Genomic DNA, 57,201 nt, shown 5'->3' on the forward strand with positions numbered 1-57,201 from the left:
AGGTCTTAGTGATCCGGTGGTTCTGTATGGAAGGGCCATCGCTCAACGGATAAAAGGTACTCCGGGGATAACAGGCTGATACCGCCCAAGAGTTCATATCGACGGCGGTGTTTGGCACCTCGATGTCGGCTCATCACATCCTGGGGCTGAAGCCGGTCCCAAGGGTATGGCTGTTCGCCATTTAAAGTGGTACGCGAGCTGGGTTTAGAACGTCGTGAGACAGTTCGGTCCCTATCTGCCGTGGACGTTTGAGATTTGAGAGGGGCTGCTCCTAGTACGAGAGGACCGGAGTGGACGAACCTCTGGTGTTCCGGTTGTCACGCCAGTGGCATTGCCGGGTAGCTATGTTCGGAAGAGATAACCGCTGAAAGCATCTAAGCGGGAAACTTGCCTCAAGATGAGATCTCACTGGAGCCTTGAGCTCCCTGAAGGGCCGTCGAAGACTACGACGTTGATAGGTTGGGTGTGTAAGTGCTGTGAGGCATTGAGCTAACCAATACTAATTGCCCGTGAGGCTTGACCATATAACACCCAAGCAATTTGCGTCGAAAGGCCAGATTGCGGTGTTGTGAAGACGAAACGAACCGAAAGTTTGCGACTCACAACTATCACATACCCGATTTGCTGGAGCGTCGAAAGACGGTCTGGTACACAGAATTTCTTGACGACCATAGAGCATTGGAACCACCTGATCCCATCCCGAACTCAGCAGTGAAACGATGCATCGCCGATGGTAGTGTGGGGTTTCCCCATGTGAGAGTAGGTCATCGTCAAGATTAAATTCCGAAACCCCTATCTGCACATGCAGGTAGGGGTTTTGTCTTTGTGGCCTGGAAAACATCGCCAGCGAGGCCTGTCTCTGCAGCTCATGCTAAGGTTCGAGCCTCTTCACATCGCACCAAGGGATACCCATGCCGCACACCTCCAATCTACAGCCCGGCTTTATGGTGGTTCATGGCAACCGTCTGGATGAACTGCGAAGCCTGGTCGTGGGCTGGATGCGCCGCAATCCGCTGTTGCCGCTGGAGAATGAGATCGCATTGGTGCAAAGCAACGGCATTGCACAGTGGTTGAAGTTGGCTCTGGCTGAAGATCCTGAAGAAGATGATCAGGGCGGTTGCGGTATTGCTGCTGCCATTGACGTGCAACTGCCTGGCAGTTTCATGTGGCAGCTGTACCGCAAAGTGTTGGGGCGTGAGGAGATTCCGGAAACCTCGTTACTCGACAAGGCGCCGCTGACCTGGCGTTTGATGCGTCTACTACCTGAGGTCATTGATCGGCCGCATTTTGAGCCGTTGCAGCGTTTTTTGACCGACGATGCCGATTTGCGCAAGCGCTATCAACTCGCAGAGCGCTTGGCTGATCTGTTCGACCAGTATCAGGTGTACCGCGCCGACTGGTTGCAGGACTGGGCAGAAGGGCACCACCTGCTACGCACCGCACGTGGTGAGTCGAAGCCCTTGCCTGCGGCTAATTGCTGGCAGGCCGAATTGTGGCGAGCGCTGTTGCTGGACGTCGGTACTGAAGGCATGGCGCAGAGTCGTGCGGGTGTTCATCAGCGCTTTATTCAGCGTATCAACGAATTGCAGGAAGCCCCTGCCGGCTTGCCGTCACGGGTTATCGTCTTCGGTATTTCTTCGTTGCCGGCCCAGGCGCTTGAGGCGCTCGCGGGGCTATCTCGTTTCAGTCAGGTGCTGCTGTGTGTACTCAACCCTTGCCGACACCACTGGGCTGATATCGTCGCGGACAAGGACCTTCTGCGTCACCAGTACAAGCGTCAGCAGCGTAAGAGTGGCACCCCGGCAATGATCGATGCCGATGTACTGCACCAGCATGCCCACCCGTTGTTGGCGGCGTGGGGTAAGCAGGGCAGGGATTACATCAACCTGCTCGACAGTTATGACGACCCGAACAGTTATCGTGCGGCGTTCAGCGAAGGGCGTATTGACCTCTTCAGCGACAGCGAACCGCAGAATCTGCTCAACCAGTTGCAGGACGACATCCTCGAGCTGCGGCCACTGACCGAGACGCGCGCGCTGTGGCCAAGCGTCGACCCACTCAAGGATCGCTCGATCAGGTTTCATATTGCGCATAGCCCGCAGCGAGAAGTTGAGATCCTGCACGATCAGTTGCTAGCTCGCTTCAGTGCGGATTCAACCTTGCGCCCTCGCGATGTGATTGTGATGGTGCCGGATGTTGATACCTATGCTCCGCATATTCGTGCCGTATTTGGGCAGATCGCCCGTGACGATTCACGTTTCATCCCCTTCACCTTGGCCGATCAGGGGCAGCGTGGCCGCGATCCGCTGCTGATCGCCCTGGAGCATCTGCTCAAGCTTCCCGACAGCCGCTTCCCGGTCAGCGAGATTCTTGATCTGCTCGACGTCCCGGCCCTCAGGGCGCGTTTCGGGATTAAGGAAAGTGACCTACCGACACTGCATCGATGGATTGAAGGTGCGGGAGTGCGCTGGGGCTTGAATGCCGAGCAGCGGGCGACTCTTGAGTTACCTGCCGGACTGGAACAGAACAGCTGGCATTTCGGTTTGCGCCGCATGCTGCTGGGGTATGCCGTAGGTGCCGGAGCAAGCTGTGACGGCATCGAGCCCTACGATGAGATCGGTGGGCTGGACGCGGCGTTGATCGGCCCGCTGGTTGCCCTCATTGATGCACTGGAGGTGGCTTATCGCGAACTGTCCAGCCCGGCCTCTGCAGGTAACTGGGGAGCGCGTTTGAATGCGTTGCTGCAGGTGTTTTTCCGTGCAGAAAACGAGCATGACGACTATCTGCTGGTGCAGTTGCAGTCGCTGTGTGAGGACTGGCTAGAGACCTGCGAGATGGTCGGCCTTGAAGATTTGCTGCCGCTGACGGTGGTACGTGAAGCCTGGCTGGCCGGGCTTGATCAGGGGCGCCTGTCGCAACGCTTCCTCGCCGGCTCCGTGAACTTTTGCACCCTGATGCCGATGCGGGCAATCCCCTTCAAGGTGATCTGTCTGCTGGGGATGAACGACGGCGACTATCCGCGAGCCCAGCCGCCTCTGGACTTCGACCTCATGGGCAGTGACTACCGCCCGGGTGATCGCTCGCGCCGCGAAGATGACCGTTACTTGTTGCTGGAGGCGCTGCTGTCGGCACGCGATCAACTCTACGTCAGTTGGGTCGGGCGCAGTATTCGTGACAACAGCGAGCGCCCGGCGTCGGTACTGATCGGGCAATTGCGTGATCATCTGGCAGCTGGCTGGACGCTTGCTGGTGGCGAAGCGCAGGACATGGACTCGCTGCTCCATGCGTTGACGGTCGAGCATCCACTGCAACCCTTCAGTGCTCGCTACTTCCATCAGGGCAGTGGTCTGTTCAGTTATGCCAATGAGTGGCGTGCGTTGCATCTGACGGATGCGGGGGAAGCCATTGAGCCGCCTGCCTTGGAGCCTTTCGTGGCCGACGAGCCACTGACCTTGCCATTGCTGCAGGATTTTCTAAGGCATCCCGTACGGCATTTTTTCAGTCAGCGTTTGAAGGTGTTCTTTGAGTCTGCTCAGGCACCGCTGGCTGATGAGGAGCCCTTTGTGCTTGATGCGCTGCAGCGCTACAGCTTGAGTGAGAACCTGTTGGCTGCAGCCCTGGCCGACACGCACGACAGCGAGCGCGCGCTGCTGGCTCAGGCCAACCGCCTGCAAGGGCGTGGCGTGCTGCCGATGGCCGGTTTCGGTGATTGCCTGCGTGACGAACTCATTGAACCGTTGCCCGACCTGTTGCAGCGTCATCGCCAGCTTTTGGAGCAGTGGCCGCATCGGGTCGACAGCGCCCTGCCCATTCGTTTCGAGTACCGTCACTTGCGTCTTGATGGCTGGCTGGGCCAAGTCTATCGCCGAGAGGGCGATGACCTGTTGAGCATCACTACGTTACCTAACACCATCGGCAGCGGCCGTACCTTGAAGTGGCACCGCTTGATTCACAGTTGGGTCATGCACCTGGCCGCGTGTGCCGTGGGGCTGCCCTTGCACACGGCGGTGGTGGCCAGCGATCAGACCTTGTTGCTCAAGCCATTGGAAAAGGACGCTGCCGAGCAGTTTCTGGGCCACCTGTTGTTGGCTCGACAGGCCGGTATGTCGTCACCGCTGCCCGTGGCGGCGAAGACTGCTTTCGCCTGGCTTGAGCAAAGTGATCCAGACAAGGCACTGGCGGCAGCAGCCAAAGCCTATGACGGTGATGGCATCAGCCATGATGGCGAGCGCAGCGAAAGCACTGCGCTGGCTCGACAGTTCAGTGATTTCGCCACCCTCACGGCCAGTGAGGAATTCGAAGGCTGGTGTGAATCGCTTTACCGTCCACTGTACGACGCCGGCTGGCAGTCTGTTGGCCGTGAGGAGGGCCGCTCATGATGCTTGAACCACAACCGCCTTTGGCCCTGAGCTTTCCGTTGCACGGTAGCCAACTGATTGAAGCCAGCGCTGGCACTGGCAAAACCTTCACCATTTCCGCCCTCTATCTGCGCCTGGTGTTGGGGCATGGTGGCGAGCAGGGTTTCGGTCGTGAGTTGTTGCCGCCACAGATTCTCGTGGTGACGTTCACTGACGCCGCAACCAAGGAGTTGCGCGAGCGTATTCGTACGCGTCTGGCAGAGGCCGCTCGCTTTTTCCGCGGGGATCTGCTGGAAGCCGACAGCCTGCTGCAACAACTGCGCGAGCAGTTTGATCCCCAGCATTGGGCGGCCTGTGCCAATCGGCTTGAGGTCGCGGCGCAGTGGATGGACGAGGCTGCGGTTTCGACCATTCACAGCTGGTGCCAACGCATGCTGCGTGAGCATGCGTTCGACAGCGGCAGCCTGTTTACCCAAACCCTGGAGACCGACCACAGTGATCTGCTGGGCCAGGTCATGCGCGATTACTGGCGCCGCTTCTGTTATGGCATGCAGGGCGACGCTTTGCAGTGGGTGCGAGCCAACTGGGGCAGCCCCGATGCCTTGCTTCCCAAGGTGCGCGCGCTGTTTGGTCGCCAGCGGGTGGCCAGTGACGCCGAGGAGCCGCAGGCACTGATCGACGGCGTTCTACAGCAACGTGCCGAGTACCTGCGTGAGTTGAAAGCGCCTTGGGCTCAATGGGCTGCCGAGTTGTTGCAGCTCTGCCATGAAGGTCTCGCAGCCAAGCAGGTCGACGGGCGCAAGATGCAGGCGCGTTACTTCGAGCCCTGGTGTGAAAAGCTGCGGGTGTGGGCTACTGAAGAGCAGGCTGAGGAACTCGACCTCGGCACTGGCTTCACCCGCTTTACACCGGAGGGCATGGCAGAAGCCTGGAAAGGTGAGCCGCCCCGGCACCCGGCCCTTGAGGCCATGTCGACCCTGCGCGAGCGTTTACAGGCCCTGCCGACTCCAGATGCCAGCCTGCTGGAGCATGCGGCGGCCTGGGTCGGCTCTCGCTTTGAGCAAGAAAAGCGGCGCCGTGCTGAAATGGGCTTCGACGACATGCTGTTGCGACTCGACAGTGCCTTGAGTGGCCCTGCTGGTGAACGCCTGGCCGGGTTGATTCGTGAGCAATTCCCCATCGCGCTGATCGACGAATTCCAGGATACCGACCCCGTCCAGTATCGGATCTTTCAGCGCATTTACCGCATTGAAGAAAACCTGCGCGAGACCGGGCTTTTCCTGATTGGAGATCCCAAGCAGGCTATCTATGCGTTCCGTGGTGCAGACATCTTTACCTACCTGCGAGCCCGTGAGGCCACCGCGGGTCGATTGCATACACTCGATACCAACTTTCGTTCCAGCCAGGCCATGGTTACTGCAGTCAACCATGTGTTCCAGCGTGCGGAGCACCGTACGCAGGGCGCCGGCGCTTTCCTGTTCCGGCGCGAAGACGACAACCCGGTGCCGTTCCAGGCGGTCAAGGCTCAAGGCCGAAAGGAGACGCTGCAGGTCGGCGGTCAGGTCGTGCCGGCCCTGAACATCTGGCAGCTTGTCAGTGACGAGCCGGTTTCGGCTGCGGTCTACCGGAAACAAATGGCTGCCAGTTGTGCCACTGCCATTGTCGCCTTGCTTAGCGGCGGGCAGCAGGGGCGCAGTGGTTTTGTGCAGGCTGAGGGCGAGCTGCGGGGCTGCCAGCCTTCCGATATCGCCATTCTGGTTCGCGACGGCCGAGAGGCGCAGCTGGTTCGCGAAGAACTCGCCGCACGTGGGGTGCGTAGTGTTTACCTGTCGGACAAGGATTCGGTGTTCTCCGCCCAGGAGGCCCATGACCTGTTGTCCTGGCTCAAGGCCTGTGCCGAGCCGGATGCAGAGCGCTTGCTTAAAGCCGCGCTGGCCAGTGTTACCTTGAACTTGCCACTGAGCGCGTTGGATCAACTGAACCAGGATGAGTTGGACTGGGAACGTTGGGTGATGACATTCCGTGAGTACCGGCACCTGTGGCGTACTCAGGGCGTTCTACCGATGCTGCGCCGCCTGCTGCATGACTTCAATTTGCCGCAGGTGCTGATCGCACGCAGCGATGGCGAGCGGGTACTGACCAACCTCCTGCACCTTGCAGAGCTGTTGCAGCAGGCGGCAACCGAGCTGGATGGCGAGCAGGCACTGATTCGTCACCTGAGCGAACACCTGGCCTCTGGCGGCCAGACGGCTGAAGAGCAGATTCTGCGCCTGGAAAGTGATGAACAACTGGTCAAGGTCGTGACCATTCACAAGTCCAAGGGGCTTGAGTATCCGTTGGTGTTTCTCCCATTCGTGTGCAGTACCAAACCGGTTGATGGCAAGCGCCTGCCACTGGCCTGGCACGACAGTGAGCGTCAGGCTCAACTGACCCTGACGCCTAACGCTGAGCAGATTGCGCTGGCCGATGATGAGCGTCTGGCCGAGGACCTGCGGTTGCTTTATGTCGCCCTGACGCGCGCACGTCATGCGTGCTGGCTGGGCGTGGCTGACCTCAAGCGGGGGACCAGCAAGGAGTCACTGCTGCACCGATCGGCGCTGGGCTACTTGCTGGGGGGCGGTGTGCCCTTGGAGAACTCGGCAGCGCTCGGGCAATGGCTGGCGGCGCTCAGCGATGGGGCCCCGGCAATTCGCTGTGAAGTATTGCCCGAGGCAGAGGCAGCGTGCTTTACCGCAACGCGAAATACGGCCGAGCTGGCACCCCAGAGACTACCCCGCCGCCGTGCTGCCGAGAACTGGTGGATTGCCTCCTACAGTGCGCTGCATATCGGTGAAGACCTTCTGGCGTTGGACAGCTCCCAGGCGCAGCAACTGCTCGACGATGAGCGTGCCGATCCGCTGGTGCTTTCTGAAGCGTTGCCCGGTGGCAGTGATCTCCACCGTTTTCCCCGTGGCCCCAATCCGGGTACCTTTCTTCATGGCTTGCTGGAATGGGCGGGGCGCGAAGGCTTTGCCCGTGTCCGTGAGCAGCCGCACCTGCTGGAAAAGACCGTTGCACAACGCTGCAATCGGCGTGGCTGGACGGGCTGGATTAACACCTTGAACCACTCGTTGGGGCAACTGATCGAGACGCCAATGCCGTTGGCGCCGAACAGCCCGCCCGTGGTCCTGGGCGAGCTACACCAGTACCAGATCGAGATGGAGTTCTGGTTCGCCAGCCATCAGGTGGATGTCGCCTGCCTTGATCGCCTGGTGGCGCAGTACACCCATAACGGCGAAAACCGTGCAGCCGCCAAGCCGGCACTGCTCAATGGCATGTTCAAAGGCTTTATTGACCTGGCCTTCGAACATGACGGTCGCTACTACGTGACCGATTACAAATCCAACTGGCTGGGCGCGGAGGATTCCGCCTACAGCGAACAGGCCATGGAAACGGCGATTCTTGAGCATCGGTACGACTTGCAGTACGTCCTCTATCTGTTGGCCCTGCACCGGCAGTTGCGTGTTCGCCTGCCCGATTACGACTATGACCAGCATGTTGGCGGTGCCGTGTTCATGTTCCTGCGTGGGGCGCGTTCGTCGTCCAGAGGCGTGTACTTCGTCAAACCACCACGGGAATTGATTGAGCAACTGGATGCACTGTTTCGTGGCGATTGGCAGCCGCAACAACAGGACCTGTTTGGAGAGCAGCCATGAGCCGTACCTTTACCGACCTTTTGCCAATGCCGCTGGACGCGCAACAGTTGTCGGCCCTGCGCCCCTTGAGCGAGATCCACGATCTGCTGATCCTGCTTGACCGTTGGGTTGAGCGCGGTTGGTTACGTGCTCTGGACCGGGCCTTTGTTGCGTTTCTTGGCGAGCTCGACGGGCGTGCCGACCCTCGGGTGTTGCTGGCCGCCGCACTTGCCAGCCATCAGTTAGGGCATGGGCATGTCTGCCTGGATGTGGGTGAGACCCTCGCCGAGCCGGATTTCGCGTTGTCTCTGCCGCCTGAGGGTGACCTTCTGGCGGGGCCGGTGTTACTGCCGTCACAATTGCTTGAGCACCTGGATCAGGCGACCTGGTGTGCAATCCTGTCGAGCAGTGCGCTGGTGGCCCATGCCGGGAATGACGCGCAGACAGACAGACCGTTGGTGCTCTGCGGCCAACGCTTGTACCTGCGACGGTACTGGGGCTATGAGCGCCAGGTCGACAGCGCCCTGCGTCAGCGTCTGGCACAGCAGGAGGTTGCCGCGGTCGACTTGCGTGCTCGGCTTGACCAACTGTTCGAGAGCGGTGCTCCGGCAGGGCAGGTAGATTGGCAAAAGCTTGCGTGTGCACTGGCGACCCGTGCGGGGTTCAGCATCATCACCGGTGGCCCTGGCACGGGTAAGACCACGACCGTCGTGCGGTTGCTGGCGTTACTTCAGGCTCCCGCAGTGGATATGGGGCGTCCGTTGCGTATTCGCCTCGCCGCACCGACGGGCAAGGCGGCTGCACGCCTGACTGAGTCCATTGGTCAGCAAGTGCAGCAATTGGCTGTCAGTGAAACCGTGCGTGAACATATTCCCACCGAGGTCTCGACGGTTCACCGTCTTTTGGGCAGTCGACCTGGTTCGCGGCACTTCCGTCACCACTCGGGCAACCCGCTGCCGTTGGACGTGCTGGTGGTCGATGAAGCCTCAATGATCGACTTGGAGATGATGGCCAACTTGCTGGCAGCCTTGCCGCATCATGCCCGGCTGATCCTGTTGGGCGATAAAGACCAATTGGCGTCGGTCGAGGCTGGTGCGGTACTGGGTGACCTGTGTCGTGATGCCGAGGCGGGTTGCTATAGCCCGCAGACTCAGCGCTGGCTGGAGCAGGTCAGTGGCGAACAGCTTGCCGACAGTGGGCTGCAGCCTGGCTCCGCAGAACAGCATGCTCTGGCCCAGCAAGTGGTCATGCTGCGTCACTCACGACGTTTTGGCGAAGGTAGCGGTATCGGACAACTGGCGCGCTTGGTCAACGCTCAACAAGCTGAGCCGGCGAGGGCGCTGTTGGCAACAGCCACGCATGCGGATCTTTACCTGCTGAGCCTGCGTAGTGAACAGGATCGAGCACTTGATCGATTGCTGCTGGACGGTATCGGACGTGGAGAAAGCGACGCCAAGGGCTATCGGTACTATCTGCAGGTGATGGGCAGTGAGCGCCCGCCCGAGAATGCCCCGCTGGATGATCCGCGCTGGGGCAACTGGGCCTTGGCGGTATTGCGGGCGTTCGAGACGTTTCAACTGCTTTGCGCGGTACGAAAAGGGCCTTGGGGAGTAGAGGGGTTGAACCTGCGTGCTACCCAGGCCTTGTCCCGCGCGGGGCTGATCGACAGTGACGCGGTTTGGTACGAGGGCCGCCCGGTGTTGATGACCCGTAACGACTATGGGCTGGGTTTGATGAACGGTGACATCGGTATCGCCCTGCGGTTGCCGGAGGGAGGTAGCGGCGGCAAGCAGGTGCTGCGCGTTGCGTTCCCACGCAGTGACGGCAAGGGCGGTGTGCGCTTCGTGTTGCCAAGCCGGCTGAGCGATGTTGAAACGGTTTACGCGATGACGGTGCATAAGTCCCAGGGCTCGGAGTTTGCCCATACCGCGCTGATTTTGCCGGATGCCTTGAACCCGGTGTTGACCAAGGAACTGATCTACACCGGTATTACGCGCGCCAAGCACTGGTTCAGCCTTATTGAACCGCGGCAGGGTGTATTTCAGGAGGCGGTACGGCGCAAAGTGAAGCGGCTTTCGGGGCTGATGCTGGATCAGACCTGAGTGCGGCGATGCTGCCACACTCCGGATTGCCTCTTGGGGGGATGGCTCGCGGGAAAAATGGGCATTGTGCTATCTTTGCCCAATTGTCGTGCCCCATTTTGAGAGAATTCCCACATGAACGTGGCCGCCCCGATCCCGGGACGTGTGATGAGCTGGATGCTTGGACTGCTGGGCAGTTTTCTTTTCCTGTGTACCAGCGTGGCCTGTGCTCAGGCTGACAGTAATGCGGCCCATGCGGAGCTTCGGGCCAAGGCTGTCACGCAGGTGGTGCTCGGAATTCTCAGTTATGCGCGTTGGCCGGTTGAACCGGCTCAACTGCGTCTGTGCCTGGTTGGGCCCACCGAATATGCCGATGATCTGGTCAAAGGGACCACCCAGGCCACTGGCCGTCCGGTGTTGGTTCGCCGACTGCTGACCGGTGCTCCACGGATTGTCGATGAGTGTGACGCGGTCTACATCGGTAAACTCAGTGCTGAAGCGCGCAGTCAGTTATTCAGCGAGATCATTGGCCATCCGCTCCTGAGCATCAGCGAAGCGGACGATTCCTGTACGGTGGGCAGCCTGTTCTGTCTGCGGGTCAGTGACACCCATGTGGCATTTGAGGTCAACCTCGACTCGGTCGCCCGCAGCGGCGTACGTATTCACCCCAGCGTACTGCGGCTGTCGCGGCGTAGGGCGGTGCAGCCGTGACCCGCCTGCGCAATAGCCTGGGGCGTTTGACCCTACGTGCGGTGCTTGGGCGACGGCATTTGAGCGTTGCCTTGCTGGCTGTCGGGCTTGCGGGAATCTCTTTGACCCTGATGGGTGTCCTGACGTTACGAGCCTACGCCAACCACAACTTGCACCTGATCGCCCGGTCGATCAACTACACCGTAGAAGCCTCGGTCGTGTTCAATGACAGCAGTGCGGCCAATGAGGCGCTGGCGCTGATTGCTGCGACTGAAGAAGTCGCCGACGCGAAGGTATTCGACGATAACGGCGATCTGCTCGCGCGCTGGCAACGCCACGACGATGGCATGCTGGCGCCGTTGAAGCGGCACCTGGCGAGCACGTTGCTGGAAGATCCCATCAACCTGCCAGTGCTGCACCAAGGGCAACAGGTCGGTCGAATCGAGCTGGTCGGCCAGGGTGATAGCCTGATGCGCTTTCTGCTCAGTGGCCTGATCGGCATCATGCTGTGTACCGTACTCAGTGCCTTCGGTGCGTTGTCCCTGTCGCGTCGTTTGTTCGGCGATATCGTCGGCCCTTTGCGCAACCTTGCCAATGTGGCACATGCGGCACGTTGTGAGCGTCGCTTTGACCGGCGCGTCCCGCCTGCACAGATTGCCGAACTCAACGAGTTGGGCCATGACTTCAATGCGTTGCTTGATGAGCTGGAAACCTGGCAGCACCATCTGCAAAGCGAAAACGCAACCTTGGCGCACAAGGCCAGCCACGACAGCCTCACCGGGTTGCCGAACCGGGCGTTTTTCGAGGGGCGTCTGAGCCGAACCCTGCGTAGCGCGTCGCATAGCCAGGAATCTGTGGCTGTGCTGTTTATCGACAGTGATCATTTCAAGACCATCAATGACACCTACGGTCACGCTGCTGGCGATGAAGTGCTGATCACCGTGGCCAATCGGGTGCGGGCACAGTTGCGTGAGCATGATCTGGTCGCGCGCCTGGGCGGTGATGAGTTTGCGGTGCTACTGGCGCCTATTCAGCGAACCGAAGATGCCGAGCGTATTGCCGACAAGATCATCGCCAGCATGCGCACCCCGATTCATCTGCCTGACGGGCAGGTAGTGGTTTCATCCCTGAGTGTTGGCCTGGCGGTGTATCCCGATGATGGTGATACGCCGACTGAACTGCTTAGCGCTGCGGATGCCGCCATGTATCACGCCAAGCACCTCGGTCGAGGTGGGCGGCACAACGCAGAGTCGGAGCACTCTGCGGCTAGCACAAAAAACAGGAGTTAAACCGTGAGCCGTTCTATCAACCGTCTGCGCTTTCATTTTGTCGCTCTGACGCTTGCTTTGGTTACCCTTGTGGGTTGCCAGAGCGTGCCCCCCAAAGGCCTGAGTGCTGAACAAATTGCGCTCCTGAAGCAGGAGGGGTTCGTTTTGACCGATGAAGGCTGGATGTTCGGTTTGCCTGGCAAAGTCCTTTTTGGCAGTGACCTGGACAGCTTGAATGCGCAGAGCCGGAAAATCGTCGAGCGTATCGGCAAGTCGCTGCTCTCGGTCGATATTCAGCGGGTACGCGTGGACGGTCATACCGACTCGTCGGGCAAGGCCCGTTATAACGAGCAGTTGTCGCTACGCCGTGCGGCCAGTGCAGCAAGCGTGCTGATAGCCGTCGGCATGCGCCCGGAAAACGTTGAGACCCGCGGGCTGGGTAGCCGTGAGCCGGTTGCCAGCAATGACACTGCCGCCGGCCGCACGGAAAATCGTCGGGTCGCTATTGTCGTTGCTTCCGATTAATCAACGAGCTAATCAATAAACACCGTCGAGCGCGACTCGCCCATCAACAGCGCAGTGTTCAGCTCGGTCACTTCGCGGATGTAATCCCACAACAGGGTGATCCGCTTGAGCTTGCGCAGGTCTTCGCGGCAGTACATCCAGAACTGCCGGGTAATCTCTATTTCCTGCGGCAGGATCGGTACCAAGCGCGGATCCTGTGCGGCCAGGAAACACGGCAAGATAGCCAGCCCGCGGCCCTGTTGAGCGGCCACATACTGAGCGATCACGCTGGTGCTGCGCAGGTTGGCGCTGGCTGCGGGCAACAGGTTGGCCAGGTACAGCAGCTCGGAACTGAAGGCCAGGTCATCGACGTAGCTGATAAACGAATGATCGGCCAGATCACTGACCCGTTGAATCGGCGCATGGTTGTCCAGGTATTCCTGGGTGGCATACAGGCGCAGTCGGTAGTCGCACAGCTTGCAGCACACATACGGTCCGTGTTCCGGGCGTTCCAGGGCAATGACAATATCGGCCTCGCGTTTGGACAGGCTGATGAAGTGCGGCAGTGGCAGGATGTCCACTGAAATGGCCGGGTAGTGGTCGAGGAAGTGGCTCAACTGCGGGGTCACGAAAAAGCTGCCGAAGCCTTCGGTGCAGCCCATGCGTACATGCCCGGAGAGGGCGACGCCGGAGCCTGAGACCTGCTCGCAGGCCATGTGCAGGGTACTCTCAATGGACTCGGCATAGCTGAGCAGGCGCTGGCCTTCTGCGGTGAGCACGAAACCACTGGTACGTGATTTCTCGAACAGTAATGTGCCCAGCGCCACCTCCAATGAGGCGATTCGCCGCGACACGGTGGTGTAGTCCACGCCCAGCCGCTTGGCTGCGCTGCTGGCCTTGCGGGTACGGGCCACTTCGAGGAAGAACTTCAGGTCATCCCAGTTCAATGAACCGAGGGAGGTGATGTTTTTTTGCATGTTGGACCGGATTTTATGTGCGTTCTTATTAGAAGTTTGCACATCTATACTCCAAATCAGCCCCTTGACCAAGTGCCCGTCGCGCTTGACGCGCCGAAGGCGATCTCTCCCTAACAACAAATTCAGGAGAAGCCCCATGAACGCATCCCTTACGCCCAACCAGACCAAGGTCGACCAGGTTCGCCTGCTGATCGACGGCCAGTGGGTCGAGTCGAAAACCACAGAATGGCGTGACGTGGTAAACCCTGCCACCCAGCAGGTGCTGGCACGGGTACCCTTTGCCACTGCCGATGAAGTCGATGCGGCCATTGCGGCGGCTCAACGTGCGTTCAAGACCTGGCGTGATACGCCGATTGGTGCGCGGATGCGCATCATGCTCAAGCTGCAGGCACTGATTCGCGAGCATTCCAAGCGCATCGCGCTGACCCTCAGTGCTGAGCAGGGCAAGACCATCGCTGATGCTGAAGGCGATATCTTCCGCGGCCTGGAAGTGGTCGAGCACGCATGCTCCATCGGCACCTTGCAGATGGGCGAGTTTGCCGAGAACGTTGCCGGTGGTGTTGATACCTACACCCTGCGCCAGCCGATCGGTGTCTGTGCCGGCATTACCCCGTTCAACTTCCCGGCGATGATCCCGCTGTGGATGTTCCCGATGGCCATCGTGTGCGGTAATACCTTTGTCCTCAAGCCGTCCGAGCAGGACCCGCTGTCGACCATGATGCTGGTGGAGCTGGCCATCGAAGCCGGTGTGCCGGCTGGCGTACTGAACGTTGTGCATGGCGGCAAGCAGGTGGTTGATGCCCTGTGTACTCATCAGGACATCAAGGCCATTTCGTTCGTCGGTTCGACCGAGGTCGGTACCCACGTCTACAACCTGGCGGGCCAACACGGCAAACGCGTGCAGTCGATGATGGGCGCTAAGAACCATGCCGTCGTGCTGCCGGATGCCAACCGTACGCAAACCCTCAATGCACTGGTGGGTGCCGGTTTTGGTGCGGCCGGTCAGCGCTGCATGGCCACCTCGGTTGCCGTGCTGGTGGGCAAGGCGCGTGAATGGCTACCCGAACTCAAAGAGCTGGCGTCCAAGCTCAAGGTCAATGCCGGCAGTGAGCCGGGCACTGATGTCGGCCCGCTGATTTCCAAGCGTGCCAAGGAGCGCGTACTGGGCTTGATCGAGAGCGGTATCCGCGAGGGCGCGAAGTTGGAACTGGACGGTCGCGACGTCAAGGTTCCTGGCTACGAGGAGGGCAACTTCATTGGCCCGACCCTGTTCTCCGGCGTGACCACCGACATGCAGATCTACACCCAGGAAATCTTTGGCCCGGTGCTGGTGGTGCTGGAGGTCGACACCCTTGATGAGGCCATCGCCCTGGTCAACCGCAACCCCTTTGGCAACGGCACTGGCCTGTTTACCCAAAGTGGCGCAGCGGCACGCAAGTTCCAGAGTGAAATCGATGTTGGTCAGGTTGGTATCAACATCCCAATCCCGGTCCCGGTTCCGTTCTTCAGCTTCACCGGTTCGCGCGGTTCCAAGCTCGGTGACCTGGGCCCTTACGGCAAGCAAGTGGTGCAGTTCTACACTCAGACCAAGACCGTCACTGCCCGTTGGTTCGATGACGACAGCGTCAACGACGGTGTGAACACCACCATCAGCCTGCGCTAAGGAGATCGTCATGCGTATTGCATTTATCGGCTTGGGCAACATGGGCGCGCCGATGGCGCGCAACCTGATCAAGGCCGGGCATCAACTGAATGTGTTTGACCTGAACAAGACCATCCTGGCCGAGCTTGCCGAGTTGGGTAGCCAGGTCAGTGCTTCGCCACGGGAAGCAGCAGAAGGCAGTGAGCTGGTGATTACCATGCTGCCAGCCGCCGCCCATGTGCGCAGCGTGTACCTGAGTGAAGATGGCGTGCTGGCGGGAGTGCGTGCCGGTACCCCGGTAGTGGATTGCAGCACCATCGACCCGCAGACGGCCCGTGATGTTGCGGCCGCCGCCGCCAAGCAGGGTGTCGCGCTGGCCGATGCGCCGGTTTCCGGTGGCACGGGCGGCGCCCAGGCGGGCACGTTGACCTTCATGGTGGGCGCGAGCGCTGAACTGTTTGCCACCTTGCAGCCGGTACTGGCGCAGATGGGCCGCAACATCGTTCATTGTGGCGATGTCGGCACCGGGCAGATCGCCAAGATCTGTAACAACCTGCTGCTGGGTATCTCGATGGTGGGGGTGTCTGAAGCCATGGCGCTGGGCAATGCCCTGGGTATCGACACCAAGGTTCTGGCGGGGATTATCAATAGCTCCACTGGGCGTTGCTGGAGCTCGGATACCTATAATCCGTGGCCGGGCATCATCGAGACGGCACCGGCTTCGCGCGGCTATACCGGCGGTTTTGGCGCCGAGCTGATGCTCAAGGACCTGGGGTTGGCGACTGAGGCGGCACGCCAGGCTCACCAGCCGGTGATTCTCGGCGCGGTGGCGCAGCAGTTGTATCAAGCGATGAGTTTGCGCGGTGATGGCGGCAAGGACTTCTCCGCGATCGTCGAAGGTTACCGCAAGCCTGAATAGCAAGCTGCGTTGATCACGGGCAGGCCGGCTCCTATGCAGGAGCTGGCCTGTCGGCTTTGCTTACGCAAAGACGAAGTACTTGCGTACGGTCTCCACCACTTCCCAGGTGCCGCGCATTCCCGGTTCGACGATGAAGATGTCTCCCGCCCGCAAGTGGATCGGCTCCTGACCATCAGGCGTGATCACGCAGTAGCCTTCCTGAAAGTGGCAGTATTCCCACTTCTCGTAATTGACCCGCCATTTGCCAGGCGTGCAGATCCAGGTGCCCATGATCTTGCTGCCATCCTCGCTGGTATAGGCGTTGAGGTTGACGGTGTGCGGGTCTCCGGCGAGTTTCTCCCATTTGCAGGCATCGAGTACCGGTAACGGGTGGGTGTCGCGCAGAACGACGATCGATTTCGACATGAGGGCTCCAGGCAGGTTGAGGAAGTGAACCCGCAGCCTAGCGGGCGGCTCAGCCCCCCGGTTGTCTGGACTCGACATCAAGCTGTCCAGAAGCGCACAAGCCATCAGCCTTGCAATAGATACGCGACTGCAATAATTCGCGTTCCATTCGTGCGCTCCAGTCAAAAGCGTTTTGCCGTCGAGGTGGTTTTTCCGGGCTTTGTTCGTCGCTAACCTGCCCGGCATTCAATTCAATCCGGTTCGTTATCCCAATGGCGTCGACCGGTCACCCGATGAGGCCCCGATGAAAAAAGTCCTGTTGCTCAATGGCGGCAAGAAATTCGCCCACTCCGATGGCCGCTTGAATGAAACCCTGCATGAGGCAGCGCTGGCGTTTCTGGATCGTGCCGGCTTTGACGTCAAATCCACCTATATCGACGGTGGTTATGACAATGCTGAAGAGGTGCAGAAGTTTCTCTGGGCGGACGTGATCATCTATCAAATGCCCGGCTGGTGGATGGGCGCGCCCTGGACCGTCAAGCAGTACCTTGATGAGGTCTTCACCGCCGGTCACGGCAGCCTCTATGCCAGCGACGGTCGAACCCGTTCCGACGCGTCGCAGAAGTACGGCAGTGGCGGCCTTGTTCACGGCAAGCACTACATGATTTCGGCCACCTGGAATGCGCCGCAGCAGGCGTTCGATGACCCTGACGATTTCTTTGAAGGCAAGGGTGTGGACGCCGTGTACTTCCCGTTTCACAAGGCTAATCAGTTCCTCGGCATGACGGGGCTGCCGACTTATCTGGCGGTGGATGTGATGAAGCGCCCGAACGTCGCTGCTGCCGTCACTGCGTATGAGCAGCATCTGGCCCGGGTATTCCAGATCCCGGCTTGATGGGTGCTTGCACAAGCCCGTGCAAGCCGCTATCAATCAGCGTTTGGTCGCTGCACAAGGTATTCGCGTGAAAGCCAGGTCCGATGAGTTACAGGTGTTCGTCTCGGTGATCGAGTGCGGCTCGATTTCCGCTGCGGCCGAGCAGGTCGGGCAGACCCCATCGGCGGTCAGTCGAACCTTGTCACGCCTTGAAGCCAAGCTGTGTACCACGCTGATCAATCGCACCACCCGGCGCATGGACCTGACCGAGGAGGGCCGGTTTTTCTTCGAGCGAGCCAAGGCGATTCTTGCGCAGATGGATGAGCTTGAAGAGCGTTTGTCGTTGCACCGTCAAACGCCGTCCGGGCGGTTGCGGATCAACGCCGCGGCGCCGTTCATGCTGCACGCCATCGTCCCGTGGGTGGAGGAGTTCCGTGAGCGCTATCCGGACATCCAACTGGAGTTGAACACTGACGACTTGATCATTGACTTGCTGGAGCAGGGTACCGATGTGGCGATCCGCATTGGCGAGCTGTCCGACTCCAGCCTGCATGCCCGTTCGCTGGGCTGCAGCCCGCTGCAGATCCTGGCCAGCCCCGAGTACCTGGCGCGGCATGGCACGCCACGGCAGGTTGAAGACCTGGCCGGGCACTCGCTGTTGGGCTTCAGCCAGACCGAGACGCTCAACCACTGGCCTTTGCGCCATGCTGAAGGCGATCGTCTACCCATTCGTCCGAGCCTGTCGGCATCCAGCGGCGAAACCTTGCGCCAATTGGCCTTGGCCGGGGCAGGCATCGCGTGCCTGTCGCACTTCATGAGCCACGAGGACGTGCGTGCCGGACGCCTGCAGGTGATCCTTGCCGATGCCAACAGCGGCTATCGCCAGCCGATCCATGCGGTGTACTACCGCAATACGCAACTGGCCCTGCGCATTCAGTGCTTTCTCGATTTCATTCAGCAAAAGCTGGCGGTCTACGCCTGTTGAGATTTCTGGCGGCGACAGAGGCTGTCTAAACGCGGCTGTTTTCGCTTCGGTGTTTGATATGTCGTTCGACATCAGCCTTAATGGGTGTTCAACGAAAACAACACTAAGGAAGCTTTCATGCGCGTTGTGATGTTCCGACTCCTGACCCTCAGTGCCGCGATTATCGCCAGTTCTTCGGCCTACGCCGTGACCCTGGACGGTGGCGCGGTCGCCGCGCCCGATCAATATGGTGCACAGGTAGCCGCCGAAGTCCTGAAAAAAGGCGGTAACGCGGTGGATGCTGCCGTGGCGACTGCATTCACGCTGGCGGTGACTTACCCCGAGGCTGGCAATATCGGCGGCGGTGGTTTCATGACCCTGTACATGGACGGCAAGCCCTATTTCCTCGACTACCGCGAGGTCGCCCCGAAAGCGGCGAGCCGCACCATGTACCTGGACGATAAAGGCGAGGTCATCGAGAACCTCAGCCTGGTCGGTGCACGTGCCGCTGGTGTACCGGGTACGGTGATGGGGTTATGGGAGGCGCATCAGAAATTCGGCAAGCTGCCTTGGGCCGAGCTGCTGACCCCAGCAGTCGGTTACGCCAGGAATGGCTTTAAAGTGGCCTCCAAACAGTACCAGTACCGTGAGGACGCCCTGGGTCTGTTCAAGGACAGCACCAACTTCAATGACTATTTCGGCAGCATGAAGGTCGGCGAAACCTTCAAGCAACCCGAGTTGGCGCAAACCCTGGAGCGTATTGCCAGCAATGGCGTCAGTGAGTTCTATCAGGGCAAGACCGCCGACCTGCTGGTGGCTCAGATGCAGGCCGACAAGGGCTTGATCAGCAAAGATGACCTGAAGGATTACAAGGCTGTCTGGCGTGAGCCGATGCGTATCGACTGGCGCGGCAACACGGTCTACACCGCGCCGTTGCCAAGCTCCGGTGGTATCGCGCTGGCGCAACTGCTGGGCATCAAGGAAAACCGCGCTGCCGACTTCAAGGGCGTTGAGTTGAACTCGGCTCGTTATATCCACCTGCTGGCCGAAATCGAGAAGCGGGTGTTTGCCGACCGTGCCGACTACCTCGGCGACCCTGCCTTCAGCAAGGTGCCAGTAGAGCAACTGGTTGCCAAGGACTACCTGGTCAAGCGTGCCAAGGAGGTCAATCCGACGGCCATCTCTGAGACGGAGAAAGTCCGCCCGGGCCTGGAACCGCATCAGACCACGCACTTCTCCATCGTCGACAAGCAGGGTAACGCCGTCAGCAACACCTACACCTTGAACTGGGACTATGGCAGTGGCGTGGTCGTCAAGGGCGCGGGCTTCCTGCTCAATGACGAGATGGATGACTTCAGTTCCAAGCCTGGCGTGGCCAACGCCTTCGGTGTGGTCGGCGGCGACGCCAACGCCATCGAGCCGGGTAAGCGCATGCTTTCGTCAATGAGCCCAACGCTGGTAACCCGCGACGGCCAGGTCACCCTGGTTCTGGGCACGCCGGGTGGTTCGCGGATTTTCACCTCGATCTTCCAGGTGCTGAACAACCTCTATGACTACAACCTGCCGCTGGAGAAGGCCGTTGCTGCGCAGCGTGTGCATCATCAGTTGCTGCCTAAGGACACTATCTATTACGACGCTTATGCGCCGTTGAATGGCAAGGTGGCCGATGATCTGAAGAAGATGGGGTACACCCTGGAAGATCAGGGCTGGGAGATGGGGGATATCCAGGCGATCCGGGTCAATGGCACGGCGCTGGAAACCGCTTCCGATCCACGTGGTCGGGGTGTGGGCCACGTGGTGAAGTAACCGGCCTTATCGCTGGCACTGTCGACGCCTGCTGGTGTCGGCAGTGCCAGCGGTGTTTTTCAGGTCAGACGCGGAAGTGGCTGACCATCATCTGCAACTGGTTACCCAGCCGCGCCAACTCGACGCTGGACGCCGCGGTTTCTTCACTGGCTGCGGAAGTCTGCTCCGAGACATCGCGTACATTGAGGATGCTGCGGCTGATTTCCTCGGCTACGGCACTCTGCTGCTCGGCGGCTGCGGCGATCTGCTGATTCATCGACTGGATGTTCGACACCACGCGGGTGATGTTCTCCAGTGATGCACCGGCTTTACGCGTCAGTTCAACGCTGCTGTCGGTCAGGTTACGGCTGTTCAGCATGACATTGGCGACCTGTTGGGTACCGCTTTGCAGGCCTGCTACCAGTTCTTCGATCTCTTCGGTGGATTTCTGCGTGCGCTGGGCCAGGCCGCGAACCTCGTCAGCGACCACGGCAAAACCACGACCGGCTTCGCCTGCGCGGGCCGCTTCGATGGCGGCATTCAGGGCGAGCAGGTTGGTCTGCTCGGCGACCGACTTGATTACGTCCATGACGCTGCCGATCTTCTGGCTTTCCTGTTGCAGGTGCCCCATGGCGTCGGTCGAGCGCTTCACTTCTTCGGCCAGACGTTCGATTTGGGCAATGGCCTGGGCGACGACCTCATCACCCGCACGGGCCTGACCGTCAGCATCGGTTGCCGCTTCTGAGGCCAACTCGGCGTTGCGCGCCACCTCCTGCACTGTCGTCGCCATTTCATGCATGGCGGTTGCCACCTGATCGGTTTCGACCTTCTGGCTGTTGACTCCGGCATTGGTTTCCTCGGTGACCGCCGAGAGTTCTTCCGCTGCGCTGGCGATCTGGGTGACGCCGTCACGGATGCCTGTGATCAAGTCACGCAGGGTGCTGCCCATGCGCTGTATGCCTTGCTGTAAAACGCCCAACTCGTCTCGGCGGGTCACGCGTAGCTCATGGGTCAGGTCGCCTGCAGCGATTTTCTCGACCACCTTGAGGGTGTCTTGCAGCGGGCGGGTAATCTGGCGGGTAATGATAACCGCGGCCAGTACGCCGAACAGCAGTGCCAGCAGGGTGCTGATGAGTTGCAGTGCACGCGCCTGGGCGCTTTCGTCATCACGACGATCCAGTTGGATCTTATAGAGCTGATCGCTGTATTTGACGATATCGGCGCCTTGTACGGTCATTTCCTGGCGAGCTACGGCGATCTCGGTAATGGCGCTCTTGAAGGTGAGTACGGCGTCACGGTAGGCGAGGATGGCGCTTTCGAACTGCTTGGCGCGGGTGGTTTCGCGTGGCAGGTGATCGTTCAGTTGGCGGACTTCAGTCAGGGCTGCATCCAGTTGTCGCAGCGCTGCCTGCTCGGTCGAAGTACTGAGGTCGGCAATGTAGCTGCGCACTTCCAGGCGCACCATCATCAGTTGTTCCTTGACCCGCGTAATGGCCTGGAATTGCTCAAGACGACGAGGGTCGCTCTCTGGCAAGGCCAGGACATCGCGGTTGATCGACTCGATCAACTCGATGGCGCTGGCGGCGGCTACACCCATCGCATCGCGGGCGGCCAGGGTGGTTCTATAGCCGTTGCGCATCTTGTTCAGTGATACCTGATACGCGCTGATGGTCTTGGCCTGCTGCTGCAGCAGTTTGATGTTCTCGGGGCTCTTGAAGCTGTTCAGCAGTTTCTGCTGTTGCGCGCTGAACGTGTCGAGTTTGGCTTGAACATTGGCGGCGCTGGTGTCATCGCCGTTGGTCAACATGTATTGCAGGCGCGCAATGCGCATGTTCGTCAGGTCGCTGTTGAGCTGAGTGATGTCGCTCATCCAGTTGCTACGGTCGATCAGGCCACCAAGGCTGGTCCAGCCTGTCAGCGCCAGAAGGCCTGTCAGTAACAGCACCAGGCCGAAGCCCAGGCCGAGTTTCACATTGACGCTGATATTGGCAAACCAGCTGTTCATACCATCCCTCCAGGAACGTTTTACGGTCTTGATCCCGATCGCTGGAAGGTTGTTTTTCTTGGTGCCAGGCGATCCATACGCTGGCTTTATCGGCGGCAGTTCGGGTAGCTGAAACGCTTTTTCAGCAATTCCTACGAAATTGATCAACAAAGTGTTTGGCGCATGTTTCTGCGCCGTTCAGGGCTTCTTCAACGTCTCCTGAATCAAGCCTGCCAGCGCTTGGCCGGTGGAGCCGTGCGTATCCCTTTTCGCCATAGCCTATGAAAATTCTTGGGTTAGGCGACGTGAGCGCGCTGCGCTATACATAACCAATTGGTTATGTTTCCCATGGTTCTTTTCAGTTCCCGTCGAAGCCGTCTTGGCCGACACTGGGTGCTCGCCTGCTCCTCCCGGGCTTTTCCACATCCAATAACAAGGAGAACGGCATGTCCGCCACAGACGACAGTCGCTTCGCTATCCGTGATCGCAATTGGCACCCGAAAGCCCTGACCCCCGACTACAAGACCTCTGTTGCCCGGTCGCCGCGTCAGGCACTGGTGAGCATTCCTCAGTCGATCAGCGAAAGCACCGGTCCAGACTTCTCTCACCTGCAGTTTGGTCAGCATGACCATGACCTGTTGCTGAACTTCAACAACGGCGGCCTGCCGGTTGGTGAGCGCATCATCGTTTCCGGTCGAGTGTGTGACCAGTACGGCAAGCCGATCCCGCATACCCTGGTGGAGATGTGGCAGGCCAACGCCGGTGGCCGTTATCGGCACAAGAACGACCGTTACCTGGCGCCTCTGGACCCTAACTTCGGCGGTGTTGGTCGAGCCTTGACCGACCGTGATGGCTACTACAGTTTCCGCACGATCAAGCCCGGTCCTTACCCATGGCGTAACGGGCCGAACGACTGGCGTCCGGCGCATATCCACTTCTCTATCAGCGGCCCGTCGATCGCTACCCGGTTGATTACCCAGTTGTACTTTGAAGGTGATCCGCTGATTCCGATGTGCCCGATCGTCAAGTCGATCGCCAATCCTGAAGCGGTACAGAGCCTGATCGCACGCCTGGACATGACCAACGCGAACCCGATGGATTGCCTGGCCTATCGTTTCGACATCGTGCTGCGCGGCCAGCGCAAGACGCACTTTGAAAACTGCTAAGGAGCCCCGCCATGCCTACTCAACTGCTGCCGGAAACCCCTTCGCAGACCGCCGGTCCTTACGTTCATATCGGCCTGGCACTGGAGGCCGCCGGTAACCCGACTCGTCCTCAGGAAATCTGGAACCGTATGGCGCGTGCCGATGCGCCAGGCCAACAGATCCTGGTGTTTGGTCACGTATACGATGGCAACGGCCATCTGGTGCGCGACTCGTTCCTGGAGTTCTGGCAGGCTGACCATGAGGGTCACTATCAGCCAGATTTCAACCTGGAAAAGCCATTCAACAGCTTCGGTCGCACAGCCACGACCTTTGATGCGGGCGAGTGGAACCTGCACACCATCAAGCCGGGTGTCGCGCTGAATGCCGCCGGTGTGCCAATGGCGCCGCACATCAACGTGAGCCTGTTTGCCCGTGGTATCAATATCCACTTGCAGACCCGCTTGTACTTCGATGATGAAGCCGAGGCCAACGCCAAGTGCCCGGTACTCAACCTGATCGAGCAGCCGCAGCGTCGCGAGACCCTGGTTGCCAAGCGTTGTGAAGTGGACGGTAAACTGGCCTACCGCTTCGACATCCGTATTCAGGGTGAAGGCGAGACGGTGTTCTTCGACTTCTAAGCCTGTAGCGCCATAAAGAAGCCCGCCAATTGGCGGGCTTCTTTATGGGCTGCGGTTTGTAGTGGAATTACTCGTAGGCTGTTGCGCCGGCAATGTGGCGTCCAGCGATGTAACCAAAGGTCGCGGCCGGTCCCAGATTGATGCCGCCGGCCGGGTAGTGGCCGCCCATGATGCTGGCCATGTCGGTACCTACCGCATACAACCCGGCAATGGGCTGGCGCTGCTCATCAAGCACCTGGGCGTGCTCGTTGGTCTTGAGGCCAGCGAAGGTGCCGAAGCAGCCCGGTTCGACTTTAACTGCATAGAAGGGGCCTTTCTCGATCGGCGCGACGCAAGGATTGGGGCCATGCAACGCATCCCCTTGTTTGCGGTTGTAGGGTGTAGAGCCACGGCCGAACAACGGGTCTTCGCCGTTGCGCGCATGGCGGTTGTATTGCTCTACGGTCGTACTCAAACCCTGAGGGTCGATACCGCAAGCCTGGGCCAGCGCTTCAAGGGTGTCGCCTTTCTTCAGGTAGCCGGAGCGTACGAAGGGTTCGACCGGCAGTGGGAACGGGCGGGAAATCCCCAGGCCATAACGGCGCTGGAAGGCATGGCTGCAGATCAGCCAGGAGGCCACCTCTTCACCCGGCGCCGCAGCGACCATGGCACTGACATAGTCATAGTAACCGCCGGCTTCGTTGACGAAGCGCTTGCCGTTCGCCAGTACACCGATAATGCCTGGCTTGCCACGTTCGATGATGTGCGGGAAGTGACCGAACGTGCCGTCCATGTATGGCACCCTGGAGACCGGTGCCCAGGCGACCGGGCTGAGCAGGTCGTCAGCCATCCGGCCGCCGACGCTTTCGCCCAGGCGCAGGCCGTCGCCGTTGGCGCTCAGTGGCGGCAAGGCCAGGTGTTCGTTGCCGGTGGGCGTACGCGGGAACAACGCCTTGCGACGTTCGATATCGTTGGGGAAGCCGCCTGCCGCCAGCACTACCGCATGACGCGCGCGGATCTTAACGGGGCCGTTGCGTGTTTGCACGACGGCGCCAGCCACCCGGTTGTTTTCGTGAATCAGTTCGCTGGCCGGGGCCGACTCCCAGAGCAGTACGCCGAGGTCTTCGGCAGACTTGGCCAGCCTGGCCACCAGTGCAACACCATTGACCAGGTGCATGGCCCTGCCGTTGAGCGCCAGGTCGAGCAGGTGCCGGCTGAAGCGCTTGGTCACGTGGAGCAGCGAGCGCCAGGAGCGGGTCAGGGTCAGGAAGGCCGCGAGGTCTTTGCCGACCATGATCGGCATGCCCATGAACGAGGTTTCGCGCATGGTCTTGCGCAGGCGTTTGAGCAACTTGCCCACTTCGCGAGCATTGTAGGGGGCGGCGATAACCGAACGTCCGCCCGTTCCGGCACCGGGAGTGTCGCCATGAATATCAGCGATAGCGTTGCCATCGGAAAACTGCAGGGCGGTGTGGCGTTCGAAGAACGAGACCATGTGAGGCGCGGCCTCCAGAAACGCATCGATCATTACGGGATCGAAGCGCTCGCCCAGTTCGTGCTCAAGGTAGGTACGGGGCAGTGAACGGTCTTCAATGATACCGGCGCGTTGTGCCAGTGGATTGCAGGGCACCCACATCCAGCCACCGGACCAGGCAGTGGCGCCGCCGAACACCGGGTCTTTCTCGACCACGATGACCTTTTTACCGTGCCAGGCGGCTGTCACGGCGGTGGATAAACCGGCAGCACCGGAACCGATGACCAGGACATCGCAGTCCACCGTGGTGTGCAAAGAGGTGTCGGCAGGCATTTGAGATCTCGCGTTCAGGGTCGAATAGTTTTGTTTTTGGAACTCAATTCCATATTCTATGGTTGCTGTCCGATATCGCCAAGTGCAAAGCGGGCAAAATGGGCGAAGATCGAACAGTGGTTTGCGCTTTCGCCGACGCTCTTTAGAATCGGCAAAATTTTTAGGGACCGTGACCATGGCCGGCAGTCAGATTGAACGTGCGTTAAGCCTTCTCGAAAGCCTCACCAGCGCCCCGCGCGGCCTGCCAATGCAAACGCTGGCTGAGCAACTGGACATCCCCAAGAGTGCTACCCATCGCATGTTGGCCGAGCTGATACGCCTCGGGTATGTGCGGCAAAACCCGGAAAACAGTCGTTATCTGCTGAGTACCAAGCTGGTCGCTTTGGGTTTTCGTTACCTCTCCAGCGCTGGCGCCGATGTGGTTCAACCCGTCCTTGATCAATTGGCCCAGCAAACGGGTGAGCTGGTGCGTCTTGGAGTGATCGACGGCGAGCGCCAAACCTGGATCGCCAAAGCTCAGGGGGCTCGCTCGGGGTTGCGTTATGACCCCGATATGGGCCGGGATGCGCCATTGTTTTACACCGCTTCCGGGCATGCCTGGCTGGCCAGCCTGAGTGATGCGCAGGCCTTGCTGCTGGTGGAGCGCCAAGGGATTGCCCAGCGGGAGGACTTTGGCCCCAATGCCCCGGCTTCCAATGCCGATTTGCTCGAGCGTCTGCGCATTGCCCGTGAACATGGTTATGCCTGGGTCGTTGAGAGCTCTGCGGTAGGCACCTCGGCACTGGCGGCAGTGGTGCGTCACCCGCTGGACGGGCATGTGGTCGGGGTGCTCAGCGTCGCCGGGCCCAGTGCCCGTATGAGTGAGGCGCGTATGCATGAACTGGCCCCTGCATTGCTGGCTGCGACGGCAGAGTTGTCGGCAGCCTGCCCCGCTTCGGAGTTGTTCCTCTAGCGTTTCTGCCGCGCCATAGCGAATGGCAGCCCTCAGGGCTGCCATTTTTTTTGCTTGCAAGAAAAGTGGAACTGAGTTCTAAATAAAATGCGAATAACAACAACTCACCACGAGGAGCTCGGGCTTGAATCAGCCATTGCGAATTGCCTTGATCGGGGCAGGGGTCATGGGCCGCCAGCACTATCAGCATTTACGAACACTCGACCAGGCACAGCTGTGCGCGGTGGCCGACCCGAATGAAAGTGCGGCTGAGTTTGCTGCCGAGTGCGGTGTGGCGTACTACGCCGATTACCGGCAGATGCTCGCTCTCGCCCGGCCTGAGGCCGTCATCGTCGCCAACCCGAACGCGCTGCATGTGAGTACGGCACTCGACTGCCTGGCGGCAGGGGTGCCTGTGTTACTGGAGAAACCGGTGGGTGTGCAGCTAGGGGAAGTGCGCGAACTGGTCGCGGCCTCGAAGGCTACCGGGGTGCCGGTTCTGGTTGGGCACCACCGTCGACACAATCCCTTGATTGCCCGCGCCCATGAAGTGATATCGCGTGGCGTTTTAGGGCGTTTGACCACCGTCACCGCGCTCTGGCAGTTGCGCAAGCCAGACAGCTACTTCGATATCCCGTGGCGGCGCGAGGCTGGCGCGGGGATGTTGCTGACCAACTTGATCCACGACCTCGACCTGTTGCGTTACTTGTGTGGCGAGGTTCGCCAGGTGCAGGCGATCACCAGCAACGCGGTACGCGGCTTTGGCAATGAGGACTGCGCGGCGGTGTTGCTCCAGTTCGATAACGGCGCGCTGGGCAGCCTGACCGGCTCTGATGCCGTGGCCGCGCCCTGGAGCTGGGAGCTCGACAGTGGCGAGAACCCGGTCTACTCGCGTCAGGCCGATCAACCCTGCTACCTGTTGGCAGGTACCGCGGGTGCCCTGAGCATTCCTCAGCTTAAGCGCTGGCACTACGCCGAAGCCGGGGAGGGTTGGCATCAACCGCTGCTGCAGGTGCAGGAGCCGTTCACTGCCGATGAGGCCCTGCGCCTGCAACTGCTGCACTTTATCCAGGTCGCTCGTGGCCAGGTTCAGCCGCTGGTCAGTGCGGCTGATGCTGGGCGTACGCTGGCACTGATCGAAGCCATTCGCGAGGCTGCGCGTACTGGTCGCGCCTGCGCCCCTGCCTGTCTTTAAGCCTTGAAGGAGTCATCATGAATCAACGTGTTATGTCGCTGGCGGCCTTGACGGTGCTGGAGTTGTCCCCGGTGCAGATGGTTGAAGTGGCCGCCCGGGCCGGTTACAGCCATGTTGGCTTGCGCCTGGAGCCCGCCACGCCAGAAGAGCACCATTTCCCCTTGGTGCGTGACGCCGAGCTGCGTCGTCAGACCGCTGCACGCCTGCGTGACACCGGTATCAAGGTGCTGGATGTGGAAATCCTGCGGCTCAAACCCGATACCCGTGTCGGGGATTTTGAAGCCTTGCTGAGCGTCGGCGCCGAGTTTGGCGCCACGGAGCTGCTGGTGGCCGGTAACGATCCCGATGAGCAGCGCCAGACCGATAACTTCGCCGCCCTGTGTGACCTTGCCGCTCGCTATGGCCTGCACCCCCATCTGGAATTCATGCCGTGGACTGATGCGAAGAACCTTACCCAGGCGCGGCGCATTGTCGAGAGCGCTGGGCGCGACAATGGTTGCGTGCTGATTGACGCCTTCCACTTCGATCGCTCGGGGTCGTCACTGGAAGCGCTTCGACAACTGCCGCGTTCACGCATGCGCTATGCCCAGTTGTGTGACGTGGCGGGGCCGCGCCCTGACGATATGGCTGAAATCCTGCGTCAGGCGCGTAACGAGCGGCGCTTTCCGGGCGATGGCGATTGCGATCTGCAAGGGTTGTTGCGCTGCTTGCCCTGTGACCTGCCGCTGAGCCTGGAAATCCCTACACGGCAGTTGCTTGAGCAGGGCGTCAGTGCTCTAGAGCGTGCAACGCTGGCGCTGGAAAAGACCCTTCAGGTGTTGAGCCTCCGTTGACCTGCGAGCATTGTTGATGACCCGTCCCGCTGCATTAGGTGATGTCACTCGGCCGTTGAAAGGTATTGTTTTGATTGTGGTGGCGACGTTTCTGTTCGCCAGTCACGATGCTTTGTCGAAGTACCTTTCAGGGTTTTACCCGATTCTATGGGTCGTGTGGGCTCGCTACCTGGTTCATACCCTGTTGATGATGGCCATTTTCCTGCCGCAGTCGGGGCTGCGCCTGTTGCGCACGCGTCGGCCTGCGCTGCAGGCGCTACGGGCGCTGTGTCTGCTGGCGACCAGCCTGCTGTTCACCACGGCATTGCAGTTCATCCCGTTGGCCGAAGCGACTGCGGTGAACTTCCTGGCCCCTTTGTTGGTGACGGCGCTGTCTGTGCCGCTGCTGGGGGAGCAGGTTTCCCGAGGGCAATGGCTGGCCGTTCTGGTCAGTTTTGTCGGGGTGCTGGTGATCGTTCATCCGGGAGGCAATCTGTTTACGCCTGCGGTGTTGTTACCGTTCTGTTCGGCGCTGGGTTTTTGCTTCTATCAATTGCTGACGCGCAAGCTCAGTGAAGTCGACAGCCCTAGCGCCAGTAACTTCTTTACCGGTGTCGTGAACACGTTGGTGATGAGTGCGTTGGTGCCTTTCTTCTGGCACACGCCAACCTGGGAGCATGCTGCGCTGGCCGTGGTGCTTGGCGCGTTCGGAATGATTGCGCACCTGTTCCTGACCCAGGCGTTCAGGCATGCAGCACCGGCCATGCTGGCTCCGTTCAGCTACTGCCAGGTGGTATTTGCGGGCGTATTGGGGTTTGTTCTGTTCGGACACAGCCCGGACAAGGCCGGGCTGGTGGGGATTGCACTGATATGCCTGAGCGGGCTGTGCGCTGCGTGGTTGCAGCGCAAACCCTAGATGCCCTTAGTCAGTGACGGTAGGGATCTTGCGTGGCGCCATGAAGTACATCCACAGCAGGGCGCAGAAGTACATGGCGGGGATCATGGTGAACAGTACGGTGTAGTTGTTTTGGGTGACGGTCAGAACGTAGCCCACCAACTGCGTCATGAACATGCCGCCGATGGCTGCACACATGCCGCCGAAGCCGAACACCGTGCTCATCATGTGCTTCGGTGTGTAGTCCATCACCAGGCTCCAGATGTTGGCCGTCCAGGCCTGGTGTGCGGCGATGGCCAGGGAGATGGCCAGTACCGCGACCCACAGGCTGCTGGCGCCCGCGGCGAAGATCACGCTGACGATGGTGCCGGCGAACAGCAGCATCGAGAGCAGCCGCGCCTTGATCGGGGCCATGCCGCGACCAATCAGGAACGAAGACAGGATGCCGCCACCGACACTGCCGAAGTCGGCACTCAGGTAAATCACGATCAACGGGATACCCATTTGGGTCACGTTGATGCCCAGGCTGTACTGCTGATTGAGAAACGGTGGCAGCCAGTACAGATAGAACCAGAACACTGGCGCGGTCAGAGAGTAGGCCAGGGCAAAGGCCCAGGTGCCACGCATGCGCAGGATACGAGAGAACGGCACGCGGGCTTGTTCAGGCTCGGTAGCATTCTGGATGTAGGCCAGTTCGGCTTGGCTGACTGTCGGGTGGTTTTCCGGGTTGAAGTACTTCAGCGCCCAGAATGTCACCCAGACCAGCCCGAGCATGGCCATCGCGATAAATGCAGCCTGCCAACCCCAGACGCTCAGGATCAGTGGCAGTAGCATCGGCGTGAGCATTGCCCCCACGTTGGTGCCGGCATTGAAGATGCCGGTAGCAACGGCGCGTTCGCCAGCCGGGAACCACAGGCGTGTGGTCTTGACGCAGGCCGGGTAGTTGGCCGCCTCGGTCAGGCCGAGGATGAACCGGCAGACCATGAAGCCGACAGCAGAGGTCGCCAGGCCATGTGCGCCTGTCGCGATACTCCAGAGGAGTACGGCGCAGAAGAACACACGCTTGACGCCGACCCGGTCAATCAGCCGTCCTTGCAGGACGAAACCGATGGCGTAGCCCACCTGGAACCAGAAGTTGATGTTGGCGTAGTCCATCGCTGTCCAGCTCATTTCCTTGGCCAGGATGGGCTGCATGACACCGAGTGCGGCGCGGTCGATGTAGTTCAGTGTGGTGGCGAAGAACACGAGGGCGAGCATGTACCAGCGGGTCTTGCCCACGGCCATGGCGCCACGAATCTTGTCGCCGATACCAGCATGCGGGGTGTTGCCCAGAGGCTGGGCCGAACGGGAGCTTTGTGTGTGGATCATTGTGGGTTACCCGTATTTTTTATGTTTATGGTCAAGCCAGGGTATTGGGTGACGCGCGGCGGTCGCCGAAGTACGCGGCGGTCGATTGATTGGCAGTGGTCGAGAAGCTTTTGGCTTTTTGAGCACGACTGCCCCGTGACGAAATGGTGCGCTACTGCCCGAAAATGGGTCAATTCGTCGAATGCTAATTTGTTCGATAATCGAACACAAAACTAACTAGTTCGTACCTTTTGTGTTGAGCTGCTAAAGTGGGTTGCCAATAATTCGTTCATTGCGCCATGCCTGCCTATCGGAGCCAGAAAATGCAGCGTTCGATTGCCACCGTATCCTTGAGCGGTACCCTGCCGGAAAAACTTGAAGCGATTGCCGCCGCCGGTTTCGATGGCGTCGAAATATTCGAAAATGACCTGCTCTATTACGCCGGCAGCCCTCGCGAGATTCGTCAGCGATGCGCTGATTTGGGGCTCGCGATCACGCTGTTCCAGCCGTTTCGGGACTTTGAAGGGTGCCGCCGCGATCGCCTGGCGCGCAACCTGGACAGGGCCGAGCGCAAGTTCGACCTGATGCAGGAACTGGGCACCGACCTGGTGCTGGTCTGCAGTAACGTTGCCAGTGACTCGTTGGGCGAGCGGCAGATACTGGTCGATGACCTGCGGCTGCTGGCCGAACGTGCGGGGGCTCGTGGCCTGCGTATCGGCTATGAGGCGCTGGCCTGGGGCCGCCACGTCAATACCTGGGAGCAAGTCTGGGATATCGTCAGGGAGGCCGATCATGCCAGCCTGGGGATGATTCTCGACAGTTTCCATACCCTGTCGCTCAAGGGCGACCCACGGGGTATTGCGCAGGTGCCGGGCGAGAAGATTTTCTTCGTGCAGATGGCCGACGCGCCAATCCTGGCCATGGATGTGCTGGAGTGGAGCCGTCATTTCCGCTGCTTCCCTGGGCAAGGTGAATTTGATTTGCCGGGGTTTCTTGCTCCGATTCTTTCGACAGGGTATCGCGGTCCGCTGTCGCTGGAGATCTTCAACGATGGCTTCCGGGCTGCGCCGCCACGGGCCAATGCGGCCGATGGCTTGCGTTCGCTGTTGTACCTGGAAGAGAAGACGCGGCTGTTGCTTGAGCAGTCTGGCCCGTTGCCGGATGACAACCTGCTGTTCACGCCGCCAGCGGCCAGTGCCTACGACGGCATCGAGTTTCTTGAGTTCGCGGTGGATGACGCACTGGGCGCCAAACTCTCGCATTGGCTGGAGCGCCTTGGGTTTACCAAGGCCGGTGAACACCGTTCGAAGAATGTCAGCCTGCTGCGTCAGGGCGATATCAACCTGATCCTCAATGCCGAGCCTTACTCCTTTGCGCACAACTTTTTCGAGAGCCATGGGCCTTCGCTCTGCGCTACGGCCATTCGAGTAAAAGACAGCACGCAAGCGCTGGCACGGGCGGTGGCGTATCACGGGCAGCCTTACCGCGGCCTCGTAGGCCCCAACGAGCGCGAGTTGGCGGCGGTGCGTGCGCCCGATGGCAGCCTGATCTATCTGGTCGACCAGGATGCCGAAGGGCGGACTATCTACGACACTGATTTCAGCCTGGTGCAGCAACCTGCCACGTCCCTGGGCCTGACCCGTATCGATCACATGGCGCTGGCGTTGCCGGCCGATGGCCTGGACAGTTGGGCGCTGTTTTACAAGAGCCTGCTGGACTTCAGTGCCGATGACGAGGTCGTGCTGCCCGACCCTTACGGCCTGGTCAAGAGCCGTGCGCTGCGCAGCCGTTGCACTTCGATCCGCTTGCCCTTGAACATCTCGGAGAACCGTAATACCGCGATCTCCCATGCCCTGTCGCATTACCGTGGTTCGGGCGTGCATCACATTGCGTTCGATTGTGATGACATCTTTGCCGCAGTGAAGCAGGCCAAGGAAGCCGGTGTTGCCCTGCTCGACATCCCGCTCAACTATTACGACGATCTGGCCGCACGCTTCGACTTCGATGACGAGTTCCTCAGTGAACTGGCCTATTACAACGTGCTGTACGACCGTGATGCCCAGGGCGGTGAACTGTTTCACGTGTACACCCAGCCATTTGAAGAGCGTTTCTTCTTCGAAGTGCTGCAACGACGCAACGGATACAGTGGCTACGGTGCGGCCAACGTAGCGGTGCGTTTGGCGGCGATGGCCAAGGCACGCAGCGGCAGCCAGGCACAAGTTAAACTTTAGGGGAACAGGCTTCGACTTCCTTCTCAGGCATGCGGGCCTCATAATCACGATGTTCACAGATGGCCATGAGTCCCGTATGACGACAACCCCAGCACTTTGCGCCGCCCCTACCGAGGCGGTGCGCAGAAGCCGCAAGAACAACCCTGAAAAGACGCGGGAGAGCATTCTTCAGGCGGCAATCTGCGAGTTTGTCCAGCAGGGGCTCGCAGGGGCCAGGGTCGATGCGATTGCCGAGCGCACGCATACCTCGAAGCGCATGATCTACTACTACTTCAGCAGCAAGGAGCAGTTGTACATCGAAGTGCTGGAAAAGCTCTACGGCGACATTCGCAGCACGGAAAGCAGTTTGCACCTGGCAGAGCTGGAGCCGCGTCAGGGCATTCGTCGGTTGGTCGAGTTCACCTTCGATCACCACGACCGCAATGTCGACTTTGTGCGAATCGTCTGTAACGAAAACATGCACCACGGTGACTACGTCAAACGCTCATCGGCCATCAGCTCGATGAACAAGACGGTGCTGATGGCGCTGGATGAGATTCTGCGCCGCGGTGCTGCTGAAGGGCTTTTCCGCCAAGGCCTGGAAGCCCTGGACGTGCATTTGTTGATCAGTTCGTTCTGTTTCTATCGGGTCTCGAACCGACATACGTTCGGTGAGATTTTCCAGGTCGATTTCGAGGACAGCGCAGTGAAGGCGCGCCACCGCGAAATGATTTGCGAGTCGGTGCTGCGCTACCTGCAGGCATGAGCCAGGTGCCGCTGCCGGTTGGCAGCGGCTACACGGATCAGTTCTGAAAACTGCTGAAGTGCTCGATCATCCGCTGGGCATCGGCCGGTACGCCGCTGAACAGCTCAAACGCCTTGACCGCCTGAAACACGGCCATCGTTCCGCCGTTCAGTGTCTGGCAGCCCAGCGCTCGAGCTTCGCGAAGTAAATCGGTCTCCAGTGGGAAATACACGATTTCAGCTACCCACAGGTTGCTGCGCAGCAGCGCTTTGGGCACCGGCATGCCGGGTAGTTTGGCCATGCCCATCGGCGTGGTGTTGACCAGGCCGTCGGCCTCTGCCATTGCCGCTTCCAGGTCATGCCCAACACGAGCGGGAGCTCCGGGGAAATGCTGGTTGAGGTTATCCACCAGCGCCTGGGCTCGAGCGGCCTCGACATCGAAGATGACCAGTTGCGCAACGCCTTCGCCCAGCAAGGCATGAGCCACTGCGGCGCCAGCGCCGCCAGCACCCATCTGCACCACCAGCCGACGCTGTACACCTGTGAGGCCACGGCGAAACCCTTCGGCAAAGCCCAGGCAGTCGGTGTTGTGGCCGATGCGTTTACCGTCCTTGAGCAGCACGGTGTTGACCGCGCCAATGCCCCGTGCCTCTGGCGACAGTTCGTCGAGCAGCGGCAAGATGGCCTGTTTGCACGGGAAGGTGATGTTCAGCCCGGTGAAGCCCATGTGCTCGGCGGCTGTCAGCAGTTCTTCCAGGGCACTGCTGTCGAGCTTCAAGACGTCAAGGTCGATCAGGCGATAGAGGTAGTTCAGGCCTTGTGCCGCTCCTTCATGCTCATGCAGTGCAGGGGTGCGTGAAGCCTGGATGCCGGCGCCGATCAGGCCGGCGAGAACGCTGGGTTTACGGTTCATGCCGAGTGCTCCTGAGTCGACAGCCAGTGAGCGAGATGCTCCAGGGCCAGGCGGTAGCCGTTGATGCCGAAACCGCAGAGCACGGCAACAGCAATGGACGAGACATAGCTGTGATGGCGGAACGACTCACGGGCATGCACGTTGGAAATGTGTACTTCGATAACCGGAAGCTCCACGGCTACCAAGGCGTCGCGGATGGCGACTGACGTGTGGGTCCAGGCTGCCGGATTGATCACGATGGCCGCATATCGACCACGGGCCTGGTGAATCCAGTCGAGTAGTTCGCCTTCATGGTTGGTTTGGCGAAAATCGACTTCCAGCCCCAGTTGGGCGGCACTGCGGCTGCACAGGGCGGACACATCAGCCAGGGTTTCGCGGCCATAGGTAGCCGGCTCTCGGGTGCCTAACAGGTTGAGGTTGGGACCATTGAGGACCAGGATGGTACGACTCATCGGTGGGCTCCGTTGTTGTTCTTGAGTGAGGAAACGCTGTCTCGAGCAAATTGTACTAACTGGTTAATTTGGTCAATTGGCGAGAGCCGGGTTGGCGCTTTTTCTGTTCGCTGATCGAACAGGGTGTGCTAAACCTGTTGTTTAACAACCTGACCACGGAGGGAAATATGGCGGTGCAGAGGGAAGAGAGGCCGTCACTGGAGGCGACCTGGCCGGGGCTTGCTCACCTCACCCAGTCGATTCTGGCGTCATTGGGGGGGAGGGCGTTCAACAACACCTTCAGGTTGGAGGCGGCTTCGGCAACCTGCCTGTTGTTGATCGACGGTCTGGGGTGGCACTTGCTGCACGAGCATGCGCACCGAGCACCATTTCTCGCTGCGTTGATGCGCCCTGACGGGTGTTTTCGCGTCGGCTTTCCTGCGACTACCGCGACCAGCCTGGCCTCTATCACTTCGGGCCTGGCCAGTGGCGCCCACGGAATCGTGGGTTGCAGTTTTGCCCTTGATGCGCAGACGGCGCTCTCTCCGCTGACCTGGAGCAGTTCGGCGCTGCAGGGGGAGGGCGCATGCAGCCCTGTACCTGCGCCCGACGATTTCATCGTTCAGCGCATGGCCTGGTCAAAGGCGGCAGAGCAGGGGATCGCCATCAGTACATTGATGCTTGGTCGCTACGCCACATCGGACTTTTCCAGAGCGATCTACCGTGCTGGCGAGATTCTTCCGGCAGTGGCATACGAGGCTTATCCGGCATTGGTGCGCAAGGCCCTCGAGGCAGAGCGTCCGGCCTTGTGTTTCGCTTACTTCGGTGACCTGGATTTTGCTGGGCACGTGTATGGGCCGGGCTCCGAGCCGTGGCTCAAACAGCTGGAGATTGCTGACCAATTGGCCCAGTCGATTGCCCTGTACCTGCCCGCGGGTGCCGATCTGAAGGTCATCGCGGACCATGGCATGGTTCGGCTGGACAGCGCACGGGTGGTCGATTTCGATGAGGATGCAACCCTGCAGCAAGGCGTACATGCCGTGGCTGGGGATATACGGGCGCGTCATGTCTACGTGGCGGAGCATCAGCTGGACCGGGTGTTGGCACGCTGGCAAGAGCGCCTCGGCGACGCCTATACGGTGCTGAGCAAGGCCCAGGCAATCAAGCAGAGTCTGTTCGGTGACGTGGTGCTGAGCGGGGCCGAAGCCCGTATTGGCGACCTGATCGTGATACCCCGTGGGCATGGGGGGATCATTCGCAGTCAGGTGGAGAAGCACGCCAGCCAGTGGTTGGGCCACCATGGCGGGCTGGCTGACGAGGATCAATGGGTGCCCTTGTTGCGGTACACCCCCTGACCCTCTTGCCATCAGGATGGCTGTCGATCAACGTCGTACCAACAACACCCCGCTTTCCATGTGGTGGGTGTAGGGGAACTGGTCGAACAATGCACAGCGCTCGATACGGTGTGTGTCGTGCAACTGGGCGATGTTGGCCGCGAGGGTCTCCGGGTTGCAGGAGATGTACAGGATGTTGTCGAAACGTCGTGTCAGCTCACAGGTATCCGGGTCCATGCCCGCACGCGGTGGATCGACGAAGACGCTGCCAAACTGGTAGCTCTTCAGGTCGATCCCTTCCAGGCGGCGGAAGGGGCGCACATCATTGAGCGCTTCAGTCAGTTCTTCGGCGGACAGGCGCACCAGGCGTACGTTATCCACAGCGTTGTCATCGAGGTTGTGCAGGGCGGCATTGACTGACGTCTTGCTAATCTCGGTGGCCAGTACCTTGCGAACCCGGGTAGCGAGCGGCAAGGTGAAGTTACCGTTGCCGCAGTACAGCTCCAGCAGGTCGTCCTGGCGCTCACCCAGCGCGTCATAGGCCCAGTTCAGCATCTTCTGGTTGACCGTGCCGTTGGGTTGGGTGAACGCGCCTTCGGGCTGACGGTAGCGGAAACTGCGTCCAGCCACCTGCAGCTCTTCGACCGCATAGTCGCGGCCGATCACCACACGCTTGCCCTTGGAGCGACCGATGATGCTTGCATTCAGGTCGCTGGCCAACTGCCGCGCTGCAGCCTCCCAGTGCTCGTCCAATGGCCGGTGATAGCACAGGGTAATCATCGCGTCACCGGCCAGGGTGGTGAGGAACTCCACCTGGAACAGTTTGAAGCTCAAGGCCGAGCTGGCTTGCCAGGCGGCTTTGAGCTTGGGCATCAGTTCGTTGATACGCAGGCTGGCGATCGGGAAGTCTTCGATCAGGATCGGCGTGTGCTTTTCGCCAGGGGCGAACATTGCATAGAAGCGCTGCTCGTTTTCACGCCAGAGGCGGAACTCGGCACGCAGGCGATAGTGCTCGCGCGGTGAGTCGAAGACGGCCGGTTCAGGTGCTGCGAAAGGCGCCAGCAGCTCGCGCAGGCGAGCGACCTTGGCGTCCAATTGTTGGCTGTAAGTTGCAGGATCGAGGACAGCACTCATGCGTTGAACCAGCCCAGTTTGATGACGAACAGAATCGACAGGATCACCAGCGCCGAATTGACCTCGCGGCCACGGCCAGAGATCAGCTTGATGACCGTCCAGGAAATGAAACCAAAGGCGATGCCGTTGGCAATCGAGTAGGTCAGCGGCATCGCCAGGGCCGTAATGACCACGGGTGCGGCTTCAGTGATGTCGTCCCAGTTTATTTCGGCCAGGCCCGAGGCCATCAGTACGGCGACGAACAGCAGCGCCGGCGCCGTAGCATAGGCGGGCACGCTGCCGGCCAACGGTGCAAAGAACAGCGCCAGCAGGAACAGCACGGCGACCACGACTGCTGTCAGCCCGGTACGTCCACCGGCGCTGACACCAGCGGCCGACTCAATGTAGCTGGTGGTGGTCGAGGTACCCAGCAGCGAACCGGCCATGGCTGCAGTACTGTCGGCGATCAGGGCGCGCCCCATCTTCGGCATGTGGCCGTCCTTGCCCATCAGGCCAGCACGTTTGGCAACGCCAATCAGGGTGCCCGAATTGTCGAACAGGTCGACGAACAGGAAGGCAAAGATCACGCTGATCAGGCCAATGTCCAGGGCACCCTTGATATCCAGCTGCAGGAAGGTTGGCGCCAGTGACGGTGGCATCGACATTACCCCACCGAACTCGCTGAAGCCCAGCGTGATGGAGGCCAGGGTGACGGCGAGAATGCCGATCAGTACGGCACCACGCACCTTCAGTGCTTCCAGTGCAACGATCAGAAAGAAGCCCAGGGTGGCGAGTATCGGTGCGGGTTGCTTCAGGTCGCCCAGGCCGACCACGGTTGCCTTGTGGGCGACCACGATGCCAGCGTTGTGCAGGGCGATCAGTGCCAGGAACAGACCGATACCGGCGGCAATGGCCGAGCGCAGCGGCAGCGGGATGCTGTTGACGATCCATTCGCGGATACGAAAAATCGACAGCAGAAAGAACAACACGGCGGAAATGAACACTGCCCCCAGCGCGACTTGCCAGGTGTGGCCCATGTTCAGGACGACGGTGTAGGTAAAGAAGGCGTTCAGGCCCATCCCTGGTGCCAGCGCGATCGGGTAGTTGGCGATCACGCCCATGACGGTCGAGCCGATGGCGGCAGCCAGGCAGGTGGCGACGAAGACCGCGCCTTTGTCCATGCCGGTTTCGCCGAGGATGCTGGGGTTGACGAACAGAATGTAGGCCATCGCCAGGAACGTGGTGACGCCCGCCAGGATTTCGGTGCGCACGTTGGTGTTGTGTGCTTTTAGTTGAAACAGCCTTTCCAGCATGCCTGCTCCCGTGGCGCGCGCTGGCGCCGTGAATGATCGACCCAACTAGCAAAGCACAGACCATACCGGGAGGCTGTGTATTTTCCTTGGGTCGGGAAAAAGCCGCGCATCATACCAGCATGATCGACGAGGAGTAATGCAGATACGCCCATCTTGGGCGCTGGCATGGTATCCGCAGGAAGGCGTGGCGTTGTCTATAAGGGTTTGACCGTGTGCAAGTGATCGCGGCTGGCCAGGCTTGGGAACAGTTTTATCCACAGCCCGGTCACCAGCAGTGTTCCAACACCGCCCATGACCACCGCAGGCACCGTCCCAAACCAGTGCGCTGTCAGCCCCGACTCAAACTCGCCGAGCTGGTTTGAAGCGCCAATGAACAGGCCATTGACGGCGCTGACCCGCCCACGCATTTCATCCGGGGTTTCCAGTTGTACGAACGCTCCGTGAATCACCATGCTGATCATGTCGGCGGCACCCAGTACGGCCAACACCGCCAGTGAGAGCCAGAACGATGTGGACAGGCCGAAGGCGATGGTCGCCACGCCAAATACCCCGACGGCAGTGAACATGATGCGACCGACCTGACGCTCGACCGGAAACCGTGCCAACCACAGCGACATCAGCAAGGCGCCAACGGCGGGGGCGGAGCGCAACAAGCCCAGGCCCCAGGGGCCGGTGAGCAGAATGTCCTTGGCGAACACGGGCAACAGCGCGGTGGCACCGCCCAGCAGTACAGCAAACAGGTCTAATGAGATGGCGCCGAGAATGTCCGGGCGGCTGCGAATGAAGCGGACACCGGCCAGCAGTGACTCCAGGCTGGCGCGACCCTGCGTCAAGGGGCTTTGCTGGGCGCTCAGACCAAGGCTCAGGGCACATGCGATCACGTACAGCAGCACGGTAGGCCCGTACACCCAGACACTGCCGAAGGCGTAGAGAAAACCGCCCAGTGCCGGTGCGACGATGGTTGCCGACTGCATCGCTGAGGCCGATGCCGCCACTGCGCGGGGGAACAACTGTGCGGGCACCACATTTGGCAGCAGCGCCTGGGTTGCCGGCATTTCAAACGAGCGTGCGCTGCCGAGCAGAAAGGCCAGCAGGAAAATCAGCTCGCGGCTGATCGTGCCTGTGCTGCTACCGACCACCAGCGTCAGGGCGATCAGGGCCTGAGCAGCCTGGCAGAAGGCGGCGACACGACGCCGGTCGTAGCGGTCGGCGACATGCCCGGTGTGCAGCATGAACAGCACCCTGGGGGCAAACTCCACCAGGCCGACCAGGCCGAGGTCAAGCACGCTGCCGGTCAATTGATAAAGGTGCCAACCGATGGCCACGGTGAGCATTTGAAAGCCGCTGGCAGTGAACACCCGAGCGAACCAGAAAGCCAGGAAGGGGCGGTGTTGACGGAGCAGTAACGGAGCTTGGGCAGACATGAGCGCAAACGGGCCTGAGCAAGGAGAAGGCGGCCAGCGTAGCACTGCATGTAACAAGAGGTTGCAAGAAAGCCCAAGAGTGGGCGGTTAGCGCACCAAACAGCTACCTCGTAAAGGGGGTGAGGCAACCGGTCACGCGGCAATCGACCACATAACCTGCGCAGGCGTTCGGGACTATTCTGTTTTTCATACGTTGATCTGCGTCAATAGTTGCAGATGCAACGAATCGGCCCCGTGGCCGTAAATCCCTACGATTGCTGTTTCCAGAACAACTCCAATGTGTGGCACTCAATAGCCGTGGGGGCAGTTGGCGCAAAGGCATTCGCCGCGCGCCAGATTACCTGACAGAGGAAGCACTATGTTCGGTTTGGAGGCACTCGATCTCGCCCGAATCCAGTTCGCGTTTACCGTCTCGTTCCATATCCTGTTCCCGGCCATCACCATTGGCCTGGCGAGCTACCTGGCGGTGCTCGAAGGCCTGTGGCTCAAGACTAACAACAGCGTTTACCGCGACCTGTATCACTTCTGGTCGAAGATCTTCGCCGTGAACTTCGGTATGGGTGTGGTATCCGGCCTGGTCATGGCGTACCAGTTCGGCACCAACTGGAGCCGTTTCTCCGATTTCGCCGGGGCCGTCACTGGGCCTTTGCTGACCTACGAGGTATTGACCGCCTTCTTCCTTGAGGCCGGTTTCCTTGGCGTCATGCTCTTCGGCTGGAACCGTGTAGGCCGCGGTCTGCACTTTTTCTCCACCCTCATGGTCGCCCTTGGCACCTTGGTCTCGACCTTCTGGATCCTTGCCTCGAACAGCTGGATGCAGACCCCTCAGGGTTACGAGATCATTGATGGTCGAGTGATTCCGGTGGATTGGCTGGCTGTCATCTTCAACCCATCCTTCCCTTATCGTCTGGCGCACATGGCGACCGCGGCGTTTGTCGCGACGGCATTCTTTGTCGGTGCGTCGGCGGCCTGGCATCTACTGCGTGGGCGCGACAACCCGGCGATCCGCAAGATGCTATCGATGGCCATGTGGATGGCCTTGATCGTCGCGCCGGTTCAAGCGGTTATCGGCGATTTCCATGGATTGAACACCCTCAAGCACCAGCCGGTGAAAATTGCAGCTATTGAAGGGCACTGGGAAAACGTCGGAGACGAGCCGACCCCGTTGATTCTGTTCGGCATCCCCGACATGAAGGCCGAGACTACCCATTTCAAACTGGAGATCCCGGCACTGGGCAGCCTGATCCTGACCCACAGCCTGGATAAACAAGTGCCGGCGATGAAGGAGTTTGCCCCTGAAGACAGGCCGAACTCGACTGTGGTCTTCTGGTCGTTCCGGATCATGGTCGGCCTCGGCATGCTGATGATTGCGGTCGGCCTATGGAGTGTCTGGTTGCGCCTGCGTGGCAGCCTCTACAGTTCGCGGCCATTCCTCTACTTTACCCTGTGGATGGGCCCGTCCGGTTTGATCGCAGTACTCGCCGGGTGGTTCACCACTGAAGTCGGTCGTCAGCCGTGGGTGGTCTATGGCCTGATGCGTACTGCCGACGGAGCCTCGAATCATAGTTACACCCAGTTGGGCGTGACGCTGGTGATGTTCGTGGTGGTGTATTTCGCGCTGTTCGGAGCAGGTTTGGGCTACATGATGCGCCTGGTGCGAAAGGGGCCGAAAACTGACGAAGGCAAGGAAGTCAGCACTGGCGGTCCTGGTCAGCAACGCACTCCGGCACGGCCGCTGTCTGCTGCGGGTGACGATAACCACGACGGCGAAAACCTCAGCCTGAACAAGGGGAACTGAATCATGGGTATCGATCTACCGCTGATCTGGGCCGTGATCATCATCTTCGGGATCATGATGTACGTGATCATGGATGGTTTCGATCTGGGGATTGGCATGCTCTTCCCCTTCATCAAGGACGACCGTGACCGCGACGTGATGATGAACACTGTTGCGCCGGTCTGGGACGGTAACGAAACCTGGCTGGTGTTGGGCGGCGCGGCATTGTTTGGCGCCTTCCCGCTGGCCTATGCCGTGGTGCTGTCAGCGCTGTACCTGCCGTTGATGCTGATGCTGGTCGGGCTGATCTTCCGTGGCGTGGCCTTCGAGTTCCGTTTCAAGGCCAAGGCCGACAAGCGTCACATCTGGGACAAGGCGTTCATTGGTGGCTCGCTTGCGGCCACCTTCTTCCAGGGGGTCGCGTTGGGTGCCTTCATTGAAGGCTTCAAGGTGGTCGACCGTTCCTACGCCGGTGGTAGCCTGGACTGGTTGAGCCCGTTCAGCCTGTTCTGTGGCGTTGGCTTGGTAGTCGCCTACACCCTGCTGGGCTGTACCTGGCTGATCATGAAAACCGAAGGCAAGTTGCAGAAGCAGATGCACGATCTGGCGCGGCCGTTGGCGTTGGTGCTTCTGGCGGTGACCGGCATCGTCAGCCTGTGGACGCCGCTTGCGCACCCGGACATCGCCACGCGCTGGTTCAGCCTGCCGAATCTGTTCTGGTTCCTGCCGGTACCGATCCTGGTGCTGGTCACCCTCTATGGCCTGCTCAAGGCAGTGGCGCGTAATGCCCACTACACCCCGTTCCTGCTGACCCTGGTGTTGATTTTCCTGGGCTACAGCGGGCTGGGTATCAGCCTGTGGCCGAACATCATCCCGCCATCGATCTCTATTTGGGATGCTGCTGCTCCACCACAAAGCCAGGGCTTCATGCTGGTCGGCACCTTGTTCATCATCCCGTTCATTCTGGGTTACACCTTCTGGAGCTACTACGTGTTTCGCGGCAAGGTGACCCACGAAGACGGCTACCACTAGGGTTTGAATGGAGGGTGTGAAATGGCTGTTAAAGAAACCGTTAACGCCGAAAACAAACCGCTCTGGCAACGCTTGGGTTGGTTGGCGGTGATCTGGACGGGCAGCGTCGTGACCTTGGGGATATTCGCTTGGCTGATGCGCCTGTTCATGAGCGCTGCCGGCCTTAGCACCCATTAGGCAAACTCCCATTACCGCCTTGCGGCGGCCTCTCACCCTTCGTAGCGGTTCGCTACGAAGGGTTTTTTTTGCCTGTTCACTTGCGCGCTTTCAACACCACGAACTTGGGGTTGGCCCCGACTTGTTCGACGCCACGGAACAGCCGCGCCAGTTTGCTGTGGTAACCCAGGTGGCGGTTACCGACGATGTAAAGTGCACCGCCGGGGACCAGTGCTTCGCGGGCCTGCTGGAACATGCGCCAGGCCAGAAAGTCGCCGACCACCTGCTGCTGATGGAACGGCGGGTTGCACAGCACCACGTCCAGTGAGCGCTCGGGCTGGCTGGCCAGGCCATCGTCGGCGCGCACTTCCACGTCACGCTCACCCAGCGCCGCGTGCCAGTTGTCACGGGCCGACTGAACCGCCATATAGGACTCGTCGACCAGTGTGTACTGTGCCTGTGGGTTGGCCAGCGCACTGACGATCGCCAGCACGCCGTTACCGCAGCCAAGGTCGGCGACCCGCGCTTGCCCGAGGTTCTTTGGCAGGTACGGAAGGAAGGCTCGTGTGCCGATGTCCAGGCCTTCGCGGCAGAACACGTTGGCATGGTTGAGCAGGTTCAACGCCGGTTCGTCCAGACGATAGCGGCTCGGGTAGGGCGAGGTGAAGGGGGCTTTGCTTTCTGCCGTGGCGATCAGCAAGCGTGCCTTCTTGCGCGCCAGGGAGGCCTGCACCGGGCCGATGTACTTTTCCAGCAGATCGCCAGCGGCACGTGGCAAGTGCTTGATCATCGCGCCAGCGATGACCTGAGCGCCTGGAGCCAGATGCCCCTGCAGGCGAATCAACTGCTCCTCAAGCAACGCCAGGGTTTTGGGAACGCGCACCAGCACACGCTCGAACGGGCCTTGCCACGCGGTACTGGCCGGAACAAAGGTGACACTGTCGAAGGGCTGACCGTTACGCGGCAGGTTCTTTTCCAGACCGAGCCTTGCCAGGTATGAGTCGCCACTGCTGACCACCTGTACATGACGGCTCAAACTGATGGCCAAGGCACCAAAACTGTCATTCAGTACCAGCACCCGAGCACTGCTCGGCAGCGCCTGTTCGGCCAGGTGCTCAAGCAGGTACTCATCGGCGGCATCGAACGCTTGTAGGGGGTCGTTGGCTTGTTCGGGTTGGCGGATCAGGTCAAGTTCGGCAAAGGGGTTGATCAGCAAGGGCATGGCATAAAACTCTGGGGCATCGGCGGCCGTCGCGGCGAGCGACGGCAAGTTGACGACGATTCTACAGGGTTTACACCGCACTGACTGGCGCTTGGCGCGTCATAAAAGGCCATTCATGGCGGCCCGGACAACCGCGCTGGTCTTGTTGTTGGTATTCATCTTGGCCATGACGCTACGGATATGGAAATTAACGGTGCTTTCAGACAAGGCCAGAATACAGGCGATGTCGGCCGCGGTTTTACCCTCGGCGGACCACTTGAGCACTTCGATTTCCCGAGCAGACAATTCATATGTCAGGCGTTTGGGTGGGTGAATGCGCTCTACGATCAGGGTGTGTATCAGGTTACATAGCCATAAGGTATGGCAGGCCTTGTCAAAGAACTCGGCAGTCGTTATGGGGCCATTCGCCCGAAGCACGCTGAGCATGCTCTGATTGCCGCGAGCATCGTGTATGGCCAGGCTCCAGCCGAAACGCAGGCCAAAGGACTGTGCTTCCTCCCAGTATTCGGGAACCTCGGCAAAAGCGTTGTCATCCCAGAGAATGGCGGCCAGTGATTGCTGACAATGGGTTGCTATGGGGTCAATCTTGACGTAATCGCCCTGTTGGTTGGTAGCGCGTGTTCCATTCACTTGGAAAGTTGTTCAGGAGTATGTACTGAGGGGATTGGGTCGCAACGTGCCTGCGGATCGTGAACCCCAGGAAGTCCATGCCGAGTTGCTTTGCCAGGGACAGTGCAATTTCAAACAGCTGCTGTTCGTTGTGTTCATTGAGCAGCTGTTGCATCTGCTCCTGGTTCCAATAGGGCATGGCAAGTCACCTCCTTTTGATGGATCCAAACTCCGTGTATTTTTGATTGTAGGAAAAGTCCTAGTATTTGCTTGGGTTATTTTGCGATAGCAGGTGCAGGTATCGCTTACTAATCGTCCGTGTTTATGCGGCGCATTTTGCGAGACACTGGTCTTAATCGACGATTGGAGCAGGTCATGACTGCCAGCGAGGAGAAGTTCACGCGTCAAATGCTGCTGGATGTTCAGCCGCTGACCCCGAGTCTGTTCAGTTTGCGGATTACGCGTGACCAGGGGTTTCGTTTCCGTGCCGGGCAGTTCGCGCGCCTTGGTGTGACACGGGCTGATGGCAGTGTGGTCTGGCGTGCGTACTCAATGGTCAGCGCCCCGCACGATGAGTACCTCGATTTCTTTTCCATCGTGGTGCCGGGAGGAGAGTTCACAAGTGAACTCAGCCGTTTGCGTCAAGGCGACAGCCTGCTGATTGATCGCCAGGCATTCGGGTTTCTGACCCTGGACCGCTTCGTGGGTGGACGTGATCTGTGGTTGTTGGCAACCGGCACGGGTATCGCTCCCTTTCTATCAATCCTGCAGGATTTTGAAGTATGGGAGCGGTTTGAACGCATCAAGTTGGTGTATTCGGTGCGTGAGGCCCGGGAACTGGCTTATCAGCCGCTGATTGCGGGCCTTGAACAGCGCGATTACCTGGCCGAGTACGCGGGTGCGTTGCAGTTCATTCCCATCGTTACCCGCGAGCAACACCCGGGGGCACTCAATGGGCGTATCACTCGATTGATCGAGAATGGCGAACTGGAGCGTGTTGCCGGTGCAGCACTGACGCCCGAGCATTCACGGGTGATGATCTGTGGTAACCCGCAGATGATCGATGACACCCGAGCGCTACTCAAACAGCGCGACATGCAATTGAGCCTGAGCCGTCGGCCCGGCCAGGTTGCAGTGGAAAACTACTGGTAGCAGCATCAGGCGCTGGCGCACGCGGGCGCCAGCGTTGTGTCGCTTACGGCTTGTTGCTTTGGTTCTTGAGCAGATCACGAATCTCAGTCAGCAGCTCTTCTTCCTTGGTAGGGACAGGGGGCGCGCTGGGTGCAACGGCTTCTTCGCGCTTGAGCCGGTTGATCGCCTTTACCCCCATGAAAATGGCGAAGGCGACGATGATGAAGTCGATGACGGTCTGGATGAACTTCCCATAGGCCATGACCACTGCGGGCACATCACCTTCGGCGGCTTTCAGGGTGACTGCCAGGTCGCTGAAGTCCACCCCACCAATCAGCAGCCCAATGGGTGGCATCACTACATCACCGACAAAAGATGAAACGATTTTGCCGAAGGCTGCGCCGATAATGATACCGACCGCCATGTCGACCACGTTGCCCTTGACCGCAAAGGCTTTGAATTCACTGAGCACGCCCATGGTTTATTCCCTGTAACAGATGAGATTGGTGAAAACAGTGTAAATCAGCTATGCGAGTCATGCTTATCGCTGCGGCTACAGACTGTGGTTATACCGAAAAGTTTTGTCTTCCAGGGTTAGCCCCGCGGGCTTGCCTGCTCGGCTATCATGGCGGTTTTTCCAGGAGACCGCCCCATGGCCAAAGCCAAGCGCATGTACGGCTGCACCGAGTGTGGTGCGACCTTTCCGAAGTGGGCCGGGCAATGCGGTGAATGCGGTGCATGGAATACCCTGATCGAAACCGTTTTGGAAAGTGGCGCAGCCGCAGCGCCCAGTGGCCGCAGTGGCTGGGCGGGGCAGCAGGCGCAGATCAAGACCCTGGCAGAAGTCAGTGTCGAAGAAATTCCGCGTTTCACCACGGCCAGTGTCGAGCTTGACCGTGTACTCGGTGGCGGGCTGGTGGATGGTTCGGTGGTGTTGATCGGCGGCGACCCGGGTATTGGCAAGTCGACCATCCTGCTCCAAACCCTTTGCAACATTGCGACCCGCCTTCCGGCGCTTTATGTCACGGGCGAGGAGTCGCAGCAGCAAGTGGCCATGCGTGCGCGCCGCCTGGGTTTACCGCAGGACCAGTTGCGGGTCATGACCGAAACCTGCATTGAGAACATCATTGCTACTGCCCGGGCGGAAAAGCCCAAGGTGATGGTTATCGACTCGATCCAGACCATCTTCACCGAGCAATTGCAGTCGGCCCCTGGCGGTGTCTCGCAGGTGCGCGAAAGTGCGGCCTTGTTGGTGCGTTATGCCAAACAGAGCGGTACGGCCATTTTCCTGGTCGGTCACGTGACCAAGGAAGGCGCCTTGGCCGGGCCGCGCGTGCTGGAGCATATGGTCGATACCGTGCTGTATTTTGAAGGTGAGTCCGATGGACGCCTGCGTTTGCTGCGGGCCGTGAAGAACCGTTTTGGTGCCGTCAATGAACTGGGCGTGTTCGGCATGACCGACCGTGGCCTCAAGGAAGTTTCCAACCCTTCGGCCATCTTCCTCACCCGTGCCCAGGAGGAGGTTCCCGGCAGCGTAGTCATGGCCACCTGGGAGGGAACTCGGCCGATGCTGGTGGAAGTTCAGGCGCTGGTTGACGACAGCCACCTGGCGAATCCTCGGCGAGTGACGCTTGGTCTGGATCAGAACCGGCTGGCAATGCTCCTGGCGGTGCTGCACCGCCATGGTGGCATCCCGACCCATGACCAGGACGTGTTCCTCAACGTGGTCGGTGGCGTGAAAGTGCTGGAAACCGCCTCTGACCTCGCACTGTTGGCGGCGGTGATGTCGAGCCTGCGCAATCGCCCCTTGTCCCAGGACCTGCTGGTGTTCGGTGAGATTGGCCTGTCGGGTGAAGTCCGTCCGGTTCCCAGTGGGCAGGAGCGCCTCAAGGAAGCCGCCAAGCATGGCTTCAAGCGCGCCATTGTTCCCAAGGGTAATGCGCCCAAGGAAGCCCCTGCAGGCTTGCAGGTCATTGCGGTCACGCGCCTTGAGCAGGCGCTGGATGCGTTGTTCGAGTGACGCATCAGGCCTGCAAATGAAAAGGGCCGACGATTCCTCGTCGGCCCTTATGCTGCTCAGTGCATCAGTGCATCAGTGCATCAGTGCATCAGTGCATCAGTGTTCAGCCGCAGCGGTTCGTCGTTCTGACGGTGCGCCATGGCCGTGGTCGTGTTCGCTGATGACCGGAATCTCCTTGCCGTCGGCATCGAACAGCTTGCCGTCCTCGAAGTAATCACCGTCGCGCAGGGCGGAAATGTCCGAGTAATTGATCGTGCGCTCGTAAGCGGCAGCAAACACCGACTGTTGATCCGAGTTGCCAGTCGTGAAGTGGTTGAACGTCAGGTTCAGAAGAATCGCCATGATCGCCGCCGAGCTGATGCCGGAGTGGAAGATGGTTTCAAACCAGCTTGGGAAATGGTCATAGAAGGTCGGTGCAGCGATCGGGATCATGCCGAAGCCCAGCGAGGCGGCGACGATGATCAGGTTCATGTTGTTGCGGTAGTCCACTTTCGACAGCGTGCGAATACCGCTGGCAGCAACCGTGCCGAACAGTACGATACCGGCACCGCCCAGTACTGAGGTTGGTACGGCGGCAATGATGCGCCCCATGATTGGCAGAAGCCCCAGCACCACCAGAATCACCCCGCCGGTTGCCACTACGTAGCGGCTCTTGACGCCCGTCACAGCCACCAGGCCAACGTTCTGGGCGAAGGCGCTCTGGGTGAAGGAGCCGAAGATGGGCGCAAGGATGCTCGACGCCATGTCGGCGCGCAGGCCATTGCCCAAGCGCTTGGAGTCAACCTTGGTGTCGATGATTTCGCCAACCGCGAGAATATCCGCCGAGGTTTCTACCAAGGTCACCATGATCACGATGCACATCGACAGAATGGCGGCGATGTGAAAGGTCGGCATACCGAAATGGAACGGTTCAGGAAAGGCCACCAGCGGGCCGTCCAGCACCTTGGAGAAATCCGCCATGCCCAGTGACCAGGCAATCAGTGTGCCGATGACCATGGCCAGCAGGATCGACAGGCGAGAGATCGCTGCGCTACCGAGTTTGCTGAGTACCAGCACGATGGCGAAGGTCAGGGCCGCCAGGCCGATGTTGGCCATGCTGCCAAACTCTGGCGATTTACTGTTGCCACCCATGACCCAGCGCGCCGCCACGGGCATCAGTGTCAGGCCGATGGTGGTGATGACGATACCGGTGACCAACGGCGGGAAGAACTTGGTAATGCGTGAGAAGACGGGCGTGATCAGGAAGCCTATCAGCGATGCGGCCATGACCGCACCCAACACGCCAGGCAGACCTCCACCGCCTTCGCTGCTGAGAATGGCGCCCATGGTTGCCACGCCTGCGAATGAAACGCCCTGTACCAATGGCAACTGGCAGCCAAAGAACGGTAAGCCGAGGGTTTGTAGCAGTGTTGCAAGACCACCCGCGAACAATGAGGCCGCAATCAACAAACCGATATCAGCCGGCCCCAGTCCCGCGGCCTGGCCGAGAATCAAGGGAACCGCAACGATACCGCCGTACATGGTCAATACGTGTTGCAGGCCGTAAGCCAGGTTGGCGCCGAGGCCTAGGTTTTCGTCTTCGGGACGTTGCGCTGAAGACGTGCTAGCGGAGGACGTATTCATGAGGAGCAGGGTCTCTGTTTTATTGTTGTGGGCCTACTGTAGACAACAAGTGGCAATCATTGCCAGAAGAATTGTATACAATTTTTAGATAGCCCGAGCAGAGTTGTTGCACGCAATCGTTGTGCCATATTTTCTCATTAATGGTATGCAGGGCGTTTGGCAGGCGCGTCAACGAGCCTTGTAGCGATCGCTAAAGGCTCTGGTGGGGATTAGGTAGTTGGCTAAACGTTCCTACGCTTCGATCAGTTGCCGCAGTTCGCGCTCAAGTTCTTCCGGGTTGGCCAGGTTCAGTTCGATCAATCGCCGCAGGTGCGAAATGGAGTCCAGATCAATGAACTGGCAAACGAAACCCATCTGGTTGCCCTCCTCGTGACGCAACTCCACGTGCATCCTCACTTCGTCGTGGTCGTTGAGGTGTATGGAGGCATCGAAACCCTGGATAGGGTCGCCCTGCCAGCCCTCGGGGCATTCGATCAACAACCCCTTGAGCGACAGATCCAGCAGTTTGACGGGCCATCGTTGATCACCTTGCACCAGCTCGGTGCGGGCATCGAAGGGAACACGTTTGAAAAGCCGACGTTCGTGATGGTCGCTCATGGCCAAGCCCTCCGGGGTTCGCACTCAACTATAGTCCAGTGCTTGTCAGGTACGCGTGTTAGGTGCATAACAGAGCCATGAGTTTCCTGCTCGGGAGGCTCTAGATCGTAGCAGGTATGGCAATGTGCGATGACTCGCCCTAGACTCGTCGGGCAGTCTTTCAATCCACTAGCTGGAAGCTAATCATGAACAACAATAATAGCCTGCTGCGCCACTTGCCGTGGCTAGCGCTGGCAATCATCGGAGCCTGTGCGTTGGGTGTGGTTGCCCTGCGTCGCGGTGAAGCCATCAATGCCTTGTGGATTGTAGTCGCGGCGGTGGCTATCTACCTGGTTGCCTACCGTTACTACAGCCTGTTCATCGCCACCAAGGTGATGCAGCTCGATCCACGTCGGGCTACACCGGCGGTACTCAATAACGATGGTCTGGACTATGTCCCGACCAACAAGCACATCCTGTTCGGCCACCACTTTGCCGCGATTGCTGGCGCAGGGCCGCTGGTCGGACCGGTTCTGGCTGCGCAGATGGGCTATCTGCCCGGTACGCTCTGGCTGATTGCCGGTGTGGTGCTGGCAGGTGCGGTTCAGGACTTTATGGTGCTGTTCCTGTCCACCCGTCGCAACGGCCGTTCGCTGGGCGACATGGTCCGTGAAGAGATGGGCCGGATTCCGGGCACCATTGCCCTGTTCGGCTGCTTCCTGATCATGATCATCATCCTCGCGGTGCTGGCGCTCATCGTGGTCAAGGCCCTGGCCGAGAGCCCTTGGGGCATGTTCACGGTGATGGCGACCATCCCGATCGCGATGTTCATGGGCGTTTACATGCGCTACATCCGCCCGGGGCGTATTGGCGAAATCTCGCTGATGGGTGTTGTCCTGCTGTTGCTGTCGATCTGGCTGGGCGGGCAGGTTGCTGCCGATCCGACCTGGTCCAAGGTCTTCACCTTCACCGGCGTACAAATCACCTGGCTGTTGGTGGGTTACGGCTTTGTGGCTGCCGTACTGCCTGTGTGGCTGGTGCTGGCGCCCCGTGACTACCTCTCGACCTTCCTCAAGATTGGCACCATCGTAGGCCTGGCGATCGGTATTCTGGTCATCGCGCCTGAACTGAAAATGCCTGCACTGACCCAGTTCACCGACGGTACTGGCCCTGTCTGGAAAGGCACCCTGTTCCCGTTCCTGTTTATCACCATCGCGTGTGGTGCGGTATCGGGCTTCCACGCCCTGATCTCCTCGGGCACCACGCCGAAGCTGCTCGACAACGAAACCAACGCCCGCTACATCGGTTACGGCGGCATGCTGATGGAATCGTTCGTAGCCATCATGGCCATGGTCGCTGCTTCGGTGATTGAACCGGGTGTCTACTTCGCCATGAACAGCCCGCCTGCCGTAGTCGGTAGCGATGTGGTCGCGGTGGCGCAGACGGTCAGCAACTGGGGCTTTGCCATCACGCCAGATGTGCTTGAGGGCGTAGCCAAGGACATCGGTGAGCACACCATCCTGGCCCGTGCGGGCGGTGCCCCGACCCTGGCGGTCGGTATCGCGCAGATCCTGCACCAGGTGCTGCCGGGTGAGAACACCATGGCCTTCTGGTACCACTTCGCGATCCTGTTTGAGGCGCTGTTCATCCTCACGGCGGTAGATGCGGGTACCCGTGCCGGACGCTTCATGTTGCAGGATCTGTTGGGCTCCTTCATTCCGGCGCTCAAACGCACTGAGTCGTGGACTGCCAACCTGCTGGCAACAGCCGGTTGTGTGGCCATGTGGGGGTATCTGCTGTACCAGGGCGTGATCGATCCGTTGGGCGGGATCAACACCTTGTGGCCGCTGTTCGGTATCTCCAACCAGATGCTGGCGGGCATTGCGCTGATGCTGGGTACTGTGGTGTTGATCAAGATGAAGCGCCAGCGCTACATCTGGGTCACCCTGTTGCCTGCTGTCTGGCTGCTGATCTGCACCACCACCGCGGGCTTCATCAAGTTGTTCGATCCGAGCCCGGCGGTCGGTTTCCTGGCGCTGGCCGACAAGTACAGCGCGGCACTGGATGCCGGTCAGGTACTGGCACCGGCCAAGGACATCAACCAGATGCAACACGTTATCTTCAACGCCTACACCAACGCGGCGTTGACCGGCCTGTTCCTGTTCGTGGTGTTCAGTATCCTGTTCTTCGCACTGAAGGTCGGTATTGCCGCCCTTGGCAAGAAAGAGCGTAGTGATAAGGAAACCCCGTTCCACCCTGTGCCGGACGCGTAAACACTGAGGAATGCAGTCATGTTCAACGACCTTGGTCGACTGGGTAAGTACCTGGGGCAGGCAGCCCGCCTGATGGTCGGTATGCCCGACTACGACACTTACGTCGAGCATATGCAAACCAAACACCCGGACAAGCCGGTGATGAGCTACGAGGCGTTCTTCAGGGAACGTCAGGAGGCGCGTTACGGGGGGAAGGGTGGGCCCAAGTGCTGTTAACCTTGGCTGACGGCCTGTAATAAACCTGTGGGAGCACGGTACGCCGCGCTCCCACAGTCATTTTTAGCGTTCAGGAGATTTTGCGCGTGCTACCTCCAATCCCCGTTACCGTGCTCAGTGGTTTTCTCGGTGCAGGCAAGACCACCTTGTTGCGCCACCTGCTCAAGGCCGAGCACGGCCTGAAGATCGCCGTGATCGAAAACGAATTCAGCGATGCAGGTATCGACACGGAGCTGCTGGGTGACGAACCGGTGCAGGTCATGACCCTGGCCAATGGTTGTGTTTGCTGCAGCATCCATACCGACCTGACCAAGGCCCTGTTCCTGTTGCTGGAGCGCCTGGACAGTGGCGAGATCGCCTTCGACCGTTTAGTGATCGAATGCACCGGCCTTGCCGACCCCGCACCCGTGGCACAAACCTTCTTCATCGACGAAGAACTGCGTGAGCGCTACATCCTTGATGGCATTATCACCTTGGTCGATGCGGCGCATGCCGACCTCCACCTGACCCAGACCATTGCCCAGGCCCAGGTCGGTTTTGCCGATCGCCTGCTGGTGAGCAAAACCGATCTGGTCGATGCCGCCCAGTTCCAGGCCTTGAGCGAGCGTCTTGGACGGATCAATCGTCGTGCGCCGATTCATGTGGTAGAGCACGGCAAGATCGACCTGTCCGAGTTGCTTGATGTGCGCGGCTTCAATCTCAATGCCGACCTGGGTGGTGGTCTGAGCTTGCGCCCGGTTGCACAAGGCAATAGCGGTGACCGCATAAGCAGCATGGTACTGCGTACCGAGAAGCCCCTGAACATCGACCGGCTCAGCGACTTCATGAATCGTCTGCTCGAAGACCATGGCCGACAGCTGTTGCGTTACAAAGGGGTGCTCAATATTGAAGGCGAGCCACGCCGGCTGGTGTTCCAGGGTGTCTTGAAGTTGTATGGTTTCGACTGGGACCGCGCCTGGGAGCAGGACCAGACGCGGGAGAGCGTCGTGGTGTTCATCGGCGACGATTTGCCTGAAGAACAGATTCGCTCAGCGTTCGAGCAGCTGTAGGCTGCTTGTTAACTGGCGCTCAACCAATCGACGTCGCGGGCAAGAATGTTCAAGCGCAATTGGGTGCCCGACGGTGCATAACCAGCGGTCAGGTAGCCGCCGTTACCTTGACCGATGAGTGTCATGCTCAAGCTCGCCCCGGTAGCCGCTTCTTCAAGGTTGATCATGGCGAAATCGGTAGGCAGGTTCGAGAGGTCGACCGCTTGGTTGTTGTGGGCATGGCGTAACTGCCAGGCGCAAGGATCAACACCATCAATCGGGCACGCCTGAGGTACGCCTTCGGCGGTCATGAATACGCCGTGGTTCAGGTATTTGCCGCTGCGTACGTAGAGTCGATACAGTCCTTCGCTGTGTCGGAAATAGAACTCCGTGGGCGAGACATCGCTCACCACATGAAAGTTTATCAGGCCGTCGTTGCGGTCTTGTTCCCAGTCCTCATCGGTACCGCCGAGTGCACCCAGGGCCTGCGAGACTTCCAGCCCTTCAGGCCGTGCAGGGTGAGGCACGATAACGGGACGGTCGGTGGCTTCGTCCAGAGCGATGAGGCTGTGGCCGTTTATCAGCATGTAAGCGGTGAAGGAAAGTTGTTTATCGGTAGGCATAGCAGGTGATCTCCTGATCAGATTTAGCTCCCGTCTTGGGCTTTTGCCGGTATGACGTTTATCCAGAGGAGCGAGAACCAAGGTAATTTCCCAAAGCCTGTGAGGGCAGGAGGAACAATGCCCTGGTGGTCGTACCATGGGGCATCGCGGTTCTATCCTCAGAACTCATCCGGGTAGCTCAGCCAGGGTGCATTGCGCTCCTGGATATCCAGAATGAAACCCAGTGGGCTCCCTCCCGCAGTGTTGAGGTAGGTAGGCTCTGCGTCATGTCGGCTGCTCCGATGCACGAATCCTTTACCTGCACGCTGCAAAAACATGCCAACACGATCACGTTTTATATGCTCAAGTGACGTTTCGCCGCGTTGTGGATGGATCAGCTTGAAGGGGATGGGCTCCCGTTCAGCGATTACAAAGGCGCCAATGTTGCCATTCTCATCGGTACTGATGCCTCGGCCAAAATACGGGCCAAGTGAGCGGACATACAGGTAGTAACCTTCTGGGGTATGCCTGAAGTACAGGGTCAAGGGCTCCACTGTGTTGCCGTTGGCAGGTGGTTGATGGCCTAGCAAATGGGCGTCACTTCGGGGTTGCAACGCCCCGGCCAACAAGCCTTCGCCGCCGAACGGGGCGATGACTTCTGCCGGAGTTCCCCGCAGGACATCAAGGCAATGAATGGGGTATGCCTGAGTACGCAGGTGGGCGAGGAACGAGTTCTGTCGATGGGTGGGCATGGTGTTCGCCTTGTAGTTCATTGAGTGACAAAGGCGCATGGGCCTTCGTATTCGCTGAACCTAATGGCAAGGAGGTTGCTCGCTGCGTTAATTAATTACGCAGGCGAAAAAAAGCCCGGCTCAAGGCCGGGCTCTTCATTCAGCGAACTGCGATCAAGCGCCGTATACCGGCAGCTTGGCGCAGATAGCCTTGACCTTCTCACGAACGGCGTCGATCACCGCTTCGTTGTTCAGGTCGTCCAGGATGTCGCAGATCCAGCCAGCCAGTTCCTTGCACTCAGCCTCTTTGAAGCCGCGAGTGGTCACAGCCGGGGTACCGAAGCGCAGACCGGAGGTGACGAACGGGGAGCGTGGATCGTTTGGTACCGAGTTCTTGTTGACGGTGATGAAGGCTTTGCCCAGTGCAGCGTCAGCGTCTTTACCCGAGATTTCCTGCTTGATCAGCGAGAGCAGGAACAGGTGGTTCTGAGTGCCACCGGAAACGACGTCGAAACCGCGCTCGATGAAGACGCTGGCCATGGCCTGGGCGTTTTTCACCACTTGCTGCTGGTAAGCCTTGAACTCCGGCTGCAGCGCTTCCTTGAAGCAGATGGCCTTGGCGGCAATCACGTGCTCCAGCGGGCCGCCTTGGGCACCCGGGAATACGGCCGAGTTCAGCTTCTTCTCGATCTCTTCGTTCTTGCGAGCGAGGATCAGGCCGCCACGTGGGCCACGCAGGGTCTTGTGGGTAGTGGTAGTGACCACGTCAGCGAACGGAACCGGGTTCGGGTAAACGCCAGCGGCAACCAGACCGGCAACGTGAGCCATGTCGACGAACAGGTAGGCACCGACCTTGTCGGCGATTTCACGGAAGCGCGGGAAGTCCAGCACTTGCGAGTAGGCGGAGAAGCCGGCAACGATCATCTTCGGCTTGTGTTCCAGGGCCAGACGCTCGACTTCGTCGTAGTCGATCAGGCCGTTGGCATCGATACCGTACTGAATGGCGTTGTACAGCTTGCCCGAAGCGCTGACGCTGGCGCCGTGGGTCAGGTGACCACCGTGTGCCAGGCTCATGCCCAGGATGGTGTCGCCAGCTTGCAGCAGGGCCAGGTAAACGGCGCTGTTGGCTTGCGAACCTGCGTGTGGCTGAACGTTGGCGTAGTCTGCGCCGAACAGCTGCTTGGCGCGGTCGATGGCCAGTTGCTCGACCACGTCGACGTACTCGCAACCACCGTAGTAACGCTTGCCTGGGTAACCTTCAGCGTACTTGTTGGTCAGAACCGAACCCTGGGCTTCCATCACGGCCGGGCTGGTGTAGTTTTCCGAGGCGATCAGCTCGATGTGCTCTTCCTGGCGCTGAGCTTCTTGCTCCATGGCGGCAAAGAGATCGGCGTCGTACTTGGCAATGGTCAAATCACGGCTGAACATGGCGGTCCTCAAGGATCGGGCTGGAAAAGGGAGGCATTCTACCTCATCGGCTTTTGTCTGGCATATGAAAGGGCATCATGTCGCAGACAAGTGGGGCTCATTTGCCGCTGTTTGTGTTGCCCGGCGCCATCCCCGAGCCTGTACAAGGGGGGGATGCGCAGGGTTACTGGAACATGAACAGCGTTTCGTTGCTGAACTGGGCTTCAAACTGGTGGGCCGGCATTGGCCGACCGAACAGGTAGCCCTGAACCTCATCACAACCGTGTTCTCGGAGGAACTCCAGCTGTTCATGGGTTTCCACACCCTCGGCGATTACTGCCAGGTTCAGGCTGTGGGCCATGGCGATGATCGCACGGGCGATCTGGCCATCCTGCTCGCCTTCGGGCAGGCCATCGACGAAGGTGCGGTCGATCTTCAGCACGTCGATCGGGAACTGCTTGA

Annotated in this window: 48 protein-coding genes and 2 rRNA genes (2 of these 50 only partly in view); 30 read left to right on the plus strand and 20 right to left on the minus strand. The window is 59.7% G+C overall.

Annotation, left to right across the window (positions count from 1 at the left end):
* The 8 genes from CS390_RS03280 to CS390_RS03315 form a co-directional block, all read left to right on the plus strand.
* Positions 1-524, plus strand: a 23S ribosomal RNA gene (locus CS390_RS03280); it begins 2,367 nt to the left of the window's first position.
* Between the two features lie 136 nt (positions 525-660).
* Positions 661-776: ribosomal RNA gene (gene rrf / locus CS390_RS03285) — 5S ribosomal RNA — on the plus strand.
* A gap of 135 nt (positions 777-911) precedes the next feature.
* Positions 912-4,379, plus strand: a complete 3,468-nt coding sequence (recC, locus tag CS390_RS03290; protein ID WP_099773468.1) for an exodeoxyribonuclease V subunit gamma — start codon at positions 912-914, stop codon at positions 4,377-4,379.
* On the plus strand, positions 4,379-8,053 hold the full coding sequence (recB, locus tag CS390_RS03295; RefSeq protein ID WP_099776524.1) for an exodeoxyribonuclease V subunit beta: 3,675 nt from the start codon (positions 4,379-4,381) through the stop codon (positions 8,051-8,053). Before recC ends, recB begins: the two co-directional genes overlap by 1 nt.
* Complete coding sequence (gene recD, locus CS390_RS03300; RefSeq protein ID WP_099773469.1) at positions 8,050-10,134, plus strand: exodeoxyribonuclease V subunit alpha; 2,085 nt, start codon at positions 8,050-8,052, stop codon at positions 10,132-10,134. Before recB ends, recD begins: the two co-directional genes overlap by 4 nt.
* Before the next feature lie 114 nt (positions 10,135-10,248).
* On the plus strand, positions 10,249-10,824 hold the full coding sequence (locus CS390_RS03305; RefSeq protein WP_099773470.1) for a YfiR family protein: 576 nt from the start codon (positions 10,249-10,251) through the stop codon (positions 10,822-10,824).
* On the plus strand, positions 10,821-12,092 hold the full coding sequence (locus CS390_RS03310; RefSeq protein ID WP_065761479.1) for a diguanylate cyclase domain-containing protein: 1,272 nt from the start codon (positions 10,821-10,823) through the stop codon (positions 12,090-12,092). The genes CS390_RS03305 and CS390_RS03310 overlap by 4 nt, the downstream gene beginning before the upstream one ends.
* Positions 12,093-12,095: 3 nt before the next feature.
* Positions 12,096-12,596, plus strand: coding sequence for an OmpA family protein (locus tag CS390_RS03315; protein ID WP_099773471.1), 501 nt, complete (start codon positions 12,096-12,098; stop codon positions 12,594-12,596).
* A gap of 8 nt (positions 12,597-12,604) precedes the next feature.
* On the opposite strand, the gene CS390_RS03320 is transcribed toward CS390_RS03315, so the two are convergent.
* Complete coding sequence (locus CS390_RS03320) at positions 12,605-13,552, minus strand: LysR family transcriptional regulator (RefSeq protein ID WP_099773472.1); 948 nt, start codon at positions 13,550-13,552, stop codon at positions 12,605-12,607.
* Positions 13,553-13,688: 136 nt separating this feature from the next.
* On the opposite strand from CS390_RS03320, the gene CS390_RS03325 reads away from it, so the two are divergent.
* Together CS390_RS03325 and mmsB are read left to right on the plus strand one after the other, a co-directional pair.
* On the plus strand, positions 13,689-15,215 hold the full coding sequence (locus tag CS390_RS03325; protein ID WP_065759307.1) for a CoA-acylating methylmalonate-semialdehyde dehydrogenase: 1,527 nt from the start codon (positions 13,689-13,691) through the stop codon (positions 15,213-15,215).
* 10 nt (positions 15,216-15,225) lie between these two features.
* Positions 15,226-16,113, plus strand: coding sequence for a 3-hydroxyisobutyrate dehydrogenase (gene mmsB, locus CS390_RS03330; protein WP_065759306.1), 888 nt, complete (start codon positions 15,226-15,228; stop codon positions 16,111-16,113).
* Positions 16,114-16,173: 60 nt separating this feature from the next.
* Here the strand turns inward: mmsB and CS390_RS03335 are convergent, their stop codons facing one another.
* On the minus strand, positions 16,174-16,518 hold the full coding sequence (locus CS390_RS03335) for a cupin domain-containing protein (protein WP_065759305.1): 345 nt from the start codon (positions 16,516-16,518) through the stop codon (positions 16,174-16,176).
* A gap of 283 nt (positions 16,519-16,801) precedes the next feature.
* Between CS390_RS03335 and CS390_RS03340 the strand changes: the two genes are divergently transcribed.
* The 3 genes from CS390_RS03340 to ggt all read left to right on the plus strand — a co-directional run bounded on the left by CS390_RS03340 (position 16,802) and on the right by ggt (position 20,141).
* Positions 16,802-17,392 (plus strand): NAD(P)H-dependent oxidoreductase, encoded by a 591-nt coding sequence (locus CS390_RS03340; RefSeq protein WP_099773473.1) that lies wholly within the window; start codon positions 16,802-16,804, stop codon positions 17,390-17,392.
* A 67-nt stretch (positions 17,393-17,459) separates the two neighbouring features.
* Positions 17,460-18,356 (plus strand): LysR family transcriptional regulator, encoded by an 897-nt coding sequence (locus CS390_RS03345; protein ID WP_099776526.1) that lies wholly within the window; start codon positions 17,460-17,462, stop codon positions 18,354-18,356.
* Positions 18,357-18,473: 117 nt separating this feature from the next.
* Positions 18,474-20,141 (plus strand): gamma-glutamyltransferase, encoded by a 1,668-nt coding sequence (gene ggt / locus CS390_RS03350; protein ID WP_099773474.1) that lies wholly within the window; start codon positions 18,474-18,476, stop codon positions 20,139-20,141.
* A 64-nt stretch (positions 20,142-20,205) separates the two neighbouring features.
* Here the strand turns inward: ggt and CS390_RS03355 are convergent, their stop codons facing one another.
* Entirely contained in the window at positions 20,206-22,125 is a 1,920-nt protein-coding gene (locus CS390_RS03355) for a methyl-accepting chemotaxis protein (protein WP_099773475.1), read from the minus strand.
* A gap of 425 nt (positions 22,126-22,550) precedes the next feature.
* Between CS390_RS03355 and pcaH the strand changes: the two genes are divergently transcribed.
* The gene (gene pcaH / locus CS390_RS03360; protein WP_065759301.1) at positions 22,551-23,270 is read left to right on the plus strand and encodes a protocatechuate 3,4-dioxygenase subunit beta; all 720 of its coding nucleotides are present in this window, start codon (positions 22,551-22,553) and stop codon (positions 23,268-23,270) included.
* 11 nt (positions 23,271-23,281) lie between these two features.
* Positions 23,282-23,887 carry a protocatechuate 3,4-dioxygenase subunit alpha gene (pcaG, locus tag CS390_RS03365; RefSeq protein WP_065759300.1) on the plus strand — a complete coding sequence of 202 codons (606 nt, stop codon included), beginning with the start codon at positions 23,282-23,284 and terminating at the stop codon, positions 23,885-23,887.
* Positions 23,888-23,954: 67 nt separating this feature from the next.
* Here pcaG and CS390_RS03370 read toward each other — a convergent pair whose 3' ends face one another.
* Positions 23,955-25,673 carry an FAD-dependent oxidoreductase gene (locus tag CS390_RS03370; protein ID WP_099773476.1) on the minus strand — a complete coding sequence of 573 codons (1,719 nt, stop codon included), beginning with the start codon at positions 25,671-25,673 and terminating at the stop codon, positions 23,955-23,957.
* Between the two features lie 175 nt (positions 25,674-25,848).
* On the opposite strand from CS390_RS03370, the gene CS390_RS03375 reads away from it, so the two are divergent.
* The 4 genes from CS390_RS03375 to CS390_RS03390 all read left to right on the plus strand — a co-directional run bounded on the left by CS390_RS03375 (position 25,849) and on the right by CS390_RS03390 (position 29,527).
* A complete protein-coding gene (locus CS390_RS03375) occupies positions 25,849-26,625 on the plus strand; it encodes an IclR family transcriptional regulator (protein WP_065759298.1) in 777 nt (258 codons plus the stop codon).
* A 124-nt stretch (positions 26,626-26,749) separates the two neighbouring features.
* Positions 26,750-27,799, plus strand: a complete 1,050-nt coding sequence (locus CS390_RS03380; protein WP_099773477.1) for a Gfo/Idh/MocA family protein — start codon at positions 26,750-26,752, stop codon at positions 27,797-27,799.
* 17 nt (positions 27,800-27,816) lie between these two features.
* Positions 27,817-28,632: a sugar phosphate isomerase/epimerase gene (locus tag CS390_RS03385; protein WP_099773478.1), complete on the plus strand. Its 816-nt coding sequence runs from the start codon at positions 27,817-27,819 to the stop codon at positions 28,630-28,632.
* A gap of 16 nt (positions 28,633-28,648) precedes the next feature.
* Positions 28,649-29,527 (plus strand): DMT family transporter, encoded by an 879-nt coding sequence (locus tag CS390_RS03390; protein ID WP_099773479.1) that lies wholly within the window; start codon positions 28,649-28,651, stop codon positions 29,525-29,527.
* 6 nt (positions 29,528-29,533) lie between these two features.
* Here CS390_RS03390 and CS390_RS03395 read toward each other — a convergent pair whose 3' ends face one another.
* Positions 29,534-30,874: an MFS transporter gene (locus tag CS390_RS03395; RefSeq protein ID WP_065759294.1), complete on the minus strand. Its 1,341-nt coding sequence runs from the start codon at positions 30,872-30,874 to the stop codon at positions 29,534-29,536.
* Between the two features lie 302 nt (positions 30,875-31,176).
* On the opposite strand from CS390_RS03395, the gene quiC reads away from it, so the two are divergent.
* The gene (quiC, locus tag CS390_RS03400; RefSeq protein WP_065759293.1) at positions 31,177-33,084 is read left to right on the plus strand and encodes a 3-dehydroshikimate dehydratase QuiC; all 1,908 of its coding nucleotides are present in this window, start codon (positions 31,177-31,179) and stop codon (positions 33,082-33,084) included.
* Positions 33,085-33,160: 76 nt separating this feature from the next.
* Positions 33,161-33,829 carry a TetR/AcrR family transcriptional regulator gene (locus tag CS390_RS03405; protein ID WP_065759292.1) on the plus strand — a complete coding sequence of 223 codons (669 nt, stop codon included), beginning with the start codon at positions 33,161-33,163 and terminating at the stop codon, positions 33,827-33,829.
* A 37-nt stretch (positions 33,830-33,866) separates the two neighbouring features.
* On the opposite strand, the gene CS390_RS03410 is transcribed toward CS390_RS03405, so the two are convergent.
* Positions 33,867-34,721 (minus strand): shikimate dehydrogenase, encoded by an 855-nt coding sequence (locus CS390_RS03410; RefSeq protein ID WP_065759291.1) that lies wholly within the window; start codon positions 34,719-34,721, stop codon positions 33,867-33,869.
* Positions 34,718-35,173, minus strand: coding sequence for a type II 3-dehydroquinate dehydratase (gene aroQ / locus CS390_RS03415; RefSeq protein WP_099773480.1), 456 nt, complete (start codon positions 35,171-35,173; stop codon positions 34,718-34,720). Before aroQ ends, CS390_RS03410 begins: the two co-directional genes overlap by 4 nt.
* Before the next feature lie 167 nt (positions 35,174-35,340).
* On the opposite strand from aroQ, the gene CS390_RS03420 reads away from it, so the two are divergent.
* The gene (locus tag CS390_RS03420) at positions 35,341-36,507 is read left to right on the plus strand and encodes an alkaline phosphatase family protein (RefSeq protein WP_099773481.1); all 1,167 of its coding nucleotides are present in this window, start codon (positions 35,341-35,343) and stop codon (positions 36,505-36,507) included.
* 27 nt (positions 36,508-36,534) lie between these two features.
* On the opposite strand, the gene trmA is transcribed toward CS390_RS03420, so the two are convergent.
* The 3 genes from trmA to CS390_RS03435 form a co-directional block, all read right to left on the minus strand.
* Positions 36,535-37,620, minus strand: a complete 1,086-nt coding sequence (trmA, locus tag CS390_RS03425) for a tRNA (uridine(54)-C5)-methyltransferase TrmA (RefSeq protein ID WP_065759288.1) — start codon at positions 37,618-37,620, stop codon at positions 36,535-36,537.
* On the minus strand, positions 37,617-38,912 hold the full coding sequence (locus tag CS390_RS03430) for an NCS2 family permease (protein WP_099773482.1): 1,296 nt from the start codon (positions 38,910-38,912) through the stop codon (positions 37,617-37,619). The genes trmA and CS390_RS03430 overlap by 4 nt, the downstream gene beginning before the upstream one ends.
* A 194-nt stretch (positions 38,913-39,106) precedes the next feature.
* Positions 39,107-40,336, minus strand: a complete 1,230-nt coding sequence (locus tag CS390_RS03435; RefSeq protein WP_099773483.1) for an MFS transporter — start codon at positions 40,334-40,336, stop codon at positions 39,107-39,109.
* 358 nt (positions 40,337-40,694) lie between these two features.
* Between CS390_RS03435 and CS390_RS03440 the strand changes: the two genes are divergently transcribed.
* Genes CS390_RS03440 through CS390_RS03450 form a run of 3 tightly spaced genes read left to right on the plus strand, consistent with a single transcriptional unit; the run spans position 40,695 to position 43,322 of the window.
* Positions 40,695-42,134 (plus strand): cytochrome ubiquinol oxidase subunit I, encoded by a 1,440-nt coding sequence (locus tag CS390_RS03440; protein WP_099773484.1) that lies wholly within the window; start codon positions 40,695-40,697, stop codon positions 42,132-42,134.
* 3 nt (positions 42,135-42,137) lie between these two features.
* Positions 42,138-43,145, plus strand: a complete 1,008-nt coding sequence (gene cydB / locus CS390_RS03445) for a cytochrome d ubiquinol oxidase subunit II (RefSeq protein WP_065759285.1) — start codon at positions 42,138-42,140, stop codon at positions 43,143-43,145.
* Between the two features lie 21 nt (positions 43,146-43,166).
* Positions 43,167-43,322 carry a DUF2474 domain-containing protein gene (locus CS390_RS03450; protein WP_099773485.1) on the plus strand — a complete coding sequence of 52 codons (156 nt, stop codon included), beginning with the start codon at positions 43,167-43,169 and terminating at the stop codon, positions 43,320-43,322.
* Positions 43,323-43,398: 76 nt separating this feature from the next.
* On the opposite strand, the gene CS390_RS03455 is transcribed toward CS390_RS03450, so the two are convergent.
* From CS390_RS03455 to CS390_RS25210, 3 genes are all read right to left on the minus strand, one after another.
* Positions 43,399-44,523 (minus strand): methyltransferase, encoded by a 1,125-nt coding sequence (locus tag CS390_RS03455; RefSeq protein WP_099773486.1) that lies wholly within the window; start codon positions 44,521-44,523, stop codon positions 43,399-43,401.
* A gap of 99 nt (positions 44,524-44,622) precedes the next feature.
* A complete protein-coding gene (locus CS390_RS03460; RefSeq protein ID WP_256587558.1) occupies positions 44,623-45,153 on the minus strand; it encodes a LuxR C-terminal-related transcriptional regulator in 531 nt (176 codons plus the stop codon).
* Positions 45,104-45,331, minus strand: coding sequence for an autoinducer binding domain-containing protein (locus CS390_RS25210; RefSeq protein ID WP_256587559.1), 228 nt, complete (start codon positions 45,329-45,331; stop codon positions 45,104-45,106). The genes CS390_RS03460 and CS390_RS25210 overlap by 50 nt, the downstream gene beginning before the upstream one ends.
* A 176-nt stretch (positions 45,332-45,507) precedes the next feature.
* On the opposite strand from CS390_RS25210, the gene CS390_RS03465 reads away from it, so the two are divergent.
* Entirely contained in the window at positions 45,508-46,284 is a 777-nt protein-coding gene (locus tag CS390_RS03465; RefSeq protein ID WP_099773487.1) for a ferredoxin--NADP reductase, read from the plus strand.
* 43 nt (positions 46,285-46,327) lie between these two features.
* On the opposite strand, the gene mscL is transcribed toward CS390_RS03465, so the two are convergent.
* Positions 46,328-46,741: a large-conductance mechanosensitive channel protein MscL gene (mscL, locus tag CS390_RS03470; RefSeq protein ID WP_065759280.1), complete on the minus strand. Its 414-nt coding sequence runs from the start codon at positions 46,739-46,741 to the stop codon at positions 46,328-46,330.
* Positions 46,742-46,915: 174 nt separating this feature from the next.
* On the opposite strand from mscL, the gene radA reads away from it, so the two are divergent.
* Positions 46,916-48,283, plus strand: coding sequence for a DNA repair protein RadA (gene radA / locus CS390_RS03475; RefSeq protein ID WP_099773488.1), 1,368 nt, complete (start codon positions 46,916-46,918; stop codon positions 48,281-48,283).
* 96 nt (positions 48,284-48,379) lie between these two features.
* Here radA and CS390_RS03480 read toward each other — a convergent pair whose 3' ends face one another.
* Together CS390_RS03480 and CS390_RS03485 are read right to left on the minus strand one after the other, a co-directional pair.
* The gene (locus tag CS390_RS03480) at positions 48,380-49,906 is read right to left on the minus strand and encodes a nucleobase:cation symporter-2 family protein (RefSeq protein ID WP_099773489.1); all 1,527 of its coding nucleotides are present in this window, start codon (positions 49,904-49,906) and stop codon (positions 48,380-48,382) included.
* Between the two features lie 231 nt (positions 49,907-50,137).
* Positions 50,138-50,503 (minus strand): PilZ domain-containing protein, encoded by a 366-nt coding sequence (locus tag CS390_RS03485; protein ID WP_099773490.1) that lies wholly within the window; start codon positions 50,501-50,503, stop codon positions 50,138-50,140.
* 185 nt (positions 50,504-50,688) lie between these two features.
* On the opposite strand from CS390_RS03485, the gene CS390_RS03490 reads away from it, so the two are divergent.
* From CS390_RS03490 to yjiA, 3 genes are all read left to right on the plus strand, one after another.
* Positions 50,689-52,755, plus strand: a complete 2,067-nt coding sequence (locus CS390_RS03490) for a carbon starvation CstA family protein (protein ID WP_065759276.1) — start codon at positions 50,689-50,691, stop codon at positions 52,753-52,755.
* A gap of 18 nt (positions 52,756-52,773) precedes the next feature.
* Positions 52,774-52,971, plus strand: coding sequence for a YbdD/YjiX family protein (locus CS390_RS03495; protein ID WP_065759275.1), 198 nt, complete (start codon positions 52,774-52,776; stop codon positions 52,969-52,971).
* A gap of 86 nt (positions 52,972-53,057) precedes the next feature.
* Entirely contained in the window at positions 53,058-54,020 is a 963-nt protein-coding gene (gene yjiA / locus CS390_RS03500; RefSeq protein ID WP_099773491.1) for a GTPase, read from the plus strand.
* An 8-nt stretch (positions 54,021-54,028) separates the two neighbouring features.
* Here yjiA and CS390_RS03505 read toward each other — a convergent pair whose 3' ends face one another.
* The 4 genes from CS390_RS03505 to CS390_RS03520 all read right to left on the minus strand — a co-directional run.
* Positions 54,029-54,622 (minus strand): hypothetical protein, encoded by a 594-nt coding sequence (locus tag CS390_RS03505; protein ID WP_099773492.1) that lies wholly within the window; start codon positions 54,620-54,622, stop codon positions 54,029-54,031.
* A gap of 158 nt (positions 54,623-54,780) precedes the next feature.
* Positions 54,781-55,353, minus strand: coding sequence for a hypothetical protein (locus CS390_RS03510; RefSeq protein WP_157767110.1), 573 nt, complete (start codon positions 55,351-55,353; stop codon positions 54,781-54,783).
* A gap of 153 nt (positions 55,354-55,506) precedes the next feature.
* Positions 55,507-56,760: a serine hydroxymethyltransferase gene (glyA, locus tag CS390_RS03515; RefSeq protein WP_065759272.1), complete on the minus strand. Its 1,254-nt coding sequence runs from the start codon at positions 56,758-56,760 to the stop codon at positions 55,507-55,509.
* A 163-nt stretch (positions 56,761-56,923) separates the two neighbouring features.
* Positions 56,924-57,201 carry the 3' end of an EAL domain-containing protein gene (locus CS390_RS03520; protein WP_099773494.1) on the minus strand. The gene runs 3,562 nt beyond the window's last position, so the window shows 278 of its 3,840 coding nt (coding positions 3,563-3,840); its start codon lies beyond the right edge, outside the window — the gene reads right to left on this strand; it ends in the stop codon at positions 56,924-56,926.

The sequence above is a fragment of the Pseudomonas sp. HLS-6 genome, assembly GCF_002753995.1.
Lineage (GTDB): Bacteria > Pseudomonadota > Gammaproteobacteria > Pseudomonadales > Pseudomonadaceae > Aquipseudomonas > Aquipseudomonas defluvii.

What these genes read in the sequence shown, in the direction of transcription:
- recC (WP_099773468.1), top strand. Translation starts at nt 912, where the DNA reads ATGCCGCACACCTCCAATCTACAGCCCGGCTTTATGGTGGTTCATGGC.
- recB (WP_099776524.1), top strand. Translation starts at nt 4,379, where the DNA reads ATGCTTGAACCACAACCGCCTTTGGCCCTGAGCTTTCCGTTGCACGGT.
- recD (WP_099773469.1), top strand. Translation starts at nt 8,050, where the DNA reads ATGAGCCGTACCTTTACCGACCTTTTGCCAATGCCGCTGGACGCGCAA.
- CS390_RS03305 (WP_099773470.1), top strand. Translation starts at nt 10,249, where the DNA reads ATGAACGTGGCCGCCCCGATCCCGGGACGTGTGATGAGCTGGATGCTT.
- CS390_RS03320 (WP_099773472.1), bottom strand. Translation starts at nt 13,552, where the DNA reads ATGCAAAAAAACATCACCTCCCTCGGTTCATTGAACTGGGATGACCTG.
- CS390_RS03325 (WP_065759307.1), top strand. Translation starts at nt 13,689, where the DNA reads ATGAACGCATCCCTTACGCCCAACCAGACCAAGGTCGACCAGGTTCGC.
- mmsB (WP_065759306.1), top strand. Translation starts at nt 15,226, where the DNA reads ATGCGTATTGCATTTATCGGCTTGGGCAACATGGGCGCGCCGATGGCG.
- CS390_RS03335 (WP_065759305.1), bottom strand. Translation starts at nt 16,518, where the DNA reads ATGTCGAAATCGATCGTCGTTCTGCGCGACACCCACCCGTTACCGGTA.
- CS390_RS03340 (WP_099773473.1), top strand. Translation starts at nt 16,802, where the DNA reads ATGAAAAAAGTCCTGTTGCTCAATGGCGGCAAGAAATTCGCCCACTCC.
- ggt (WP_099773474.1), top strand. Translation starts at nt 18,474, where the DNA reads ATGCGCGTTGTGATGTTCCGACTCCTGACCCTCAGTGCCGCGATTATC.
- CS390_RS03355 (WP_099773475.1), bottom strand. Translation starts at nt 22,125, where the DNA reads ATGAACAGCTGGTTTGCCAATATCAGCGTCAATGTGAAACTCGGCCTG.
- pcaH (WP_065759301.1), top strand. Translation starts at nt 22,551, where the DNA reads ATGTCCGCCACAGACGACAGTCGCTTCGCTATCCGTGATCGCAATTGG.
- pcaG (WP_065759300.1), top strand. Translation starts at nt 23,282, where the DNA reads ATGCCTACTCAACTGCTGCCGGAAACCCCTTCGCAGACCGCCGGTCCT.
- CS390_RS03370 (WP_099773476.1), bottom strand. Translation starts at nt 25,673, where the DNA reads ATGCCTGCCGACACCTCTTTGCACACCACGGTGGACTGCGATGTCCTG.
- CS390_RS03375 (WP_065759298.1), top strand. Translation starts at nt 25,849, where the DNA reads ATGGCCGGCAGTCAGATTGAACGTGCGTTAAGCCTTCTCGAAAGCCTC.
- CS390_RS03385 (WP_099773478.1), top strand. Translation starts at nt 27,817, where the DNA reads ATGAATCAACGTGTTATGTCGCTGGCGGCCTTGACGGTGCTGGAGTTG.
- CS390_RS03390 (WP_099773479.1), top strand. Translation starts at nt 28,649, where the DNA reads ATGACCCGTCCCGCTGCATTAGGTGATGTCACTCGGCCGTTGAAAGGT.
- CS390_RS03395 (WP_065759294.1), bottom strand. Translation starts at nt 30,874, where the DNA reads ATGATCCACACACAAAGCTCCCGTTCGGCCCAGCCTCTGGGCAACACC.
- quiC (WP_065759293.1), top strand. Translation starts at nt 31,177, where the DNA reads ATGCAGCGTTCGATTGCCACCGTATCCTTGAGCGGTACCCTGCCGGAA.
- CS390_RS03405 (WP_065759292.1), top strand. Translation starts at nt 33,161, where the DNA reads ATGACGACAACCCCAGCACTTTGCGCCGCCCCTACCGAGGCGGTGCGC.
- CS390_RS03410 (WP_065759291.1), bottom strand. Translation starts at nt 34,721, where the DNA reads ATGAACCGTAAACCCAGCGTTCTCGCCGGCCTGATCGGCGCCGGCATC.
- aroQ (WP_099773480.1), bottom strand. Translation starts at nt 35,173, where the DNA reads ATGAGTCGTACCATCCTGGTCCTCAATGGTCCCAACCTCAACCTGTTA.
- CS390_RS03420 (WP_099773481.1), top strand. Translation starts at nt 35,341, where the DNA reads ATGGCGGTGCAGAGGGAAGAGAGGCCGTCACTGGAGGCGACCTGGCCG.
- trmA (WP_065759288.1), bottom strand. Translation starts at nt 37,620, where the DNA reads ATGAGTGCTGTCCTCGATCCTGCAACTTACAGCCAACAATTGGACGCC.
- CS390_RS03430 (WP_099773482.1), bottom strand. Translation starts at nt 38,912, where the DNA reads ATGCTGGAAAGGCTGTTTCAACTAAAAGCACACAACACCAACGTGCGC.
- CS390_RS03435 (WP_099773483.1), bottom strand. Translation starts at nt 40,336, where the DNA reads ATGTCTGCCCAAGCTCCGTTACTGCTCCGTCAACACCGCCCCTTCCTG.
- CS390_RS03440 (WP_099773484.1), top strand. Translation starts at nt 40,695, where the DNA reads ATGTTCGGTTTGGAGGCACTCGATCTCGCCCGAATCCAGTTCGCGTTT.
- cydB (WP_065759285.1), top strand. Translation starts at nt 42,138, where the DNA reads ATGGGTATCGATCTACCGCTGATCTGGGCCGTGATCATCATCTTCGGG.
- CS390_RS03450 (WP_099773485.1), top strand. Translation starts at nt 43,167, where the DNA reads ATGGCTGTTAAAGAAACCGTTAACGCCGAAAACAAACCGCTCTGGCAA.
- CS390_RS03455 (WP_099773486.1), bottom strand. Translation starts at nt 44,523, where the DNA reads ATGCCCTTGCTGATCAACCCCTTTGCCGAACTTGACCTGATCCGCCAA.
- CS390_RS25210 (WP_256587559.1), bottom strand. Translation starts at nt 45,331, where the DNA reads ATGCCCTATTGGAACCAGGAGCAGATGCAACAGCTGCTCAATGAACAC.
- CS390_RS03465 (WP_099773487.1), top strand. Translation starts at nt 45,508, where the DNA reads ATGACTGCCAGCGAGGAGAAGTTCACGCGTCAAATGCTGCTGGATGTT.
- mscL (WP_065759280.1), bottom strand. Translation starts at nt 46,741, where the DNA reads ATGGGCGTGCTCAGTGAATTCAAAGCCTTTGCGGTCAAGGGCAACGTG.
- radA (WP_099773488.1), top strand. Translation starts at nt 46,916, where the DNA reads ATGGCCAAAGCCAAGCGCATGTACGGCTGCACCGAGTGTGGTGCGACC.
- CS390_RS03480 (WP_099773489.1), bottom strand. Translation starts at nt 49,906, where the DNA reads ATGAATACGTCCTCCGCTAGCACGTCTTCAGCGCAACGTCCCGAAGAC.
- CS390_RS03485 (WP_099773490.1), bottom strand. Translation starts at nt 50,503, where the DNA reads ATGAGCGACCATCACGAACGTCGGCTTTTCAAACGTGTTCCCTTCGAT.
- CS390_RS03490 (WP_065759276.1), top strand. Translation starts at nt 50,689, where the DNA reads ATGAACAACAATAATAGCCTGCTGCGCCACTTGCCGTGGCTAGCGCTG.
- CS390_RS03495 (WP_065759275.1), top strand. Translation starts at nt 52,774, where the DNA reads ATGTTCAACGACCTTGGTCGACTGGGTAAGTACCTGGGGCAGGCAGCC.
- CS390_RS03505 (WP_099773492.1), bottom strand. Translation starts at nt 54,622, where the DNA reads ATGCCTACCGATAAACAACTTTCCTTCACCGCTTACATGCTGATAAAC.
- CS390_RS03510 (WP_157767110.1), bottom strand. Translation starts at nt 55,353, where the DNA reads ATGCCCACCCATCGACAGAACTCGTTCCTCGCCCACCTGCGTACTCAG.
- glyA (WP_065759272.1), bottom strand. Translation starts at nt 56,760, where the DNA reads ATGTTCAGCCGTGATTTGACCATTGCCAAGTACGACGCCGATCTCTTT.